Source organism: Psychrobacter sp. Ps1, from assembly GCF_022129425.1.
GTDB lineage: Bacteria > Pseudomonadota > Gammaproteobacteria > Pseudomonadales > Moraxellaceae > Psychrobacter.
In genome coordinates, this window is sequence record NZ_JADQAN010000019.1 from 1 (window position 1) to 57,671 (window position 57,671).

At 42.9% G+C, this 57,671-nt stretch carries 52 protein-coding genes (1 of these 52 running past the window's edge); 36 read left to right on the top strand and 16 right to left on the bottom strand.

Features of this window, described 5'->3' with window-relative positions:
• Positions 1-146 precede the first annotated feature (146 nt).
• Positions 147-1,052: a LysR family transcriptional regulator gene (locus I3249_RS10110; RefSeq protein WP_101205745.1), complete on the bottom strand. Its 906-nt coding sequence runs from the start codon at positions 1,050-1,052 to the stop codon at positions 147-149.
• A 159-nt stretch (positions 1,053-1,211) separates the two neighbouring features.
• Here I3249_RS10110 and I3249_RS10115 point away from each other — a divergent pair, with 159 nt between their 5' ends.
• From I3249_RS10115 to I3249_RS10125, 3 genes are all read left to right on the top strand, one after another.
• Positions 1,212-1,925, top strand: a complete 714-nt coding sequence (locus I3249_RS10115; RefSeq protein ID WP_238069864.1) for a pirin family protein — start codon at positions 1,212-1,214, stop codon at positions 1,923-1,925.
• 67 nt (positions 1,926-1,992) lie between these two features.
• Positions 1,993-2,946 carry a pirin family protein gene (locus I3249_RS10120; RefSeq protein ID WP_238069865.1) on the top strand — a complete coding sequence of 318 codons (954 nt, stop codon included), beginning with the start codon at positions 1,993-1,995 and terminating at the stop codon, positions 2,944-2,946.
• 207 nt (positions 2,947-3,153) lie between these two features.
• The gene (locus tag I3249_RS10125; RefSeq protein ID WP_238069866.1) at positions 3,154-3,765 is read left to right on the top strand and encodes a nitroreductase family protein; all 612 of its coding nucleotides are present in this window, start codon (positions 3,154-3,156) and stop codon (positions 3,763-3,765) included.
• 182 nt (positions 3,766-3,947) lie between these two features.
• Here the strand turns inward: I3249_RS10125 and I3249_RS10130 are convergent, their stop codons facing one another.
• From I3249_RS10130 to nadR, 3 genes are all read right to left on the bottom strand, one after another.
• Positions 3,948-4,382 carry an Mpo1-like protein gene (locus I3249_RS10130; protein WP_160022377.1) on the bottom strand — a complete coding sequence of 145 codons (435 nt, stop codon included), beginning with the start codon at positions 4,380-4,382 and terminating at the stop codon, positions 3,948-3,950.
• A gap of 222 nt (positions 4,383-4,604) precedes the next feature.
• Entirely contained in the window at positions 4,605-5,336 is a 732-nt protein-coding gene (gene pnuC, locus I3249_RS10135) for a nicotinamide riboside transporter PnuC (RefSeq protein ID WP_238069867.1), read from the bottom strand.
• A gap of 108 nt (positions 5,337-5,444) precedes the next feature.
• On the bottom strand, positions 5,445-6,503 hold the full coding sequence (nadR, locus tag I3249_RS10140; RefSeq protein WP_238069868.1) for a multifunctional transcriptional regulator/nicotinamide-nucleotide adenylyltransferase/ribosylnicotinamide kinase NadR: 1,059 nt from the start codon (positions 6,501-6,503) through the stop codon (positions 5,445-5,447).
• Positions 6,504-7,264: 761 nt separating this feature from the next.
• On the opposite strand from nadR, the gene I3249_RS10145 reads away from it, so the two are divergent.
• The 4 genes from I3249_RS10145 (at position 7,265) to I3249_RS10160 (ending at position 11,669) form a co-directional block, all read left to right on the top strand.
• A complete protein-coding gene (locus tag I3249_RS10145; protein WP_101205751.1) occupies positions 7,265-7,477 on the top strand; it encodes a PspC domain-containing protein in 213 nt (70 codons plus the stop codon).
• A 475-nt stretch (positions 7,478-7,952) separates the two neighbouring features.
• Positions 7,953-8,954 carry a glycine--tRNA ligase subunit alpha gene (glyQ, locus tag I3249_RS10150; protein WP_238069896.1) on the top strand — a complete coding sequence of 334 codons (1,002 nt, stop codon included), beginning with the start codon at positions 7,953-7,955 and terminating at the stop codon, positions 8,952-8,954.
• Positions 8,955-8,963: 9 nt separating this feature from the next.
• The gene (gene glyS / locus I3249_RS10155) at positions 8,964-11,081 is read left to right on the top strand and encodes a glycine--tRNA ligase subunit beta (RefSeq protein WP_238069869.1); all 2,118 of its coding nucleotides are present in this window, start codon (positions 8,964-8,966) and stop codon (positions 11,079-11,081) included.
• Between the two features lie 297 nt (positions 11,082-11,378).
• Positions 11,379-11,669, top strand: a complete 291-nt coding sequence (locus I3249_RS10160) for a hypothetical protein (RefSeq protein ID WP_224737782.1) — start codon at positions 11,379-11,381, stop codon at positions 11,667-11,669.
• An 82-nt stretch (positions 11,670-11,751) separates the two neighbouring features.
• Here I3249_RS10160 and I3249_RS10165 read toward each other — a convergent pair whose 3' ends face one another.
• Together I3249_RS10165 and I3249_RS10170 are read right to left on the bottom strand one after the other, a co-directional pair.
• Positions 11,752-12,213, bottom strand: coding sequence for a cell division protein ZapA (locus I3249_RS10165; protein ID WP_201579181.1), 462 nt, complete (start codon positions 12,211-12,213; stop codon positions 11,752-11,754).
• A 108-nt stretch (positions 12,214-12,321) separates the two neighbouring features.
• On the bottom strand, positions 12,322-12,762 hold the full coding sequence (locus I3249_RS10170; RefSeq protein WP_057761479.1) for a hypothetical protein: 441 nt from the start codon (positions 12,760-12,762) through the stop codon (positions 12,322-12,324).
• Between the two features lie 212 nt (positions 12,763-12,974).
• On the opposite strand from I3249_RS10170, the gene I3249_RS10175 reads away from it, so the two are divergent.
• The 5 genes from I3249_RS10175 (at position 12,975) to I3249_RS10195 (ending at position 18,251) form a co-directional block, all read left to right on the top strand.
• Positions 12,975-13,628, top strand: a complete 654-nt coding sequence (locus I3249_RS10175) for a UPF0149 family protein (protein ID WP_057761477.1) — start codon at positions 12,975-12,977, stop codon at positions 13,626-13,628.
• Between the two features lie 48 nt (positions 13,629-13,676).
• Positions 13,677-14,963, top strand: a complete 1,287-nt coding sequence (argE, locus tag I3249_RS10180) for an acetylornithine deacetylase (RefSeq protein ID WP_238069870.1) — start codon at positions 13,677-13,679, stop codon at positions 14,961-14,963.
• A 169-nt stretch (positions 14,964-15,132) separates the two neighbouring features.
• The gene (locus I3249_RS10185) at positions 15,133-15,861 is read left to right on the top strand and encodes a LysE family translocator (protein WP_238069871.1); all 729 of its coding nucleotides are present in this window, start codon (positions 15,133-15,135) and stop codon (positions 15,859-15,861) included.
• Between the two features lie 788 nt (positions 15,862-16,649).
• On the top strand, positions 16,650-17,864 hold the full coding sequence (locus tag I3249_RS10190) for an RtcB family protein (RefSeq protein WP_238069872.1): 1,215 nt from the start codon (positions 16,650-16,652) through the stop codon (positions 17,862-17,864).
• A 150-nt stretch (positions 17,865-18,014) separates the two neighbouring features.
• Positions 18,015-18,251, top strand: coding sequence for a hypothetical protein (locus I3249_RS10195; RefSeq protein WP_102091867.1), 237 nt, complete (start codon positions 18,015-18,017; stop codon positions 18,249-18,251).
• A 101-nt stretch (positions 18,252-18,352) separates the two neighbouring features.
• Here the strand turns inward: I3249_RS10195 and miaB are convergent, their stop codons facing one another.
• Positions 18,353-19,846, bottom strand: a complete 1,494-nt coding sequence (gene miaB, locus I3249_RS10200) for a tRNA (N6-isopentenyl adenosine(37)-C2)-methylthiotransferase MiaB (protein WP_238069873.1) — start codon at positions 19,844-19,846, stop codon at positions 18,353-18,355.
• Positions 19,847-20,193: 347 nt separating this feature from the next.
• Between miaB and I3249_RS10205 the strand changes: the two genes are divergently transcribed.
• The 4 genes from I3249_RS10205 (at position 20,194) to I3249_RS10220 (ending at position 25,382) form a co-directional block, all read left to right on the top strand.
• Positions 20,194-22,326 (top strand): lytic transglycosylase domain-containing protein, encoded by a 2,133-nt coding sequence (locus I3249_RS10205; protein WP_238069874.1) that lies wholly within the window; start codon positions 20,194-20,196, stop codon positions 22,324-22,326.
• Between the two features lie 495 nt (positions 22,327-22,821).
• Complete coding sequence (locus tag I3249_RS10210; RefSeq protein WP_238069875.1) at positions 22,822-23,502, top strand: hypothetical protein; 681 nt, start codon at positions 22,822-22,824, stop codon at positions 23,500-23,502.
• 376 nt (positions 23,503-23,878) lie between these two features.
• Positions 23,879-24,862: a malate dehydrogenase gene (locus I3249_RS10215; protein WP_101205831.1), complete on the top strand. Its 984-nt coding sequence runs from the start codon at positions 23,879-23,881 to the stop codon at positions 24,860-24,862.
• Between the two features lie 280 nt (positions 24,863-25,142).
• Positions 25,143-25,382, top strand: coding sequence for a DUF2789 domain-containing protein (locus tag I3249_RS10220; protein WP_165597274.1), 240 nt, complete (start codon positions 25,143-25,145; stop codon positions 25,380-25,382).
• Positions 25,383-25,459: 77 nt separating this feature from the next.
• On the opposite strand, the gene ribF is transcribed toward I3249_RS10220, so the two are convergent.
• Positions 25,460-26,542 (bottom strand): riboflavin biosynthesis protein RibF, encoded by a 1,083-nt coding sequence (gene ribF / locus I3249_RS10225; protein WP_238069876.1) that lies wholly within the window; start codon positions 26,540-26,542, stop codon positions 25,460-25,462.
• A 203-nt stretch (positions 26,543-26,745) separates the two neighbouring features.
• Here ribF and I3249_RS10230 point away from each other — a divergent pair, with 203 nt between their 5' ends.
• Positions 26,746-27,366: a GNAT family N-acetyltransferase gene (locus I3249_RS10230; RefSeq protein ID WP_238069877.1), complete on the top strand. Its 621-nt coding sequence runs from the start codon at positions 26,746-26,748 to the stop codon at positions 27,364-27,366.
• Between the two features lie 11 nt (positions 27,367-27,377).
• On the opposite strand, the gene I3249_RS10235 is transcribed toward I3249_RS10230, so the two are convergent.
• The 3 genes from I3249_RS10235 to ampD form a co-directional block, all read right to left on the bottom strand.
• Positions 27,378-28,001: a hypothetical protein gene (locus I3249_RS10235; protein ID WP_238069878.1), complete on the bottom strand. Its 624-nt coding sequence runs from the start codon at positions 27,999-28,001 to the stop codon at positions 27,378-27,380.
• 129 nt (positions 28,002-28,130) lie between these two features.
• The gene (gene murJ, locus I3249_RS10240) at positions 28,131-29,681 is read right to left on the bottom strand and encodes a murein biosynthesis integral membrane protein MurJ (protein WP_102092753.1); all 1,551 of its coding nucleotides are present in this window, start codon (positions 29,679-29,681) and stop codon (positions 28,131-28,133) included.
• A gap of 112 nt (positions 29,682-29,793) precedes the next feature.
• The gene (gene ampD / locus I3249_RS10245) at positions 29,794-30,423 is read right to left on the bottom strand and encodes a 1,6-anhydro-N-acetylmuramyl-L-alanine amidase AmpD (RefSeq protein ID WP_238069879.1); all 630 of its coding nucleotides are present in this window, start codon (positions 30,421-30,423) and stop codon (positions 29,794-29,796) included.
• Positions 30,424-30,574: 151 nt separating this feature from the next.
• Between ampD and I3249_RS10250 the strand changes: the two genes are divergently transcribed.
• The 12 genes from I3249_RS10250 (at position 30,575) to lpxC (ending at position 45,939) form a co-directional block, all read left to right on the top strand.
• The gene (locus tag I3249_RS10250; RefSeq protein ID WP_238069880.1) at positions 30,575-32,737 is read left to right on the top strand and encodes a DUF4105 domain-containing protein; all 2,163 of its coding nucleotides are present in this window, start codon (positions 30,575-30,577) and stop codon (positions 32,735-32,737) included.
• Positions 32,738-32,862: 125 nt separating this feature from the next.
• Positions 32,863-33,702 (top strand): SDR family oxidoreductase, encoded by an 840-nt coding sequence (locus tag I3249_RS10255; protein WP_238069881.1) that lies wholly within the window; start codon positions 32,863-32,865, stop codon positions 33,700-33,702.
• Positions 33,703-33,782: 80 nt separating this feature from the next.
• Positions 33,783-34,817, top strand: coding sequence for a hypothetical protein (locus tag I3249_RS10260; RefSeq protein ID WP_238069882.1), 1,035 nt, complete (start codon positions 33,783-33,785; stop codon positions 34,815-34,817).
• Positions 34,818-34,879: 62 nt separating this feature from the next.
• Positions 34,880-35,593 carry an orotate phosphoribosyltransferase gene (gene pyrE, locus I3249_RS10265; RefSeq protein ID WP_102091878.1) on the top strand — a complete coding sequence of 238 codons (714 nt, stop codon included), beginning with the start codon at positions 34,880-34,882 and terminating at the stop codon, positions 35,591-35,593.
• A gap of 65 nt (positions 35,594-35,658) precedes the next feature.
• Positions 35,659-36,630 carry a glutathione synthase gene (gene gshB, locus I3249_RS10270; RefSeq protein WP_179797594.1) on the top strand — a complete coding sequence of 324 codons (972 nt, stop codon included), beginning with the start codon at positions 35,659-35,661 and terminating at the stop codon, positions 36,628-36,630.
• A gap of 364 nt (positions 36,631-36,994) precedes the next feature.
• Entirely contained in the window at positions 36,995-38,080 is a 1,086-nt protein-coding gene (gene murG / locus I3249_RS10275) for an undecaprenyldiphospho-muramoylpentapeptide beta-N-acetylglucosaminyltransferase (protein ID WP_238069883.1), read from the top strand.
• Between the two features lie 65 nt (positions 38,081-38,145).
• Positions 38,146-39,585, top strand: coding sequence for a UDP-N-acetylmuramate--L-alanine ligase (murC, locus tag I3249_RS10280; protein ID WP_101205772.1), 1,440 nt, complete (start codon positions 38,146-38,148; stop codon positions 39,583-39,585).
• A gap of 23 nt (positions 39,586-39,608) precedes the next feature.
• Positions 39,609-40,601: a D-alanine--D-alanine ligase gene (locus I3249_RS10285; protein ID WP_238069884.1), complete on the top strand. Its 993-nt coding sequence runs from the start codon at positions 39,609-39,611 to the stop codon at positions 40,599-40,601.
• Positions 40,602-40,978: 377 nt separating this feature from the next.
• Positions 40,979-41,767 carry a cell division protein FtsQ/DivIB gene (locus I3249_RS10290; protein ID WP_238069885.1) on the top strand — a complete coding sequence of 263 codons (789 nt, stop codon included), beginning with the start codon at positions 40,979-40,981 and terminating at the stop codon, positions 41,765-41,767.
• Between the two features lie 164 nt (positions 41,768-41,931).
• The gene (gene ftsA, locus I3249_RS10295) at positions 41,932-43,224 is read left to right on the top strand and encodes a cell division protein FtsA (protein WP_057761435.1); all 1,293 of its coding nucleotides are present in this window, start codon (positions 41,932-41,934) and stop codon (positions 43,222-43,224) included.
• 267 nt (positions 43,225-43,491) lie between these two features.
• Entirely contained in the window at positions 43,492-44,697 is a 1,206-nt protein-coding gene (ftsZ, locus tag I3249_RS10300) for a cell division protein FtsZ (RefSeq protein WP_179797600.1), read from the top strand.
• A 324-nt stretch (positions 44,698-45,021) separates the two neighbouring features.
• On the top strand, positions 45,022-45,939 hold the full coding sequence (gene lpxC, locus I3249_RS10305; protein ID WP_238069886.1) for a UDP-3-O-acyl-N-acetylglucosamine deacetylase: 918 nt from the start codon (positions 45,022-45,024) through the stop codon (positions 45,937-45,939).
• Between the two features lie 298 nt (positions 45,940-46,237).
• Here lpxC and I3249_RS10310 read toward each other — a convergent pair whose 3' ends face one another.
• Entirely contained in the window at positions 46,238-46,753 is a 516-nt protein-coding gene (locus tag I3249_RS10310; protein WP_238069887.1) for a hypothetical protein, read from the bottom strand.
• A 249-nt stretch (positions 46,754-47,002) separates the two neighbouring features.
• On the opposite strand from I3249_RS10310, the gene I3249_RS10315 reads away from it, so the two are divergent.
• Positions 47,003-47,731: a CHAP domain-containing protein gene (locus I3249_RS10315; protein ID WP_057761430.1), complete on the top strand. Its 729-nt coding sequence runs from the start codon at positions 47,003-47,005 to the stop codon at positions 47,729-47,731.
• A 155-nt stretch (positions 47,732-47,886) separates the two neighbouring features.
• Here the strand turns inward: I3249_RS10315 and I3249_RS10320 are convergent, their stop codons facing one another.
• Both I3249_RS10320 and I3249_RS10325 read right to left on the bottom strand, forming a co-directional pair.
• Positions 47,887-48,660, bottom strand: a complete 774-nt coding sequence (locus tag I3249_RS10320) for a hypothetical protein (protein WP_201548763.1) — start codon at positions 48,658-48,660, stop codon at positions 47,887-47,889.
• Between the two features lie 219 nt (positions 48,661-48,879).
• Positions 48,880-49,191: a YhbY family RNA-binding protein gene (locus I3249_RS10325; protein WP_057761426.1), complete on the bottom strand. Its 312-nt coding sequence runs from the start codon at positions 49,189-49,191 to the stop codon at positions 48,880-48,882.
• Between the two features lie 334 nt (positions 49,192-49,525).
• Between I3249_RS10325 and I3249_RS10330 the strand changes: the two genes are divergently transcribed.
• The 6 genes from I3249_RS10330 to I3249_RS10355 all read left to right on the top strand — a co-directional run bounded on the left by I3249_RS10330 (position 49,526) and on the right by I3249_RS10355 (position 55,379).
• A complete protein-coding gene (locus I3249_RS10330; protein WP_057761424.1) occupies positions 49,526-50,158 on the top strand; it encodes an SAM-dependent methyltransferase in 633 nt (210 codons plus the stop codon).
• 401 nt (positions 50,159-50,559) lie between these two features.
• Entirely contained in the window at positions 50,560-52,455 is a 1,896-nt protein-coding gene (gene ftsH, locus I3249_RS10335) for an ATP-dependent zinc metalloprotease FtsH (RefSeq protein ID WP_057761422.1), read from the top strand.
• A gap of 156 nt (positions 52,456-52,611) precedes the next feature.
• The gene (gene folP, locus I3249_RS10340) at positions 52,612-53,505 is read left to right on the top strand and encodes a dihydropteroate synthase (RefSeq protein ID WP_238069888.1); all 894 of its coding nucleotides are present in this window, start codon (positions 52,612-52,614) and stop codon (positions 53,503-53,505) included.
• 126 nt (positions 53,506-53,631) lie between these two features.
• On the top strand, positions 53,632-53,913 hold the full coding sequence (locus I3249_RS10345; RefSeq protein ID WP_057761419.1) for a succinate dehydrogenase assembly factor 2: 282 nt from the start codon (positions 53,632-53,634) through the stop codon (positions 53,911-53,913).
• 52 nt (positions 53,914-53,965) lie between these two features.
• Positions 53,966-54,424, top strand: a complete 459-nt coding sequence (locus tag I3249_RS10350; protein WP_238069889.1) for a hypothetical protein — start codon at positions 53,966-53,968, stop codon at positions 54,422-54,424.
• Positions 54,425-54,665: 241 nt separating this feature from the next.
• A complete protein-coding gene (locus I3249_RS10355) occupies positions 54,666-55,379 on the top strand; it encodes a YidB family protein (RefSeq protein WP_238069890.1) in 714 nt (237 codons plus the stop codon).
• A gap of 185 nt (positions 55,380-55,564) precedes the next feature.
• Here I3249_RS10355 and I3249_RS10360 read toward each other — a convergent pair whose 3' ends face one another.
• Both I3249_RS10360 and recA read right to left on the bottom strand, forming a co-directional pair.
• Entirely contained in the window at positions 55,565-56,656 is a 1,092-nt protein-coding gene (locus tag I3249_RS10360) for a regulatory protein RecX (protein WP_238069891.1), read from the bottom strand.
• Positions 56,657-56,696: 40 nt separating this feature from the next.
• Positions 56,697-57,671, bottom strand: partial view of a recombinase RecA gene (gene recA / locus I3249_RS10365; protein WP_179797620.1) — the 3' portion only. 78 nt of this gene lie beyond the right edge of the window; the window shows 975 of its 1,053 coding nt (coding positions 79-1,053); its start codon lies off the right edge, out of view; its stop codon occupies positions 56,697-56,699.

Below are 57,671 nucleotides of genomic sequence, written 5' to 3' on the forward strand. Positions count from 1 at the left end.
TCTGCCTTATGCATTCTTCTGTTATTTGTCACTGCTATTGACGCTGCTATTCGGGTTCACGGGGCTGACGATTAGTCGGGTTAAAGAGGGGAAGGTGACTCAAAACCAGTAACAATTGATATTGTTAGAGATAATAAGAGTGTTGATTAATACTGATCCCAGTACGGATTGTCACCGAATTGCTCTGCAATAAAATCAATCAAGTAACGACAACGCTGCGACAAAAAACGATTCTTTGGATAAACAGCATAAGCGGTTAGGGTTGGCAGTTGATAGTGTTGGAATACAGGTACAAGCTCGCCAAGCGCCAGTTGTTTATAAGCAATAAAAGTCGGCACAAAGGTAATCCCATGCCCTTTGACTGCCAAATCCACTAAGAACTCACCATTGGTGGCTTTGATTTTGGCATCTATCGTACGATGATGACTTCTGCCTTCAGTATCCACCAAGTTTATACTATTGGTTTGACCGAGACTGTATTGCAACAGCGCATGGTTGTCTAAATCGTCTAGCGTCTCAGGCATGCCCATTCTTGCCAAATAATCAGGACTGGCGCAAATCACACAACGAATCAATGCCAACTTTTTTGCTTGATAGCTAGAATCTTGTAGCTCCCCGATTCGAATGGCCAACTCATAGCCTTCTTCAATCAAATCAATACGTCGGTCAGAAAAATCCAGATCGAATCTCAGATTGGGATGTTTATTGGCGTATTTATCAATCACATCGTTCAGATGCATGAGTCCAAAGGACAACGGCGCTGTCATCTTCAATGTGCCTTCGATACGCATAGGAGCGTCAGTAGCATGCTCATTGACAGCGTCAACCGCACGCAAAATATTGTTTACTTGCTGATAGTATTGCTCACCAGCTTGCGTCAATTTAGATTGGCGGGTAGTACGGCTGATTAATTGACTGCCTAAACGCTCTTCCAATTCTTTGAGTCGGCGACTGACGGCTGATTTTGCAATATTTAACTGCTCAGCCGCTTTGGTAATACTACCTGCCTCAACAATGCGTACAAACATCGCCATGTCTTCTAATTGACCCATTATCGATGCCTCATTATTGTTCTAATAAAAAGAATAGTTATTTGCATTTATGTCTGTTTATCTCTATATAGTCAACAATTATAATAGATACATTGTTCAATCACGTGAATTAATAACAAATATATAGATAATAAACGTATGGACAGTTAAGGATAAATAATGAAAACGATCTATCATGCAGCAGACTCACGCGGTAATGCCAATCATGGCTGGCTAAAAAGCCGTCATACCTTTAGTTTTGCCAATTACTATAATCCTGAGCGTATGGGCTTTGGTGTTTTACGTGTCATCAATGATGATTTTGTCATTGGTGGTCAAGGGTTTGGCAAGCACTCACACCGTGATATGGAAATTATCAGCATTCCTCTAGCTGGCAAACTTGCGCATGGCGATAGCATCGGTAATGAGGGCATGATTGAGACGGGTGAGATCCAAGTCATGTCAGCGGGCACAGGCATCACTCATAGTGAAATGAATGGCAGTCGTGAAGAAGCTGTGAGATTTTTACAGATCTGGGTCATGCCAAATAAAATGAGTGTTGCTCCTCGCTATCAGCAAGTGCACATGGGGACCATCATGACGCCCAATGAATTCAATCAGGTGCTATCACCAAATGCAGATGATGCAGGGGTTTGGATTCATCAAGATGCTTGGTTCAGTATGGGAGAGTTTGATGAAGGCGTGACGCAGACCTACCAACTAAACAATCCTAATAATGGTGTTTATATTTTTGTGATTGCAGGAACAGTCGTGATAGACGGTAACATTTTGTTTACTCGAGATGGCCTTGGGGTTTGGGATACTAAGCACTTCACTATGGAAGTGAAAGAGGCGGCAAAAGTATTGCTGATGGAAGTGCCGCTTTCTATGTAGATCACGGATGAGCACCGTAGCATCGTTCGTTCGCTCGACTAACCGCATACAGATCAAGAGGTGCCACATGACGATTAGAACTCTAGAGCCACGATCAACGGAGGTTGGTGGTGTTCCTATCGCACGGTTATTACCCAATAAAGGCAAACAACCGATTGGCGCATGGTGCTTTTTGGATCATGCAGGGCCAGCTGAGTTTGCTCAAGATGATTTAGGTGTCCAAGTTGGGCGCCATCCGCATACCAATCTACAGACGTTTAGCTGGATGATTGATGGTGAGATTTTACACAAAGACAGCTTAGGTAGCGAGCAAGTCATTGCCAAAAACCAAGTCAACCTCATGACAGCTGGTACAGGATTGAATCAAGGTATTAGCCATACAGAGCAAAGCGTTTTTTTGGACAGTGCTGACTCAGATGTTGCTCACTCAAGCGTCACTGCACGTAGTATCAATATGATACAGCTGTGGATTGCTTTACCCACTGACCAGCAGATTGAACGCAGTTTTTATCATTACCCAGAGCTGCCAGCATGGACTGAGGGCAACGTCGAGCTGATTCTGACCACGGGCAGTTACAAATCAGCATCTGGTGAGCACCATCAAGCGCCAACGTTGCAGTACTCAAAGATAGTTGGTATCGATGTACATTTTTTAGAAGATGGAGACGTCACGCTGAATTTGGAGGCGAGCTTTGAGTACGGTATTTTAGTGGTTGTCGGTACGCTAGAGTCTGAAGGTCAAGTATACAAGAAAGACCAGTTATTGCGCTTTGATCATGATGACATGATCGACAAGACCTCTATAAAGCTGGTAGCAAACAAGGGCACACGTTTGATGTTCATTGGTGGGGAGCCTCTAAGCAACCAAGTATTACTGTGGTGGAATTTTGTCGCTGACAACAAAGAGGAGCTCAAGCAATCGGTCATTGATTGGAACAATGGTCATGAGCGTTTTGGTGAAGTGGATTCTAATATGCAGCGTCTGGTGGCACCAGAACTACCCAAAGGCTTCAAAGGCTAATTATCAACACGAAAAATTTATTAATCTATTTTTCAAAGGTAATCATCATCGTTAAGTTTTTTTACAAAAAATACATGGGGTTTCAGGTAAATTGTTCCGATAATAGCCCACATAAACAAACTATTTCATAAAAACTTGTTGATCACAAGATCGACAAGGTCTATCAACCCAGAGCAAATCATTCCTACAACAATATGGAGAAGTACCATGTCAGAACTAAAAGACTTACAGCAATTAGCAGAAAAGCGCCGTTCTATCTATGCACTAAGCGACCAGTTGCCAGTATCTAACGATGAAGTCGTAAAAGTAGTTGAGCATGCTGTCTTGCATACACCATCATCATTTAACTCGCAATCAACGCGTGTCGTTGTGTTATTCGGCGATGATCATCACAAACTATGGGATATGACTGAAGATGTACTACGTGCAATCGTCGGTGATGAAGAAGCGTTTAAATCTACTAAAGACAAAATTGCTGGCTTTAGAGCGGGTGCTGGTACGGTATTGTTCTTTGAAGATAAAGCAGTGGTGAGAGGCATGCAAGAAGCGGCGCCTTTATATGCTGATAATTTCCCAATTTGGGCAACTCAGACCAACGCAATGCATCAATACGTCATCTGGACGGCGCTAGCAAGCATTGATGTCGGTGCGAACTTGCAGCACTATAACCCAGTAATCGACCAGAAAGTCGCGAGCAATTGGAACATCGATGCAGATTGGGAACTAAAAGCGCAAATGGTATTTGGTAAGATTGAGCAGCCAGCAGGCGACAAAGAATTCAAGCCACTTGATGAGCGTATGAAAGTATTTGGTGCGTAAGATAGAGTAGTCTATTCTATATAGCCCTAAAATTTTAATAGCCCCAAAAGCTTACGTAAAACAAAAAGCGCCACTCAGTAATCTCTGGGTGGCGCTTTTTTATTGGTAATATTTTCTTGTTGAGGTTATCAATAGCCTGCAGCTAATCTAAATTCCTGCAAAAATTACGCAGAGATTGACGACTATTTGCGTTGCATCAAACTATTAGCCACCCATGCTGGACCGATTAATAAAAACTGTAAATCCTTAAAGAAAGAAGGTTTTTTGCCTTCGATTTTATGACCAATGAACTGGCCAATCCACGCAACGATAAATACCGCTGCCCATGCCTTAAAGCCCCATGGCATCGCTGCTATCACTGACAGACAGATAAGAATAAACATCCCCATCGCTAAAAACAGTGGCGTAGATAAACGCATATAAAACAGTAATACTAATGCGCTAAGCACCAAGGTAAACCACACAGATAATGACATGCCCATACCTAACAGGCTGACAAAGATGGTTGGCACACATAGCCAATGGATTTTTTTATTGACCAAGTTTTGGTGACTGACAGAGTACTCACTAAGCCATTGCTCTAGCGTACGTTTAGACATTTTTGGTTGACGAGACATACTAACCTCCCTGTTAGTAAATAAGCTAAGTAACTCATACTAGATAATGGACTTGCTACCAAACTCAATGCGAAGATGATTGTTAGCATCAGTTGTAGCACTAATTGCGCCTGTCTACCACGTTATCTGATAGACGGCACAGTCAATTTCACTCGTACTATGGGTGCTATATCAGCAAGATTGTATTTAAAATCCCAAGGGTTCTTTTCTACAAGAAACACATTATCCTTGCTCGCTGCGATGCCATTCATAAAGGCCGATAAAGGCGTTTACTTGATACACCATAGTCTGAATAGCAAAGATATAGTTGCCAGACATGAGGTTCACGATGAGCCAGACAAAGTTGACGATAATCCACAACCACCAGTTAAATGAATAACGCAGAATCATAGCTGCCTGAGCGGTAATAGAAAGCACAAAGGCAATGACGTTAATCCAAAAGAAAGAGATAAATCCCAAAAACAGACTACTATCATCCTCTACGACTGCATAGCCATAGCTTGCTAATAAGTCATTTACCGTAGGGAACAGTGCAAGTCCAATAATAATGAATGCAGCAGTGATTAACCAAACAGCTTTGCTTGCTGATTTAGGTATCATGTCGCCATCAGGATCGGTATGCTTCGACCAATAAAAAATACCGTAAACATGGGTAAAAAAGTTAAATAGTGGAGCAAGCATCAAACCAACTGCGCCAGACGTTGCTTGCACAATAACTTCGCCAGCCGTTGCTCCCATACCAAAGCCATTGCCCATGACGTTTTTGCGGAATGATAACGAGACTACGCAAACCAAACCAATGAACGAGACCGCTAAATAAAACCAGTCAAGCGTGGTATGGTCTGTCGTGAGCCAAAAACCTGCGGACAAAGCAATAACACCGCAAATAAACCAAATGATAATCCATTGCATCGCCCATTTTCCGGTGATGTTGTCCAATAGCTGAATACGCATCGCTTTTCCCCTAAAGTAAATACTGATACCAATATAGTGCTAACTACCATATGCTAGTTAAATAACGTGTGCTAGTGAATAAATTATTATAAATATGCTCAGTACAGTTTATGATTTTTTGCCATAGATATATTGATCAATCAATAGTAGTGCTTGCTGATAGCGAGCATCATAGTCAGGCTGATCAATCATATGCGGTGTAATATCGTGACGCGCAAAAATATCTATCAAGCGCTGCTCAAAGCGTCCACGCGCTTCAGGCGTACCCAAAGATCGCATACCATCATCAACCCATGGCGTATTGTTATCTAACATAATGGTGTGGTCTAAACGAAACTCATCAATACAAGCAGCCACAAAGGGATGCGTACGACCCTCATACTCTTCACAAAATGCTTGCGTAGTGACAAAGTCAGTATCAACGATGGTGATAGGGGCAGTCGCACGGGCTTTGGCTTCTCGGATTGCCTCAGCATGATCAAGACAAATAGGGCCATAATCACTGTACTGTAATCCAACCTCGCTACCGCCCAAATCCGTACCGACATACAGACGACCCATTTCTAGGGCAAAGCTGGCACCATAATAATTGGCAAGCTTATGTACCAGCGTTGTCTTACCTGAGCTTTCACCGCCGACGATAGCGACAGTCTTGGTGTAGTCGGCGCGGGCTTGCGGATGAAGTTCTGACCAATGGGCAACTGGATCACGCGCAATCTCATAAGAGTCAAATTCGAGCTGTAGCGGCGTAGTAACGACTGGCAAAAGCAGCTGCTCTTGTATGTCATTGCGAGTGAGCGGATGGTTGTCCGCCATAAACAATACAGTCTCTGCTGATAGCGATAATGCATTCATTAAGCGTTGCAATTTAGCATTACTAGCAGCGACATCGATACTGACATCATCGCTAATGCTATACAGATGTTCGTGCAGCGGTAGCTCTATCTCATGAGTAGTATGAATATGAATAAATGGCAAGTCGGCACAGGCCATCTGTAGCCAACGCGCTTTATCTTGCAAGGTAATAGCAAAATCTGGATGCGGCGATGGATGCGCCATAATAACGATATGTAAGGTTTTGGCTTGTCCTGCTGCATCCAATATGCTGCGCATCTGCCCTAAATGTAGGGGCTCAAAATGTCCAATCATCAATCCAGTGTCGTACATAGTTATCCTTATTATTTTTTATTCTAATCTCAGTGTTCCATGTCTATTCCAAAAAATATGGCTGATGCTGTCTAAGTTAAATGATCCAAACTAGACATCTATCAGGATCCAAAGTAGACACCTATTAAGAATCGTAATACCAACCATGTTCTTTACTCTTAACATTCGTCGTAAAGGTATTTTTATCTAATAGTTGAGCAGTGTTCTAACTTTCATCATAGAACGTCTGAAATCTGAGTTACGTATCAGCATAGTATACTTATCAGCATGGTATAAAGGTTTTGGATGATTTGCAGGTGGGTTATTGTAAAAATACGGTATATCACACGTACACGGAATCGCACGTTTTTTAATTGAGGATTTTTTAACTGAGTAAAATTGGTTAGCTAAAAGATTATTCAGACTATTAGAAGTTTCACTCTATTTTAGTGTTATAAAGCGAGCTTATCTCTTTGATTAAATTAAAAATAACAAGATATGTAAAGCTAAATTGCAAGGTTATAGCAACAAAGATGGTTCTGAAACATTTTGAAATAACTATTTAAAATCAGGGGTTTGCATGGTGTTATGACAGGTTAGGGTAAGCTTGAGTAGCATAAACTCACAAAGTACTGCTATACCTTCAACAGATAAATCCTGAATTATTGATATACTGAGCCGTAAGTTAGCAAAGCAAGATAATGTTTTAGCTAAACACTTAAGATAACTAGAAATATAGAATAAAAAAATAGACAAGAATAGAAAATAGAGAGGTATTTGATTTGACTAAGTTAGCAAAATTACATCGCTCACCAAACAATCGCATGATAGCAGGTGTGATGGGTGGCATTGCAGAATATGCTGGTTGGTCGCCAACATGGGTGAGAGTATTATTTGTCATTATCTCATCGTTAAGCGCAGCAGTACCAGGCATTTTGATTTATATCATCCTATGGATAATTATGCCAAAAGCCAACAATCAGTCTTATCAATAATAGAATTCTGATAATTATTTTTAAAATTAGCTTTTTTAAAATTAGGTTTTCTGAACCAGTTAAAGAGTTAAGTTTAAGTTAGACGTAGTTGCTAAAAACAGTAGACCTCCAAAAAATAAAAAGCCTGATCAATCAGGATGCCCAAGATATAATTTTCCTCCTGCCCGAATGCTAGCGCATTTGGGTATTTTTTTATTTATTGTATTAGTGCGACTTCCATAATGATTTGCCTAAAAATACGCTATACAACTGAGGTTTTGTGCCCACTATGCAAATTTAGTTGATGTAAATATGGATAAAATAGTCAATTTTTAGTAAGGTGAGCAGGCAGATAGAGTCGTTGCCGAATAGGTCGCGCGAGCGCTATCAGAGATTTATTTAATAATACTCATTTCACAGTGGCTTTACTATGAAAACCGAAACTATGACATCCCAAGCGATAACCCCGATGACACAAGATAAAGACTCTCAACCGATGACTTTTCAAGATTTAATCTTAACTTTGCAAAATTATTGGGCCGATAAAGGCTGCGTTGTATTGCAGCCTTACGACATGGAAGTCGGTGCAGGTACTTTTCATACCGCGACGTTTTTGCGCTCGTTAGGTCCTGAGCGCTGGAATGCGGCTTATGTACAGCCATCACGTCGTCCTACTGACGGGCGCTATGGTGATAACCCGAACCGCCTGCAGCATTATTATCAGTTCCAAGTCGTGCTAAAGCCGAATCCACCGAACATCCAAGAGCTGTATTTGGACTCACTACGAGCCATTGGTATTGATCCATTAGTGCATGATGTGCGTTTTGTAGAGGACAACTGGGAATCGCCAACGCTTGGTGCGTGGGGACTTGGTTGGGAGATTTGGCTAAACGGTATGGAAGTCACGCAGTTCACGTACTTCCAGCAAGTCGGTGGTATCGAGTGCTTCCCAGTCACTGGCGAAATTACTTACGGACTTGAGCGCTTGGCCATGTATGTACAGGGCGTCGATAGCGTTTATGATTTGGTCTGGGCAGACGGTGAATTTGGCCGTGTCACGTATGGCGATGTCTTTCATCAAAACGAAGTCGAGCAGTCCACCTACAACTTTGAGCACGCTGATGTGCCGATGATGGGCGAGATGTTTGATTTTTATGAGCAACAAGCAGATAAGTTGGTCGATGCAGGATTGCCACTACCAGCCTATGAGATGGTATTAAAAGCATCTCATGCGTTTAACTTGCTTGATGCACGCGGCGCTATTTCAGTGACTGAGCGTCAGCGTTTTATCTTGCGTGTGCGTACGCTTGCTCGTAAAGTTGCCTTTGGTTATGTCGAAGCTCGTGCCAAATTGGGCTTTCCGTTGGCTGATGAAGAGCATCGCCAAGCCGCGCTTGATAAGTATTTGCCAAAAGAAGACCTGTCAAAAGACAGCTTAGCAGCAGACAACTCAGCAAAAGAAACTACTGACACTAATCAATTTACTAACGATAAATAGGAGCATCCCATGAGTACTATTCTATTTGAACTGGGGTGTGAAGAGCTACCTCCAAAAAGCCTAAAACCATTACGTGATGCGCTACAAGCCAGTGTCACTGAGCAATTAACTGCAGCAGATATTACCTTTGATAGCATTAAAGCCTTTGCTGCTCCGCGCCGCTTGGCAATGCAGATTCAAGGTATTAGCGACAAGCAGCCTGATCGTAATGAGCAAAAACGCGGACCAGCGATTAAAGCGGCGTTTGATGCAGAGGGCAATCCAACGCGTGCGGCAATGGGTTTTGCGAAAGGCTTGGGTATTGAAGCCAGCGAGCTTACGACGATTAATACCGATAAAGGTGATTATGTAGGTTTTGAGCAGACTATCCGTGGTCAAGCGACTACTGAGTTACTGCCTGCTATTTTTCAGACCGCGCTAGATAATTTACCGATTGCTAAGCGTATGCGCTCAGGCGCTAGCCGCAACGAGTTTGTGCGTCCAGTACAGTGGGCAGTACTGATGCAGGACGATACTGTCATCGATGCCACTATCCAAGGTCATCAGACTAGTACACAAACGCGTGGTCATCGCTTCCACAGCCCTGACTACCACAATATTGCTCATGCTAATGATTATGAAGAGTTACTAAGTGGTCTAAAAGTGGTGGCAGATTTTGATAAGCGTCAAATGCTGATCAAAAACCAAGTCAAAGCATTGGCAGATGAAGTCAATTCTGATGCCATCGTACCGCAAGATTTATTAGACGAAGTCACCGCATTGGTCGATTTCCCAATTGCGCTACGAGCAAGCTTTGAAGCGCGCTTTTTACAAGTACCGCAAGAAGCGCTTATCTCGACTATGCAAGCGGATCAAAAGTATTTCTGCTTAACCGATAAAACTGGCAAATTGCAGCCGTATTTCATTTTTATTACCAATATTGAATCAAAAGATCCTAACCAGATTATCGAAGGTAATGAAAAAGTTGTGCGTCCACGTTTGGCTGATGCAGAGTTTTTTTTCTTACAAGATCAAAAGCAGCCATTGTTTGCACTCACAGAAAGCCTAAAAAATCGTGTATTCCAAGATAAATTGGGTACGATTTGGGAGAAATCTGAGCGTATTGCCAAGCTGGCAGCATTCATCGCCACGTTGATGCAGCAGCAAGGTCACGATATCAATGTTGATGAAACCGTACGTGCAGGCATTTTGTCTAAAGCAGATTTAGCCAGCTCGCTCGTCGGCGAATATCCTGAATTACAAGGTATCGCAGGCACTTATTATGCGCGCCTAAACGATGAGCCTGAAGCGGTCGCAGCCAGTTTAGAAGAGCAGTATCTGCCGAAATTCAGTGGCGATGTATTACCACAGACACCGATTGGCATTTGCTTAGCCTTAGCGGATCGTTTGGATACATTGGTTGGTATTTTTGCGATTGATCAAGCACCGACGGGTTCAAAGGATCCGTTTAGCTTACGTCGTTCTGCTATTGGCATCTTGCGTATTTTAATCGAAAAGCAGTTATCGATTAATTTGGTAGCACTTGTCGAAGAAGCTATTAAAAACTATGGCAGACAGAATGCAACAAAGCTTATCAATGAAGAAAAGACTATGGATTTGAGTATTAGCGATACTTTTACCCAAGTCATGGCATTCCTAAACTCGCGCTACCGTGCGATGTATACAGAGCAGGGCGTTAGCGTCGATACGATTCAAGCAGTGCAAGCGATTAACCCGCATATGCCGCTTGATTTTGATCAGCGTATCCGTGCAGTGCAAGCATTTAGCGAGCTGTCACAAGCGTCGATGTTGGCTGATTCAAACAAACGCGTTGCTAATATATTGGCTAAGTCAGAAGTGAGCGTGGCTGATACAGTCGATGAAGCACTACTGTCTGAATCTGCTGAGCAAAATTTATATGCAAATGTGCAGCAAGCACAGACAGTGGTACAACCATTGCTGGAGCAAGCGGACTATACGCAAGTATTGCAAACGCTGGCTAGCTTAGATGAGCCGTTGACCCAGTTCTTCGATCAAGTAATGGTCAACAGTGAAGATGCTGCGCTTAAAAACAATCGCTTGGCATTACTAAAGCAGGTTCGCGCCTTGTTCTTGACGGTAGCTGATATTAGCGAGCTACAGCTGTAACTCTGCTAAAAGCTAATTGTTATTTTAGCCTGATAGTTACTTTAACTTGACGGTTATTTTTGATAAAAAACCTGGCTCATCATGGCCAGGTTTTTTGTTATGCAGTTGACTGGTTTACTAATACATTTATCCGTTAGATATAACCAGTCAATTAGTGCAATCAGCAATTAAACGGTAAAAGCATTGTATTATCGCTATTATTGACGGTAAAATTTATGCTATCAAAACGTATTAAATAATTTTATTTAGTAGATTTCATTATTTCTCACGTTTATCCGTAATCGAAGGAGCACTGCCGTGTTTGCTGTTATTATCGTCATCCTTATTATTTGGGCTTCAATGTGGGCTTTTTATAAGTTTATGTACCCGCGTGCACCTAAAAGCATGATGCCAAAAGAAGGGGATGTGACCACTCCGCGTCAGTGTAATTTCTGTGGCAACAGCTTGGCTGAATATCGCGGTGTACTTGAAACCAAACCAAGTACAGCTACCGATGGCAATGTTGAAGCGAACCAAGAGTTATTCTTTTGCAATTATGAACATCAGGCAGACTTTCATGCAGGCAAGACCTACACGCCTTATGCATAAATAAATAGATAAATAATTGACCATAAAAAAGCGCCTAACTTTATTAACTAGGCGCTTATGTGTTTAATACAGTACGATGTATCTATAGAATAGAATGAGCATCTTTCATAATTTTATTGAGCAATGCTTCAGACTGTTTATCTTTCTGCAAACGATCTTCATCACTTCTTTGATTGGCATGGATTTTTTCATATAGGTTCAAGCAGCACAGTACCAGTATGCTTTCTTGGCTGAGGCTTGGCGCATCTCTTTTTAGATCGAGCGCGTAGTTGTTGATATACGAAACCGCTGACAGTAGCTCTTCTTGCTCATGTACTGGACAAAAGATTGGATAAGTAACCCCAGCAATCGCGATATCAACTTTTTTGATTTGTGGTTCTGGCGCTTTAGGTGTTTTGGTATTAGATTGTGCCATGGCGCTTGATATATTTGATGCTGCTGGTGTCGTTTTTTGCGCTGGTACTGTCGCACTTGTTACTGGTGCACTTGGCGCTTGAGTATTTTTTGGTTGTTTTTCTATCGATTTGCTTTGGTCATCGGTCATGATAAATCCTACAATGTCTGGTCAGTGAAATGAGTGATATCAGATTTTACAAATAGCATTTGGCAGTTGAATAAACAGTACGTCTTTGCTATCTGCTACAAGAAAACGTTAGCCTTCTGCTTGATCGATACGGGTTAGGCGCTGTAATACGACTTGCGTACGCTCGGCTGCCAATTGGTTCTTCTTTTGCAGTTCACTGTTTTGTTGTTTGATATCGCTATACTGCTGCTTTAGCTCATTATTGTGTTGTTGCAGCTCGCTGTTTTGTTGTTGTAATTGGCTGATCTGTTTTTGCAGTTTGTCTTGTTCTTCACCGATCATATGGTGCGCTTCTGCAAGACTTTGATAGCGCTTGTCGAGATCGTTCAGTTGTTTTTTGGCACCGTCACGTTCGTTATGACTGTTATCCAGTTTAGTTTTTAGAGCGGCAAATTCTTTTGAATCAGTAACAGGGTGTTGTTTTAAGCTGCTAAGTTCAGCACTGACAAGCTGATACTGTTTTTTGATGTCGAGTACCATTTTTTCTAATATTCTAAGTTGATCATACATAGTCAGTTTTTATCCTTAACAAGTAAGCGTGAATGAATTTTGTTCGCTGCATTTAATAATGCCATAGGTGACCGCATAATATCTATATCAACAAAGTAATTACAAGCATCAGGCTTTGTCTTTTCACTTTTATTTATCGATGATTTGTCTATGACATTTTATCGCGACTATTTTTGTTTTATGAGCAGTAATCAATTACTAGGACATCTATTATGAATGATAATATCTCTGGCTGGAATACTTGGCTGACTGCGTTTGATGATTGGACTGACGTGTCTATCAGCGAAGTGCATGGCATGATGACAGGGCTTATGACGGCTTGTAATGCACCCGACGAAGCAACTTGGGCTAAGGTGTTTGAGGAGCTCAGCTTTGCCCCGTTACCAGAGCCTGCATTGACATTACTGACAGAAGAAGCGGAAGACATCGTGTTTCAGCTAAAAGACAAAGATGATGCCTACGCGTATATGCCGCTCATCCCAGATGATGAACATGATTTATACGAGCGCGTGATGGCGTTGAAACAGTGGGCAAACGGTTTTATGACCGGTTTCGGCATTACTGATTGTGGTTTGACCAGTGAAGAAAACGAGATGCTATCTGATTTGGCTAAGATTGGCGCAATTCGTCTCGAAGATGATGAGGATTTTGAAGGTGGGGAAGAATCTTATCTTTATATCTATGAATTTGCTCGTATGGTACCCGTAAGCTTTGCCACGCGTAAACGCAAGGCAGTCAAAGATATCGCGCTCATCGCGGGTTTGTCTATCGATGCCAAAACAACCAAAGAGCTACAGGCAGAAGGTAAGCTACCAAAACCGATGCCGCCAGTGGTTGATGTGATGAATCATAACAATCCATCGTAAGGCAGCTCTGACACATCATAGTTCTGAAAATTGTAGTAAGGATATTTTATGATCCCAAATAACAGTAGTAATAGCGACAATGTCAGTAATAGCGATAATGTTGATAGTAGCAGCGATGTCCAGCTGAAAAGTATCGAGCATCCTACTCAAAGTCTCGATTGGCTAACGCGTTTGATTGCTTTTGATACCGTCAGTCGTCACTCAAATTTAGCACTCATTGAAGACGTGCAAGCGTATTGTGAGCAGTTGGGTTTGACGGTAGATTTGACCTTTAATGAAGCTAAAACCAAAGCCAATTTGTTTGTGACTGTACCAGCTGGTGAAAACGCTGATATTATCAATAACGGTCTGGTCTTATCAGGTCATACCGACGTTGTGCCAGTTGATGGACAAGTGTGGTCTTCAGAGCCGTTTACCGCGACGATACGCGGTGATAAGCTATATGGTCGCGGTGCGTGTGATATGAAGGGTTTTATCGCTTGTGCGCTTACGGTATTGCCGCAAGCCGTGCAGTTATCGACCAGTGGTCAGCTACGTCGTCCGTTGCATTTGGCATTGTCGTTCGATGAAGAGGTTGGCTGCTTGGGTGCGCCATTGATTTTGGCAGACCTAAAAGCACGCGGCATCACGCCTGATTACTGTATCGTTGGTGAGCCCACTAACATGGCTATGGTAGTTGCACATAAAGGCATCGCGGTTTATCGTTGCCGTGTACATGGCAAGTCGGCGCATTCGTCATTGATTGCACAAGGTGTCAATGCGATTAGCTACGCTAGCAGATTGGTTGGCTATGTAGATACGCTTGCTGAAGAGTTGAGCGCTCGTGATGATAACGATGCGTTGTTTACGGTGCCATATTCGACGTTGTCAGTAGGTACCATACATGGTGGTACAGCGACCAATATCGTGCCCAACCTATGCGAGTTTACTTTTGACTATCGTAACCTGCCGCATATGACGCAAGACGATATACTAGCGCCCATTCAGGCAAAAGTCGCTGAGCTAAATGCCCAAATGCAAGCACGCGCGCCAGAGACTGGCATTGAGATGATGCAAGAAGAAAGCGTCCCCGCCATGACTGATAATGATAGTGCTGAGTTGCAATCGTTAATCGCTGCGCTGACAGGAGATGATGAGCGTCATAAAGTGGCTTACGCGACTGAAGGCGGTCAGTTTACCAATGCAGGTATTCCAACGATTATCTGTGGCCCTGGTAGTATTGAACAGGCGCATAAAGCGGATGAATATGTGGAGCTTAGCGAAATTGAACGCTGTGATGCATTCTTAAAGAAGTTGTTAGATAGTTGTACGACTCAGCCGTCTATGCAATCATAATTATTCAGTAGAAGGCGTGACGTTCCTTTAATAATTTCTGCGAGACTTTTTGATATATAGGTATAAATGACACCGTCTTAAAGGCGGTGTTTATTTTTTAGTCGCATATTTAAGTCGTATAGCCTTTCGTATTAGAACCATTTACACATGACAAAGTAGGGGTGGGTTGATGTCTTGGCATCTGTTTGCAGTGTTTTTCGCAAGTACGTTTTTTATCTCAGCGACCCCTGGTCCTAATATGCTGCTGGCATTTCAGTATGGCATGAACTATGGCGTCAAAAGAACCTTATGGACGCTGGCAGGTCTGAGCCTCGGCTTGTTTGTATTACTGCTATCGACACTGCTTGGATTAGACGTAATCAGTCGCCAGTCACCGTGGCTACTGACAATCATTAAAGCCGTGGGTGCAGTATACTTAATCTATTTGGGTATCAGCTCTTGGCGCGATGCTGGTGACAGTAGCTTGATGAGTGATGCTAAAGAGTTGAGTGCAGAGGTAGCAGCAGACTATGCTGCCACTGACGGCGTACCCAGTACACCGCAGCCGCGTTCGCTCTCTAGTGCTGCTACTAAAATAGCGCCGAGCAACATGACCTTGTTTCGTACTGGTGTTTGGGTATCGTTATCTAATCCGAAAGCTATCTTGTTCTTTGCGGCATTTTTTCCTAAATTTATCAATTTTAGCGTGCCACTATGGCCACAATATGTCCTACTGACCATCGGCTTGTTTTTGAGTGAAACGATTTGGCAAATCGTATATACGCTAGGTGGCAAGAAGCTAGCAAGCTGGCTTGATGTTGGTAATCGCTTAGCCTGGCTCAATCGTGGTTGTGGGGTGATATTTATAATTATCGCTGCTGCTTTATTGGCTGAAGTGATAAACAGTTTTATAGCTTAAAAACTACCGATAAGATTTTAAATTAAAGTGATTAATTAAACACACGTTTATTAAATTATTTTCTATACAAGCCAAATTAATTATTGACTTTAATTTTTAAATCGTTATTATTGGCTCATTGATTTATATCGTTTATCTTTCATAAGCGATAAATCGTTTCAATTGACCTGCTATTGTCGCCCTGACATTAGCCACAACCTATGGAGGAATCATCGTGTCCTATATAACTACCAAGACGTTTTTAAAGATTAAATGTGTAAACCACCTGACAGAAATGACACCTTCGAAAAGGTTTGGCTAAATTTTTATATAAGCTATTGAGTGATATTCCATCTATCGATATCAACGAGTAGCCTTCTGTATCTACTTGCGCTATCTCTTTTCTAAGTTTACTGTACCAAATTTGCTCTGCGATCATGCTAAGCCCTATTGCGCTTGCTGTTGTCTGTTTACCTAACATTTTTCTTTACCGTTATTGCTAATAAAGCGACTCAGGCTATGATTTAGCTAAAGCTTTTCTATGCGTATAATATTTACGCTGTGGCCGACGATTCTGATCTATATTATCTTTCTTTAAAATGTCTATAATAAATTAACCATGAATTCTTATTAATTTTTTAATTAATAAGAATACGGTTTTTCATTGCCTAGATTTTATAATTTATTAATTTCATTTCTTATTAAACGTTTCGTTTAATTGAGATAGATAAGTAATATCTAAAAATTATAAAAACTGGGAATTATAAAAAATGCATGGTTATAAAATAATAAAATGGAAATAATAAATTATGAGTATTCAATTAGTATTAAATGAAAATCGAAAACACGGCGTACCAGTCAAGATTTATACCTCGGATGTTGAGCAAGGTGCCATGCAGCAGTTACGCAATTTAGCTCAGCTAGAGTTTGTGCATTCACACATTGCAGTGATGCCCGATGTGCACGTTGGCAAAGGCGCAACAGTCGGCAGCGTGATTCCGACCAAGGCCGCCATCATTCCTGCCGCAGTTGGGGTAGACATTGGCTGCGGTATGAACGCAGTACGTTTGTCCCTGACGGCAAGTGATTTGCCTGATAGCTTACGGTCGTTACGATCGATCGTTGAGCAACAAGTACCAGTTGGCTTCAATATGCATAAGCAAATCCAAGCCAAAAATTCAACGCTTGATCCACTAGGTAAACGCCTAAAACCGATTACTGATAAACATCCGGGTTTACTTAAAATGCTTAAAGGTTTTGAGCGTACGTGGGCAAAGCAGTTGGGAACACTCGGCGGTGGCAATCATTTTATTGAGCTGTGCTTGGATGAGAACAATGATGTCTGGGTCATGCTGCATTCTGGCAGTCGCGGCATCGGTAATTGTATCGGACAGTACTTTATTAACCTTGCCAAAAAAGAACGTCAATCGCGCTTCGGTCATGTGCCAGATCGTGATTTGTCTTACTTTGCCGAAGGGTCTGATAGTTTTGCTGATTATGTCGAAGCAGTGGGCTGGGCGCAGGACTACGCGTTAGAGAACCGCCGCGAGATGATGCGTTTGGTGATTAAGTCCTTGCAGTCGCCACAAGCGGGATTACCACGATTTCAGCTGACCAAAGAAGCCATCAATTGTCATCATAATTATGTCAATGAAGAGGTGCATTTCGGTGAGCAAGTCTATATGACGCGTAAAGGTGCGATCAGTGCCTATGCTGGTGAGCTTGGGATTATCCCAGGATCTATGGGCGCAAAGTCCTTTATCGTACGTGGTCTGGGCGAAGCTGAATCGTTTTGCTCGTGTTCGCATGGGGCAGGACGACAGATGAGCCGTGGTAAAGCCATGCGAGCATTTACCATCGACGAGCTAAAAGCGCAGACGGATGGCGTCGAGTGTCGCAAAGACAAAGGTGTCATAGATGAAATACCCGGAGCGTATAAAGACATCGATGAAGTGATGGCCAATCAAACGGATTTGGTTGAGGTGGTGCATACGCTTAAGCAGGTCATGTGTATTAAAGGCTAATGAGTAAAACCATAGGGAGTCACGACGGTGTCAATCGAGCTAAATGTACGAAGTGTACTATTTGCGCTCGATTTCCTAGTCGTGATCCCACTATGCTGTCACTCGAACATATAAAACAGATTTAGAGTTGTTAAAAATATAGGTAACAATATGAGCTTAAAACAAACCTTAAAAAAGGCCAAACAGATTGAACGACAGTTAGAGCAGCAAGCTGAGACAGGTGTGCAACACTCGCTAGGCACAGTCAAGCCGCGCAACTACTTGGCACTGGATCCACTATTAAGAAAAGGTGGTATTCATGAAAAAGAAGATATCGATATCGTCCGCAAAAAACGTCGCCGTGAGACCAAGCAACAGTTACGGAAGACAGATTGGTTATCAGAATAATGATGGTTAATATTCACGCACAAAAAAGCCGTTCGCTATTATAGTGAACGGCTTTTTTATTCTTACTCAAACTTATAATTTAACCATTGTTACCTTAACCGCTATGCTAATACTTCGATTAGCTCACCTTTTACCATGTGCGGGCTAACGAAATCAGTAATACGTACGCTCACAAGTTTACCTAACATTTCATCCATTTGCTCAACATCATGAGGGAACATGACCGTACGAGTGTTATCCGCCGTACCGATTAAGCAATCAGGATGGCGATTGGCGACTTGCTCAACCAATACGCGAGTCGTAGTGCCGACCATCTCATGCGTTTTGGCAAGTGTTGAGTCAATGATGACTTTCTGGAATTCAGCTAAGCGAGCTTTTTTGGTGGTGAAGCTCACATCATCTGGCAAATCAGCGGCTGGCGTGCCTGGACGCTTAGAATAGATAAAGCTGTAAGAGTGATCGAAGTTCAACTCTTTCGCCAAGTTTAAGGTATCTTGGAAGTCTTGATCGGTCTCACCAGGGAAGCCAATGATAAAGTCGCTCGACAAGTGGATATCTGGACGAATGGCTTTTAGCTTATTAATCTGATTGATATAAACATCGATTGTATGGTTGCGCTTCATCGCTGCCAAAATAGCATTTGAGCCACTCTGAACCGGTAGGTGCAAGTGCGATACTAGCTCTGGCAATTGTGCATACGCATCAATGATGTCATCAGTGAACTCTAGCGGATGGCTGGTCGTATAGCGAATACGCTCGACACCGTCGACATGCGATACATAGTGCAATAGCTCAGCGAAACGGCAAATACTGCCATCGTCTTTTTCGCCGCGATAACCGTTGACGTTTTGACCCAATAAGTTGATTTCACGAATACCTTGAGCGGCAAGGCTATCAATTTCAGCCAAGACGTCATCGAGTGGACGCGATAACTCTTCACCGCGCGTATAAGGTACCACACAAAATGAGCAATATTTTGAACAGCCTTCCATGATAGAGACAAACGCTTTGTAGCCTTCTACTCTCGGCTCTGGCAAAAAGTCAAACTTTTCGATGCTAGGGAACGACACATCAATCGTACCGATACGATTCTTAGGCGCGATTTCACGCTGTTCGTTTGATTGATCGTACAGCTCTGGCAGGCGATGCAAGGTTTGCGGGCCAAATACCATGTCAACATAAGGCGCGCGTTTTTGAATGTTATCGCCTTCTTGGGAGGCCACACAGCCACCGACGCCAATGACGAGGTCAGGACGTTTTTCCTTTAGTTTGCGCCAGCGACCCAATTCTGAAAAGACTTTTTCTTGCGCTTTTTCGCGGATAGAGCAGGTGTTCATCAGTAGTACGTCAGCCTCATCGATATCATGAGTCACTTCCATACCGTGTGAATCGCCGAGCACGTCTAGCATTTTGCCAGAGTCATAGACATTCATCTGACAACCTTGGGTCGTGACAAAGACCTTTTTTGTCGCTGCTTTTTCGACGGGCGCTTGGGCTGAACTTGCTTCTTTGAGTGCAGTGACAGCACGTGCGGTGACAGTCGTCTCAGCAACAGCATCGTCATCGATGCGGGGATTGAATACAGTAACACTCATAAGGATAAGTCCATGATTGACCAAAAATATAGCGGAGTAGCCGATTAACAGGTGGCGTATTTTATCACAACCCTGTGCCAATGTGAAAAATTAGCACAGGCGATGAGGTATCAATATGATAAATAATTCATAGCAGTATCAATTATTTACTGTCGTTCATATTACTATTCATAAAAACTGCGGCTCGTTATCACTTCTATGTTACACCGTGCTGTCCTATTTATTAACAAAAGGTAAAGGAGATAGTTGAAAGCACAATGAGTATAGTATGATGATTGCTATACCCTTGGCGGTACTTAGCGAACCGTTATTCATATATTTGTAGAGATATCATAAAGAGAGTCAGTATGACAAAGTTGCGTGTTGCGCATAGCATCAAGGATGAAGAGTCTATCAGTCAAAAACACGCGTCAAAGCGAATCACAGTAGGGACGCTACGGTTGAGCGCGTTGAGCGTGGCAACAGCGGTAAGTGCACTTGGTGTGTCACAGGTCGCTTGTGCCGAATTGACGTGGGGCGATGAGGAAAGCTATCAACAAGAAAGTAACTATCAACAAGATTATCAGCAGGACAGCAGTATCGACTCATTTATGGCAGCTGCTATCGCCGCAGACCGTGGTGATGTGAGTGCGCTCTATAACTATGAGCAAGTCATGAGCGGCGGCTTGTTTGCGATGTATCCGACCTATTGGCGCATGAATCTAGATCTCAATTCACAGAGTTCAGCGGCGGTCTCGCAGTTTGTGCGCCAATATCCAGACACGGTTATGGCTGAGAAATTAGTGGCTGATTTTGCGGAGACTAAAGCAGGATCGAATGATTATGCCTCGGTTAGACAGGTAGCCAATTTGATTACCAATGCTGATGCCAGTGAACGCTGTGCCGTTGCGCTTGGGTTTAATAATGGCGGTGATACTATGCGTGCTATGGCAGCCAAATCTGATGTTTGGCTAACCACCAAAAAGCAACCAGCATTGTGCGATCAGCTAGCGATGGAGATGAACAACAACGCGCTGATTAGTAATCAAGATCGTGCGGCTCGTCTGAAACGTATGCTACGTAAAGGCAAGACCGGTGATATTATGGCATTATCATCACGCCTTGGTACGCCAATTGCTTATTCGGCGCTCAGTGAAATTCAGCTAAATCCGTCTTCTTTCTTTAGCCGTTTTGGTCGTGAGCCTGCAAGCCAAACCAATCAATACCTATATATGTACGCAATCGGCCGTATGGCTGACAAGTCTTATCGTGAGGCGGCGTTACAGTTAGATTTTGATATCAAGCAGGACAATCAGCGCGCGGTCAGATTGTTGAATGATGAAACACGACGCTATGCTTATCGTACGCTTGGCGTGCAGCGTATGAATCATAACACTGACGATGGCTTTAACGCTGAAGCAGTGGATTGGTTCCGCAATAGTTTGGACAATGACTTTAATTTTGAAGAAGCTGAAGATTATGCTATGGCAGCGATTCGCTTCGGTCGTTGGGATGATGTGGTAGAAGCTATCTCAAAAATGGACGGCGAAACGCAAAAAGAAGCCCAGTGGCAGTATTGGCTAGCTCGTGCGTATGAGCAGTCAAGCGATAGTAGCAAGCGTAATACGTCTAAAAAAATGTATCAGAACTTAGCAAAAAGTAATGACTACTATGGCCTGATGGCAAAAGATAAAATAGGGCAGCGTTTTGATGCTAGCCGTTTAGGCGGTAGTAATTTGCCTAATGTCAGTACTGCTGACCGCGCGCGCGTCATGCAAGATGCTAACTTTGCTCGTGCGTTTGCGTTGTATAACTCTGAGGCTAGTCGTGCTTATGCTAACCGCGAGTGGAACTGGGCGGTGAAGCAAGCTCGTGATAATCGTGATGACAATTTAATTATTGCCGCTGCTCGTCAAGCCTATGATATGGGCTGGCTCGATCGAGCGATTTATGCGGTTGATAATACTGATAGGGTGGATAGCTTAGCACTCTCGCATCCGATGCCGCATCAAAGCGCAGTCGTGCGTTATAGTGAGGCTGCGGGTATTGACCCAGCATGGGCGTACGGTATTATGCGTCAAGAAAGCCGTTTCGTATCTTCTGCTCGCTCAAACGTAGGCGCGAGCGGGCTGATGCAAGTCATGCCTGATACTGCAAAGTATATCGCTCGAAACCTAGGTGAGACTTATAGTGCGAGCCGTGCCAACAGCGGTGATACCAATATCCGCTATGGCACATGGTATATGGGTGATATCTTGGGTAAGCTCAACTATCAACCAGTATTAGCAACTGCAGGCTATAACGCTGGTCCCAATAATGCCAAACGCTGGCAACCAGTTTACGGTTCACTTGCCGCAGATCAGTATGTCGAGTCAATCGCATTTCCTGAGACACGTAATTATGTCAAACATGTAATGGAAAACGCCACTATCTATAGCAGTCTGTTGGGTCGTGGTCAGCCGATTAGTCAGCGTATGGGTACGGTGCCAGCTGGATTTTAATCACTGAACTTGCATTTCATAAACCACTAATGATTTATTGTTAGTGGTTTATTTTTATCTGCTGATTTGCTTTGCTAATTGTCAACTGATCAACTTTGCTTTGCCCAAGCAGCACTCATCTGGCTAAGGTAAATTTCACAGCCGTTATCCTCCAGTGCTTTATCAACATTTATCGAGATTCCTGACGATGTCGTCAACGTTTACGTTTTTGCTATAGATTAAAAAAAATGTTTTGTTACCATTGCCTTAATGGGAAACCCTATTTTTCAGTCTTGTTCTTAGGTCAATGCGTGTTTTATGTATCGCGTCTAATGATTTAAATTATAGCCTATGTCTTATCATTGCTAACTAACTGCCTTCAGTCCTATGATCAAAAAATATTTTAGTCTGTCTACGTCGCCAAAAACCAAATATTCGTTATCTAATCGGATATGCTTTTTATCGAAGGTAAATACAAAGACGGATACAGACCTGAGCAATAAGGTCGCTAATTCTATGGTGCAATTGCGTGCAGATTTGGCTAGCAAACATAGCGTAGGTAGTATCAAAGCAACGATGAGCTTCGGCGCTTTACTGCTTATACAAGGTGTTATATTGCTGCCAGCACAGGCGGCTAGTACGGTTAAGACGGGTCAGCGTGTATTGATGATTGAGATGACCCCAGCATTATGTAATATGCAGCCAACGCGGGCACGTATGCGTCAGTGTTTAGAAGGGTACTCGTTAACCGTATCTGGTCTAGATATGGGATATGGCGAACGCTGCGGTCGTGGTAGTGAGCCACGCCTTACCCCGCTACAACTAAAAGTCGTCAACCGTATCATGCCTGACACAACGGTACGTAGCCAAACGTGGCAACGTTATGGAGCTTGTAGTCCGCTTAGCGCCAGCAGTTACTTCCGACAGATTACCAATTATGCAGGTGGATTAAAATTACCGAACGAGCTAAATACGGGTAATAGTTATACCGTTTCCAAATCACGGTTTGTCAGTCAAATGACCCGTCTTAATAGTGGTATGTCTTCCAATAGTGTGGACCTCATTTGTCAAGAAGGCAGCCGTCGCCAATCGATACTCACTGATATACATGTGTGTTATGAAGGTAGTGATTTTGGGACTTGTCATGACGTTGTAGACAGCTGTGGCAGTAAGTTTATCATTTCAGGTGGGCGATAGCCTTTACTTAGTTATCTGCTTAAACTTTTTTTTCGATACCGTTTTTCATTTCATTTAGTTCAATCTAATAGTACAAACTGCCCATTTTGACCATTATATCTACGTATAACACAGTGAAAATATGCTTTAGTTATCATGTACTGAAACCCTCTAGCGCTTTATTCGTAAGCGCTTAGCTTCTAAAAGAAGCCTCTCGTATAAAATGTAACAATATAATCCCTGACGGGTCTATGACTGTATCTAGACGGTCACTGCGATGAAGTGCTACACTAGCTCTCGGTTTATACATGCTGCTATGCAGCAAACAAGTCGATATCTAAAATGATAATCGTTCATTAGAATTATCTAATAATTAATTAGGGAGTATTCAATGTCAATGAAACAGCCTTTACGTGTTGCCGTCACTGGTGCCGCTGGTAATATCAGCTACGCGATGCTATTTCGTATTGCATCTGGCGAGATGCTAGGTAAAGATCAGCCAGTTATTTTGCAATTACTTGAAATTACGCCAGCTCTTGACGCCCTAAAGGGTGTGGTCATGGAACTAGAAGACTGTGCATTCCCATTGTTGGCTGGTATCGTCCAAACTGACGATGCTAATGTCGCATTCAAAGATATCGATTATGCTTTACTGGTTGGTGCACGTCCTCGTGGCCCAGGTATGGAGCGTAAAGATTTGCTAGAAGCCAACGCTGCGATCTTCTCAGCACAAGGTAAAGCATTGAACGAAGTCGCTAGCCGTGATGTAAAAGTATTGGTAGTCGGTAACCCTGCCAACACGAACGCACTTATCGCTCAGCGCAATGCGCCAGATCTTGATCCACGCAACTTCACTGCAATGACTCGTCTAGACCATAACCGTGCTATGGCACAGTTAGCTGGCAAGACTGACAGCACTGTAAATGACGTGAAAAAAATGATCATCTGGGGCAACCATTCGTCAACTCAGTATCCAGATCTAACTGCTTGTACGGTAAATGGCAAGCCTGCGCTAGATTTAGTTGATCGCGAATGGTACGAAGCGACTTATATCCCAGAAGTACAACAGCGCGGTGCTGCAATTATCAAAGCTCGCGGTGCATCATCTGCGGCTTCTGCTGCCAACGCTGCTATCGCACATATGCGCACGTGGGCACTAGGTACTGATGAGAATGATTGGGTATCTATGGGCGTTTACTCAAACGGCGAATACGGTATTGCTGAAGGTTTGATCTACTCATTCCCATGCACATGCACTAACGGCGACTGGTCTATCGTAGACGGCGTTGATGTATCATCAGATTTCTCGAAAGAGAAAATGGCTGCCACTGAGCAAGAGCTTAGTGAAGAGCGTGATGCAGTAGCACATTTACTACCGTAAATCTAAGCTGCTATCCAGTAAGCTATGATTTAAGTAGTACAAGAAAGCCCTCTGAAATATGAGGGCTTTTTCGTGTCTATGAGAAATAGGCAGATGAGATCAACTTAATTCATATTTTAAACTGATAAGAGCGATTTACCGTTAATACAATTGATAACGTTAGATAAACGTTGATTAACAGCTATTAAAATAAAGCTTGCTACAATGAATGTGTCAATTTGAATAATAAGCACATTAAACAATAAGTACGACCATATTCGTATCATTTAAGGAGAAAGTTATGTTGGGTGAACCAGAATATAGTATGAATGAGTTATTTGCTCAGTTAGGTCTAGATAGCTCTGATGAAGCAATTGATGATTTTATCGCAGCAAACCAACTAGCTAGCGAAGAAAAACTGACAGAGGCTAGCATTTGGACGGATAATCAGCGTATGTTCCTGCAAGAAGAATGGCAAAAAGATGCCGCATGGGTAGAAACCATCGATGAGCTAAATGTCCGTTTACATCCTGATGCATAAAAGTTTATCAAGAGATAAAAAACCCCGCAATAGTCTGAATATCGCGGGGTTTTTTATGTCTGGAGTAACACTAAAAATCAAATTTGCTTTTCGCGCCACTCAAGTAGATCTGCGACGTCTTGATGAATACCGGCTTTTAATGCTTCTAGTCCATCATAGCGACGCTCACCATGCAAGAAGTGTAGGAAACGTACGTGCAAGTTCAATCCGTATAAATCGGCTTGCAACTGCGGAAAATGAACTTCTAGTCGCCAGTCATCACCTTTATCAACAGAAGGTCTTTTGCCAATATTAGCCGTGCCGAACAAACTATGCGGACGCAATCCGGCAACACCTTTATGACCATCGGTGGCAAGCGCGGTCAAACCATCAGCGATCACATTACCATTGTCATCTAAGCTCACCACGTCGACTGCAAAAATACCATGCAGGGCAGGCTTTATACGTTGCAAATCGATATTTGCGGTAGGGAAGTCTATCGTACGACCTATCTGATCGCCGCGCACAACCACTCCAGTGATTGCATAGTCACGACCAAGTAACCTGTTGGCTGCTTGAAGATCACCTGCTAATAGTAAATCACGAACACGAGTAGAGCTGATACGGGCAGCGTCGTTATCGGTCGTATCAATACTGTCGCTATCAGTACTATCGTTATTAGTATTGCTATCAGTGACCGTATGCAGGTTGGTCACATCCAAACCATAATCACGCAAAAACTGACTGTCGCCAGTACGATCATGGCCGAAGCGAAAGTCATCGCCCAGCACCAACGCTTTTACGTTCAAACGCTTGGCTAATATATCGGCAAATGCTTGTGCTGATAGCGAGCGAAATTCTGTATCAAACCCTGCTACGATCAATGTTTCAACGCCATACTCTGCCAGCAGTACTTGTTTTTCTGCCAGATTAGTCAGACGCGCAGGCGCTTTGGCAGGTGCAAAAAACTCGCGTGGCTGCGGCTCAAATATCATGACCGCCGCACCCAAATTTTGGGTATGCGCAATCTCACGAACTTGGGCTAGCATGGCCTGATGACCAAGGTGCACACCGTCGAAATTGCCGATAGTGAGCACGCAAGATGCCAACTCTACTGGGACAGTGTCCGTAGATGAAGCGTGTGGCGACGAAATCAGTTGCTCAAGAAAATAGGTTTTCATAAGTTTTCAGCTATGATGAGACCAAATAAAAAACGAAAAAACACATCTATGCTTAAAATTGATGTGTCCAAAACCAGCCATTATAAAGTAAAATAGCCACACTAACATCCTATAGTCTACGTGTAATGCAAGTATGGCGCATAGGGTGGCTATTCTTTATTGCCAATGATGCTAACAACAATCTCGACAACAATGGAGATCTTATGTCTGCTGCTGCCTTAAATACTATACTAACCGACCTATCGACATATCAGCTTACCGATCAGTTCGTTGTGCAGCGTGCAAATAAAGAAGATTTAGCAGAAGTCTTAGCCATTTATAATCAAAGCATACCGGGCAAACAAGCAACAGCCAACCTTGCATTGGTTACGCTAGAGGAGCGTGCTGCTTGGTTTGAGGAGCATTTGGAGAGTGCAACCAGACCAATATATGTGGTCAAGGCATTACCATCAGATGACATATATCAAACAAAGGCGCCGATAGTCGCATGGGGCAGCTTTAGTGATTTGTACGCGCGTACGGCCTATCACATCAGTACTGAGATTAGCATTTATCTAAATCAAGATTATCAGGGTAAAGGATTAGGCAGTTTGCTGACCCGTTGGATGTTGACGCAAGCACCAAGCCTAGGTATTCGAAATGTCATTGCCCTTGTCTTTGCTCATAATCATCCAAGCTTAGGATTATTTCGTAAGCTTGGCTTTGAACAATGGGGTTATATGCCCGAAGTTTGCGATATGGAAGGGTTTATCGCTGATGTTGTGATGCTTGGTAAATCAGTGACATCAGACGATATTTTAGATAAAGCGTCTGAAACAATTTAACTTGAAATGCTCTAACCTAAAATCTTCCATTGACCTTCTATCTTCTGTAGCTGGTAGGTCAGTGGTGCAGGTTCGCTCTGTCCTTTTAGCATTAGCTCGCCAGTGATGATGGCACGAGTTTTGTCATCATTGTATTTGGTATCAGTAATCGTAACGCCATCCACCGTTTGCTGAAATGCAGACTGAGTATTGGCAAGCTCTTTTTCAAAGTTTGCCATATCGACTTGGTAATATGACGCCGCATCCTTCACGTCACCATAATATAAGCTGTTTAGGGCTTGCTTGACAGTATCTTCTGGCGTACCGGCTTGAGTCGGATTGGTCACTAGGCTTTTTTGTTCGGCCGCTTCAGTGACTGGATTAATATTGTCACTATCAATCGCTGTCTTATCTTCAGGGCCATCTGTCATTTCGCCTGTTTCGCTACCACTTTCAGCAATCTCTGCTTGGTCAGTCATATCATTGTCTAATGTGAGGTCTTCTGAGGTATCAACAGTCGCTGCCACATCTTCATTATCGGTAGCAGTTTCAGCCGACTCATTATTGCTACAACCGCTAATAAGGAGTCCAGTGCTTAGTACACCAGTTGCTAGCAGAATTGGTAAGCGCTGAAGGATTGGCTGTTTCGTTGTCATATCAAACCTCAAATGTCATTTATTCATTAATGATCTATTATGACAATTATTAGCAGCACGCATTGTCATTTCTCATAACAGGCTTGTTTTGGTTTCGTAAGCCCGTCATGAGTTTGCTTATACTTTATCCTAACCGTGCTTTAGCTGACGCGGACGGAAACCAGTCGCTAGCAATACCACACCGTAAACCAGCGCTCCGACGGCACACATAATAATCAGCGCGACGATACGTTGCCACTGAGCCTCATCGGTAGGAAAATAAGGTAGCATAAAATAAAGCACGCCAATCATAGAGCCAGTCGAGATAACAAACTGCGTAAATAATTTTTTCCAATGCGGACCGAAACGGAAAATATCACGCTTATGTAAGAAGTAATATAGCAAGCCTGCGTTTACAAAAGCAGCGCCAGTCGTAGCCAATGCCAGACCACCATGTAGCGGTATCTCTAAGAAGTAAAATATCCCGATAAAAATAACACTAAAGATCATATTGGCGATGACAGAGATGATGCCGATTTTGACAGGGGTTCTGGTGTCTTGACGCGCAAAAAATGCAGGGGCAAAGATTTTAATGAGCATAAATCCTAAGATACCACCTGCCATACTACGTAGGGCCAGTGAGCTCATCTGGGCGTCACGTAAGGTAAACTCACCGCGTAAGAACAGCGCTTGCATCAATACATCTGCCAGTACAAATAGGGCAGCTGAGGCAGGCACACCGACCAAGATGATAAGACGTGCTGCCCAGTCAATGGTCTTTTTAAAACTGACATCGTCTTTTTGAGCTTCGCTTTTTGATAGGCTTGGTAATATAACGGTACCAATTGCCACACCAATCAGACCCAATGGTAGCTCGCTCATACGTTCAGCTGCATAGAGCCAAGAGACGGAACCACCAATCATTAACGAGGCAAAAATGGTGTTCAACAGTAAATTAATCTGAGTAACAGAAACACCAAAGATAGCAGGTAACATCAACTTTAAAATACGACGAACACCTTCGTGCTGAAAATCAATTTTGGGCGCGACCAACAATTTCTGTTGCCATAGCTGCGGCAGTTGAATCAAAAACTGTAGCAAACCTGCGATAGCAACGGCATAGCCGAGTGCCATAATAGGCGTATCAAACATCGGCGCAAAAATCAGTGCGCCACCAATCATGCATAGGTTCAATAACACGGGCGCAAAGGCGGGCGCGGCAAATCGACCGTAGCTTTGTAGAATACCACTAGCAAAAGCTGTCATAGAGATGAATAGCAAATACGGAAAGGTAAGACGCAATAACTCAGCAGTGATAGCAAATTTGTTAGGTTGATCGGCAAACCCAGGGGCAAACAACGTCACCACCCAAGGTGCGATTAAGATGACCACCACCGTAAGCATCGATAGCACTAGCAATAATGCGCCCGAGGTTCGACTGACCAAAATCTGCACTTGCTGCAAGCTGTACTTTTCTTTGTATTCGGACAGTACTGGCACGAAAGCTTGGCTAAACGCACCTTCTGCAAACAGTCGTCGTAAGAAGTTTGGGATTTTGAAGGCGACCAAAAAGGCATCCATCAAACCACCTGCACCAAAAACCCCTAGCAATACAACATCACGTACCAAACCTAAAATACGCGATAACATGGTCATGCTGCTGACCACCATGGTTGAACGAAATAACCGACTTTTTGCCATGAGAACCTATCTTGCCAAGTTGTATATTGAGTTATGTGCTGATGTGATATGGATGAAAAACTGACGAATTATAGCACTTTCATAATTGAGATAAATGGATTGAGTGTGGAAATCACTTAAGTGACGGTGCATCGTTTTTCGTTGCATCAGCGACTAACTGGCGCAACCTTGCCCATTCAAAAAAATCACCAGGGTCAGTTTTACGCCTAGGCGCGATATCGCTATGGCCTGTCAAGTGGCGACGTGTTTTGGGGTAGGCCTTATAAATAGCGGCAATTACTTCGGCTAGCTGCTCATATTGAGCAGAGGTGAAGGACACAAAATCCGACCCTTCAAGCTCGATGCCAATGCTATAATCATTACATTCAGGTCGACCCAAGTAGCTAGACCGCCCGGCATGCCACGCCCGTTCGTTGAAATTGACGAACTGAGTGATAGCGCCATCACGTTCGATAAATAAATGCGCTGATACTTCCGCGCCTTTAATTGTTTGAAAGTAAGGATGAGTATCCCAGTCTAATTGATTAGTGAACAATGCTTTCACGTAATGCGTACCATTAGTGTCGCAGGCACCAAATTCATTCGGTGGTAGGCTGATATTGTGTACGACGATTGCGTCAATACTTAAACCTTTTGGCCTTACATTATAATTAGGTGAAGCCAACCAAGTGGCTGCCGAAAGTAGACCATCTTTGATGGACATTGGCGACGTAGGTGATGAGTTTGGTGATAATACGGGCATAATGCTCTCTTTTTATACTAGTATTGATAATGGTGTGATAAACAATCTATCTAAGTAGCTAAATGATAGTGGGCGATGCGTTTGATTTTTTGACCCAGAAACTTTAATAACGCTGATAGCGTATGAATAATAACGTGCGAGATTCTACCTCATGTCTATAAAACTGACGTCCATACCTATCGATTGTACGCTAATGACCATTGGCCTGCGAGCACGTCTGCCATTGGCTATAGCAGGGCTGCTACTCTCAGCTCAAACACAGGCATTTCTACCAACGCCGCTGTCCGTCCTTGAATCAGATACATTGTCACCTGACGTATCTAGCACATCACCTACTAGCACAGCACCTACTTATTCTAATTCAGATGCATTATCTGAGCCGGACAATATTAATAGTACTGAACTTAATATTCAAAAGAGTACTTTATCTGAATCAAGTTTAGTGACAGAACGGCTGCTATCGATATGGCGGCAGCAAGTAAAAACAGACAAGTTGGCACAGCATACAACATGGCGGCGCTTGTTGTATTTTTACGATGATAAAAACAGTGTATTGGGTAAAAAGAAAACCGAGAGTTTGGTTGATGATCCGAGATTTTTTCTAAGTAAGAATGGTCAACGGGATTCAGGTGCAGAGTTGGATGCGATGCTCGCGGCACTTGCACAAGAGTTGGCGTCATCATCAGCGACTGATCACAACCAAGCCAAAACTGATGCCAATAATAATTCTGTCTTATGCCGTTTCCCAGCACGAGTGGCATGGTTGACAGAGGTGCTAGCGATCGATGCTGCAAGTCTATCCGCTGACTGTCCAGAATTGGATGAATGGATGTCGACATTGGCGCCTGAGCAGCTATCTATCATGTTTGCGCAGGAGTACTTGGACAATCCGCTCTCTGCATTTGCTCATACGTTGCTACGCATTGACTCAAAAGCGAGCATTGCTGATCCAAACCAAATTGATAAGGCTTATGCGCTGAACTATACGGTAGACGGTGATCCAAACGACAGTTTCCCGATCTATGCTACCAAGTCAATGATTGGTAGCTACAACAGTGCTATCGAAATTGACCTTTATCCAGAGATGCTAGCGAAATACCTGCAAGATGATGAACGTGATACGTGGACATATCAGTTGAGTCTGACGCCAACGGAAGTTCAGCAGATTATGCGCCACGTTTGGGAAACCAAAGCATTGAAAATGCCGTATTATTTCACCACGGACAATTGTGCTTCTGAGATTCTGCGTCTTATTGATGTGGTCCGCCCGCAGCAAAACTTACTGAGCCAATTGTCTTATGCAGTCGTGCCTTCTGATGTGATTCAACTATTAAATGATAAGCAGTTACTGGCAAGTACCACTTATACACCTGCTGATAATACCTTACGTCAAAATCAGCTCAATGAGAAAAAACAACAGCGCGCGCAGTTGGGCTATCATAATAGTGCCAAACAAACCGTGAATAAGATCAAGTCTGCACAGCTCAACCCTGTATCGAGCATGTCAGCTGATGGGCAAACACTACTCAAGCGTCAAATCGACGTATCGGATAATAATCCAATAGACAGGCATACGCTACAATTGGGCACGATAGGTATAGGGAAACGTGGTGACGATGACTATATAGATATTGGGTTTCGAGCGGGATTTCATGATACGCTTGACCACGCCTCAGGGTATCCACAGTTTTTTAACTTAGAAGGGTTGGCTGCGACATTACGACTGTATGACACAGATGATAATAATCCCAATCAGCCAGACAATGTGACCTTGCAAAACGTCACTTTGATTCGTGGCCGTTCTTTTAATCCAGTCAATGCAGCCAAAAAAGGCAATACTTGGGGCGCCAGTATCGAGGCGACGCGAGTAAATGATGGCTCGCAAGAGGCAGGTACGGATCATCTGGTCGGTAGCGTGGGTTACGAAAAAGGCTGGTCATGGGCATTTGGTACACCAGCCGCAGGTACTGGTGAGATGCCGCCGCAACTGTGCTATACCCTTTTAGCAGGTACGGGGCAAGTAGGACGAGGTATCAATAAAGGTTTTCGTCTAGGCGCAGGTATCAATGCAGGCTGCCGTTATCAGATTAACAATCAGTTACGCGCGCAAGCTGAATTGCAATTGCCATATTGGTATCATGGCAGCAGCGATGAAACCAACGTCCGTGGTCATTATTGGCAACCAATCTCAAGCTTAGGGCTGCAATACGATATTGATAAAAAACAAGCACTACGTATCAATGCTAATTACGAATGGCAAGATCTTATCGATGCCAATGATGATATACAGCTATCGTACAGACGATACTTTTAGGCACTGATTTAGATATTGGTTTAGACAATGAGTTAGCCGTTGATTTAGGTATTAATTCAAACAAAATGGCTTCTAAGCACTGTCATGTTTGTATAAAGGAAGTTGTATAAAGGAAAACAGGCTTTATGAGTACGCAAAATTTACTAATTATCGGGCAAGGTGATATTGGCCTACCAGTGACCAATAAACTCGCCCAAGATGGCTATTGTGTGACTGGGCTGGCTCGTAGTGAGCGCGAATACTATGATTTGGTAGATAGTGCAGATTTTTTGCAGGCTAATGCGTTGACTTTGACTGCTGAGCAGCTACAAGCATTTACTCATATTGCGATTATCGTCACCCCTGACGAGTATTCAACCAGCGGTTATCACGACAGTTATCTAGCGATTAGTCAGCATTTGGCAACGCTTGCTCCACAGCTTATTAAACTTGAACGTGTAGTATTCATTTCTTCTACTGGTGTCTACGGTCAGGACAATGGCGAATGGATTGATGAGCATACTGCACCTGTTACGCCTGCGCGTGAAGCCTCAAAAGTTATATTGCAAGCAGAGCAAGCGCTGCAACAAGGCTTCGGTGATAAAGCCATTATTATTCGCCCCAGTGGTATCTACGGTCGCGAGCGCTTAATGCGACTACGTAAGGCTCGTGAGTCAGATAAAGATCCAGTGCCAGCTGAGCATTGGAGCAACCGTATTATGGATCGCGACTTGGTCAATATCATCGCCAAAGTGTTGACGATAGAGACACCAAAACCTGTCTATCTAGCGACGGACTATAGACCTGTTACTACGTTTGAACTAGGTGTTTGGCTTAGTGAGCAGGTTGGCGAGACACCTCCTACTATTGATAATACAAAAACCTCAGTGACAGGAAAACGCTTGCACAGCAACATTCCGTTAGCTTGGCTTGATTATGCTGATTGGCAGACAGGCTACCGAGATATTTTGAATTATCAAGAGTAAGCCTTTAGAGCTGAGCCCTAAAGAGTAAAATAGTCCTTGGTATAATCGTTCTTATTTATTTTATAGTTTATGGAGATTTCATGTCCCAGCCTTCTACTTCTGATGACCGTTTGTCTCATGCTAATCTGGCAACAGAAGGCAGGCAGCTGGCAGAAGGTCACGTCCGAAAAAAGGCTGAGCAATCGTCTATATTAGCTGATTCACAGCAACCTGCGATCGTACATCCTAACTTTGATCCCAAACAATCTCCTCTTGATCCTGCCAGACCATTAAGTGATATACCTGAGCCTGCTCGTCGCCTAAATGGTCAACTGCGCAGGCTTTATGGTAACTCGACTCGGTTCTATCAGCCCAATGCAGACAGCTTATCGAAGTGGTCGCTGATTGCTTCAGAAGCACTGGCTGAGCATTTATCATTGCTGAATGCGGCCCAGCTTATCGAATTGCCGGATAGCTTTTATCAGAATCACAGTGAGCAGCCACTAATATCGACATTATCGGATATGACGTTGTTAGATATGTCAGATATTCAACAGGCGATTCGCGCTTATCCAAAACTGAACCGTTACGGGTTTTTGCCTATTGATAGCGCTACAGGAGTTGAGTCAAACAACGATTCAGATGATGACTCAAATAATTACAGAAAGGCTGAGAAGCTTGTATTATCTATGCGCGCATTGACCAAACGTTATAATCCGGATGAGCTACTAAACAGTCTGTATGCCGACGATTGGCAAGTGATACTACAACCGCAGCAGTTTGAAACAGGCCAGGGCAGTTTGGCCACGGATATCATGGCATGTAGCGTGGCTGTCCATGCGCTAAAGCAGTGTAGTACCCGTAAGAGTATCAATCATAGTTATAGCGCCGCAGAAATTTGTCAGTATGTGCGTAGCTATTTGCTGAGTCAAATCGTTTGTGAGCCATCGCAGCGCCACGCATATCGTCAGATTCGACTATTTGCTGGTCATATTATTGTTGCCGCTTATCATTTGGGCTGGGAGATACAAGTCCGAGCAGATGGACAAAGCTATTTTAATATCTCGTCGCGTAGTGGTTTGCTGACTCGCTATGCCAATATGCAGGATTATGCGATCAATGGTTGGTCAAGCTGATCAATAATGCGTACAATAATGCAAATTTTTTGCCCCCTCTTTTTGCTGATAGGAATGTCATAATGTCTCATGTAACACGCCCTCAAGACCCTACATTTTCATCTCATCAATTTATTCAACTGGCTCTAGACAACCAAGTGCTCAAGTTCGGTGAGTTTGTCCTAAAGTCTGGTCGTATCAGTCCGTACTTTTTTAATGCAGGCTTGCTTGCGACTGGTGAGATGTTGTCGTTACTAGCACGTGGTTATGCAGATGCCTTAGCTGAACAAATAAGTGCAAATAATGGCGATAATGAGCAAGAGCTGGTCATCTTTGGTGCGGCTTATAAAGGCATTCCTTTTGTCGCAGCGACGGCGCAAGCGTTATGGCTACATCATGGCATTAATGCCAAATGGGGCTATAACCGTAAAGAAGCCAAAACTCACGGCGAAGGCGGAAATTTGGTAGGTGCTGACGTAACCGGCAAGGCCGTTTGGGTACTTGACGATGTCATCACAGCGGGTACAGCCATGCGCGAAGTGGTCGAGATTTTAGAGCAAGCAGGCGCAAGCGTTGCTGGTATTATCGTTGCACTCGATCGTAAAGAAAAAGGTCAAGCCGAGCACTCTGCTATCCAAGAGCTTGCCGCGACACTAAAAGTGCCTGTACGTGCATTGGTCGATATCGATGATTTGATCAGTTATTTAGCTGATGACCATGGTGCACAAAACGGCCAGCATAAAGACGCGACCCAGTTAGCCAAAATGCAACACTACCGTGAGCAGTACGGCGTATAGTTGGGCACTGATGTTGTTTAATCAGTTTGTTTCATATTAATAATATAACGTAAGTGAGTCTTATCATGAGCCAACAAAAACAAGAAAAGTCGCTAAAAATACTCGTTATTATGGATCCGATCGAGCGGGTTAATTATAAAAAAGACACCAGTCTCGCTATGATGTGGGCCGCTCAAGACCGTGGCCATCAGCTCGGTTATTGTCAGATTCATGACCTGTGGTTGGACCGTGGTCAGTTGATGGTTGATACGCAGCCACTGACAGTAAAGCGTGATCCTGCAGATTTCTATACATTGGGTGATAAAAGCACAGGGCCAGTCGGCAACTATGACGTGATTTTGATGCGCAAAGATCCACCGTTTGATATGCGCTTTATTTATGCCACTTATATGCTTGACCATGCAAAGGCGGCAGGCGTACTCGTGGTCAATGATCCACAAGCGATTCGCGACTGCAATGAAAAGTTATTTGCGACATGGTTTAGCGATTATATGAGCCCAACGATTGTGACTAGCAAACAAGCACACATTCGTAAGTTTATCGCTGAACAGCAGGACGTCATCGTCAAACCATTAGATGGTATGGGCGGCACTGGTATCTTTCGCTTAACCGCTGATAGCCCAAACATCGGAGTGACATTAGAGATACTGACTGAGCTTGAGACTTTGCCCATTATGGCGCAGCGTTATTTGCCGGAGATTAAAGAAGGCGACAAACGCGTATTGATCGTCGATGGAGTCGTGGTAGATTATAGTTTGGCTCGTATTCCAACCAAAGGCGAGACCCGTGGTAATCTAGCAGCTGGTGGTAGTGGCGTTGCTATGCCATTGACTGATATCGAACGCCAAGTAGCAGAAGTTGTAGCGCCAATTGTCAAAGAAAAAGGCCTAATGTTCGTTGGTCTAGACTTGATCGGTGGACGTATCACTGAGATTAACGTCACTAGCCCAACGTGCGTACGTGAGATTGATGACCAATGCGGTACAGATATCGCGACCGATTTTATCATGGCGATTGAGAATAAATTTACTGCGTAGTTTTAGCTATGTTCAGGAACGTTTTGAGTTCAGGAATGTTTTGAGTTCAGGAATGTTTTGAGTTCAGGAATGTTTTGAGTTCAGGAATGTTTTGAGTTCAGGAATATTTTGACTACGTAAAACCCATATTTTGAGGGTTTGTTAGTCATGGATTTTCCTTACCGTTTATTAGTATCACACGACGCCAAGCCGTGACCGATCATGGCTTGGATTTTTGTTATTTTTGCTGCATAAAGTACTGTATATAAGACAATGATTTCCTCTATACTATGCGGGCTTTGGCTAGGTCATTATTTTTTATAATTGTCACTGCAGCAGTGAGATAAACCCTTCATATAAATAAAGTAAAGATAGGCAGGCGTTCATGAAAACACCGCATATATTGATGATGGCAGCTGGTACGGGCGGGCATGTTTTTCCAGCGCTTGCAGTGAGCGACGAGCTGACCCAGCGCGGTGCGGTTATTCATTGGTTGGGAACGCCAAACGGTATGGAAAATGGTTTGGTTGAGCCGACAGGTTATCCTTTTCACGCTATTAATATGCAAGGACTTCGTGGCAAAGGCGTTGGTCGACTATTAAAGCTACCAATGACTCTGCTATCCGCGACGATGGCAGCCGTGAAAGTGATTCGTAGTAATCAGATCGATGTAGTCGTTGGGTTCGGCGGTTATGTCACTGCACCCGGCGGTATCGCTGCGCGCATGACTAACATTCCGTTGATTATCCATGAGCAAAATGCCATTGCTGGCATGAGCAACCGCTACTTATCTAAACTGTCGACCAAGACATTACAAGCGTTTGAGAATACCTTTGCCAATAGTCAGCAAGATGCCAAGCTTGAGACAGTGGGCAATCCTGTACGTAACGCCATTACTGGTGTCGCAGAGCCAACGGTACGCTACGATGTAAATGACAGTTCACCGCTTAAACTGTTGGTAGTCGGCGGTTCACTTGGTGCTCAGGTATTAAATGATACAGTACCAAAAGCGTTAGCATTATTAGATCAGCCGTTTGAAGTCTTACACCAGTGTGGACGCAACAATGAAGCAGCCACGCAAGCGGCTTATAGCGAGCAAAACCTAAACAACCATCAGTTTACTGTACAGCCTTTTATTGATGATATGGCTGCAGCTTATAACTGGGCAGACATCATCGTTTGCCGAGCAGGTGCATTGACCGTGACGGAAATTCAAAATGTCGGCATCGCCGCTATTTTTGTACCGCTACCGCATGCAGTGGATGACCATCAAACAGCTAATGCACGCACGCTGACCTCACATGAAGCTGCAATTTTATTGCCGCAGTCAGAGCTAACTGCCAAAAGTCTCAGTGACGAGCTCGGCGCACTCAATCGAGAGAAGTGCTTGGCAATGGCTAAAAAAGGCCATGCATTGGCCAACCGTAGTGCGAGTAAGCAAGTTGCTGATATCATTTGGCAAGCGCTATAGTCTGTCATCTATACCCTCATTTGAATTTACTAAGTTTTATTGACCTTTAATAAAGAGAGATCCTTATGCCTACCTCTGCGAAAGCTCTACCTAAGCGTTTGATTGAAATACCAGAAATGCGCCGCATTCAGCATTTGCATTTCATCGGTATTGGTGGCTCAGGCATGTGCGGTATCGCTGAGGTGATGAACAATCAAGGCTATCAGGTCAGTGGTTCTGACATCGCAGAAAGTCTAGTGACTAAGCGTCTACAGCAGATTGGTATTGAGATATCGATTGGCCATGACTCTAAAAACATTGCCAATGCTGATGTTATCGTTGTCTCATCAGCGATTGATCGTAGCAACCCTGAGGTAAAAGCAGCGCTTGAAGCTCGCCTGCCAGTAGTACGCCGCGCTGACATGCTTGGTGAGCTAATGCGCTATCGTCATGGTATCGCAGTTGCTGGCGCGCATGGTAAAACGACAACGACGAGTTTGCTAACCACAATGATGGCAGAAGGACAGCTAGATCCTACCTATGTCATCGGCGGTAAGTTAAATGCGTCAGGCAAAAATGCGGCATTGGGTAGCAGCCGTTTCTTGGTAGCAGAGGCTGATGAGTCTGATGCATCGTTCTTGTCATTGCATCCGATGGCCGCGATTGTGACTAACATCGACCAAGACCATATGGAAACCTACGAAAACAGCTTTGATAAATTAAAAGCCGCTTATATCCAGTTTCTACAAAACATGCCGTTTTACGGTTTGGCAGTGGTCTGCGGTGATGACCCTGAACTATATGCAATGATCGATGATATCGGTCGTCCAGTATTGACCTTTGGTCTTGAGCCGTTCAATGACGTACAGGCTGTAGACTTGGTGACAGAAGGGACCAAAACTCACTTTACCGTACTGCGCCGTGACCGTGAGCCATTACGCCTAACGTTAAACATTCCTGGTACACATAACGTTTATAACGCGCTTGCTGCCATCACGATGGCGACTGACGAAGGCGTTGATGATGCAGCGATTGAGCGCGCCCTGCAAAAATTTGAAGGCGTGGGTCGTCGTTTTGAGCAGCATGCTTCTGTCGATATCGATGATGGTAATGTCTTATTGATTGATGATTATGGTCATCATCCAAAAGAAGTCGATGCGACCATTAAAGCCGCTCGTCAAAGCTTCCCTGATCGTCGTTTAGTGATGCTATTTCAGCCGCATCGTTATAGCCGTACCCGTGATTGCTACGATGATTTTGTAGAAGTGCTATCGAGCGTTGATGAGCTATTATTATTAGATGTTTATTCAGCAGGGGAGAGTCCGATTACGGGCGCTGATACCAAATCACTAGCTCGCAGTATCCGTTTGCGCGGTGAAGTTGAACCGACTATTATTGATAAAGACAATCTAGCTCCTGTTATGCAGCGTTTGTTAAAAGCCAACGACATGCTGATTACCCAAGGCGCTGGTAATGTCGGGCAGATTGCTATCGATTTGGCTGCCAATAACCTTTATATTAAGTAAGCTAAAATTTAGGGACGATCCTCATGACAACTGATAATAAAGACAATAATAGCACTCAAAATGCAGCTATCAATGATACATCTTTAAACACGACGACTCATGCAAAAGACGCCAGTCAGTTTGGCAAAGTAGCCGTTATTTATGGTGGCAGTAGCAATGAGCGCAGCGTGTCTTTGGACAGTGGTGCGGCAGTATTGCAAGCGCTCCAAAACCAAGGCGTTGATGCCACTCATTTTGATCCAAAGCACCAAGACATCACTGAGCTGCGCAAATATGACCGCGTGTTTAATGTGTTGCATGGTCGTGGCGGCGAAGATGGCTTGTTGCAAGGCGTATTACAGTGGTTTGATATACCGCAAACAGGTTCAGGCATTCTAGCTTCTGCACTAGGTATGGACAAAGTACGTACCAAGCAATTGTGGCAAGGCTGCGGCTTATCAACTGCACCATTTTCATTATTGACAGCTGATACTGACTGGCAGCAAGTGGTTAATATGTTAGGTCTGCCACTTATCATTAAACCAGTTCATGAAGGTTCGAGCATTGGCATGACCAAGGTCAACCACCTTGACGAACTGCCTGCCGCTTATGCAACTGCAGTGGAGTGTGGTGACGCGGTGATGGCTGAGCGCTGGATTACAGGTCGCGAATTTACGATTGTGATTATCGATGATGAAGCCTATCCAGTGATTCGTCTCGAACCAGCTGATATCACTAATTTCTATGATTTTGAAGCCAAGTACAATCGCAACGATACCAGTTACTACATTCCCTGTGGATTGAGCGCTGCTGATGAAAAGCACTTGCAAGATTTAAGCCTTGCGGCATTTCGTGCAGTAGATGCAAAAGGCTGGGGGCGTATTGATGCCATGCAAGACGAAGCAGGCAATTTTTGGTTGCTCGAAATCAATACCGTACCAGGTATGACCAGTCACAGTTTGGTTCCGATGGCAGCTAAAGCTCGTGGACTAGATTTTGATGCACTATGCTGGCATATTTTGGCACAAACGTTGTAGCTATTAGATTGATTGTATTCAATTGAGAAATGATTATATTTGTGTCACTAGAGCTGCTATACCACAGCTTCATGTAAACTTGTGTAAATTCGCTGCTACTAGTTGGTGTTTGGCTATTGTTTAACCATAAAATACGTTAATATTGTAAGAATAGGTCTATTTCGGTAATATTTATGTTGTTTTGTGAATACAACTGATAACTTATTCATAATTTAAGAAAAATGTTACGTTTAAATCAACGTAATCGCTGTATATAAGCTATATTTTTAATAAAATTTGATAACATATCGACTTAATAAGCTTCTGCCAAAAATACGCAGATTTATATCAATAAATAGCATGATCAGTTTTATGCAAATATAGGGACAAAGGTCGTTATGGCTCAAACTGTCAACGAGGTAACTGACTTGATGAGTGATAAAGCCGGTCGCCCAAAATCTAAGATCCAAATACCGGCAACGGTAAAGTATCTATTTATGGTACTGGTCTTAGGTTTGCTAGTGCTAATATTAATGATGGGCGGCAAAGCGCTGCGTGATGCGCCGCCCGCAAATATTTATGTCAGTAATCAAGGTTTGTCTGCTGCTCAGTATGGCTCATTGCAAGACGTGATGGAACAACAACAAGTAAGTAGCTTCTTTACTTCTGATTTGCAAGCATTGCGAGACATTACGATGGGTTTAGCTTGGGTAGACCAAGTGAGTATCTCTCGTGATTGGCAACGTGGCATCGTCGTCAACGCATTACCCAAACAAGCAGTTGCTAATTTTGGTACAGAACGTTTGGTCGATGCAAAAGGGGCTGTGTTTGTTCCTGCTGATAGTAGAGATTTAACACAAGAGCGTTTTGCCACCCTACAAGGCGAGATGTCTCAAGCGCCAGTTATCATGCAACAAATGCAGCAGGTCAATGATTGGTATGCACCGCTTGGTATGCAGGTCGAAGATATCATTCTGTCACCGAGAATGACTTGGTTAATCCGCTTTGACAATGGGCTACGTGTGATTGTCGACAATGAAAATACGGCGCAAAAACTACTGAATTTAAGCCAGTTGCTTGGCAATCAGTTAAGTACGCGTCGAGATGAAATGCAGTCTGTAGATTTACGATACAAAAACGGCTTCACTATTGCTTGGAGCGTGACACAGAGTGCTGAATCAGAATAGCCTAAGTAAGCACTACATCTATGCATAACCGATGTGAGCTAATACGGTTTATTTAATTTGAAGAAAATATGTACAACATCATAGCGTATTAGTAACGCTTTTTTTAATGATTTAATAGAAGAGTATCACTTGCTCTTCTATTTAGCGATAATTTGTCTGGTACCATGAAAAATAATGAAAATCTGGTTGTTGTCCATCTAAGTGCCACGGCAGTATATGTCGTCATAGGCAATGTTGTCTCTGCAAAAGACATTCGTATTTTGGGCGTAGGACAAGTTAAAAACAGCGATTTTTATCAAGGTCAAATAAAGCATCGTGAACGTCTGCAAGGTGCTATTAAGCAAGCCATTCAGGAAGCAGAAGACACCGCTAACTGCCGTGTGCATAGTGTTTGGTTAACGCTTGCGACACCTGAGCTATCTAGCAAAAACAGTGCTGGAGAGGTCAAAGTAGAAGATGAAGTGGTACGTGCCAAAGACATGGTACAAGCATTGGCCAATGCAAAGTCGCGTGATTTATCATCTGACTATTATTTGATGCATTGCTGTCAGCAAGGTATCTATGTCGATGAGCAAGATTTTATGGTGGATGATGTCATCGAGATGATGGCACACAATATCACCGTAATGTACCACATGATGATGATGCCTGTTGCCAGCCGTCAGAATATCCAAAAGCTATTACAAAGTTGTGACGTCGGCATTGATCATATTGTTTTCGATGCAGTGACCAGCGCTGAGTATAGTTTGATGACTGAGGAGCGCCAGCAAGGCGTTTGCTTGGTTGATATCGGTGCCAGTACGACCAGCATTTGTGTTTATAAAGAGAATAAGCTGATTTTTACACATTGTATAGCAACAGGCAGTCATGAAGTGACAATGGATATTTCAGCTGATTTTGGTATTTCCATGATTGAAGCTGAAAAGCTGAAGAAGTCTCATGGTACAGCTGATGTTAATAGTGTCGATCCAAGCGCCTTCTTTTTATTCAAGCCTCAAGGATCGGGTGACGAAATCAATATTGGTATCTATAACCTAGCACGCATCATTGAAGCTCGTTACGTTCAGATATTTACTGAAGTAGCGCGTCAACTACACGAAGCAGGTTTGATAGGCTATATCGATAAAGGGATTGTGTTGACTGGCGGCGGTAGTACGATTAAAGGTATGATACCCTTTGCCAAAAAGCTACTAAAAATGCCTGTCGTACTAACAAACACCCATCCTGCTATCAGTGCTTATAATCATTTTGATAATGATGAGTCATTTAAGCTACTTAATAGTCAAGTGAATGACCGTGCTTATCAGACGGCTTTTGGTACGTTGTTATACAGTCAGAGTGAGCAATTCCGCCGTAGCGAAAAAAGTGAACCTGAAGCGATTCAAAACAATCGAGTATCAGGCGTGTTTCGGAGTGCGGGTCAACGGTTTGCAAATGTTTTAAAGAAAATATTATAGTTTTGTTTAACAGAATATCTAGAGCATCCATACATTATGGAATGTCTCTAAGTTGGTTAAGCAAAAAAAATAGAGCAATATTGCGAATAAATTCGTTTTAAAAATAAAGTATTAAGTAATAATGACATATTATTGTCTATACTGATCGATTTTAGCCATACCCTGTTTTATTTAAATACATTTATATATAGTATGTCGATAGCGCGCCACATGAGTGCGTTACTATGTATCGACCATCACGCTATCTGCAACTGGAGAATCTTTTTTATGTCAAAATACACCATGCCAGATGATAATCAGCTTCAAAACAATGGCCAAGCAAGCTTCACAGTATTCGGTGTGGGTGGTGGTGGCGGTAATGCTGTTGAACATATGGTACAACAAGGGATTAGAGGTGTGACGTTCGTCTGTGCGAATACGGATAAACAAGCACTTGATCGTTTGACAGCACCGCATAAGTTACAACTGGGCGCAAAAACGAACCGTGGTCTAGGCGCTGGTGCCAATCCAGAAGTCGGACGTGAAGCAGCAGAGAGCGAAGAAGAAGCGATCCGCGCGTTACTCGAACATTCTGACATGGTCTTTATTACCGCTGGAATGGGCGGTGGTACGGGTACGGGCGCAGCACCAGTCGTGGCTCGTATTGCTAAAGAGATGGAAGTATTGACGGTCGCTGTTGTGACCACACCTTTCAAATTCGAAGGCGGTAAACGTATCAAGGCGGCCAAAGCAGGTATTGAGCAGTTGACCAACTTCGTTGACTCTATCATTACCATTCCTAATGATAAGTTGATGAGCGTTTATGGCAATATCTCTATGCAAGATGCGTTCAAAAAAGCGGACGATGTGTTATTACACGCCGTGCAAGGTATCGCTGAAACCATCGCCAGCGAAGGTATGATCAATATTGACTTTAACGATATTCGCACCGCAATGACTGCCAAAGGTCATGCGATGATGGGTATTGGCCGTGCCAGCGGTGACGATCGTGCGCGTCAAGCGACTGAAAAAGCCATCAGATCACCGTTACTTGATGATTTACGTTTAGAGAATGCCAAAGGTCTACTGGTTAACGTGATTTCATCTGAGTCTTTGTCATTGGATGAAATGAGCAAAATCAGTGCAATCGTCGAAGAAATTACTGATATCGATGATGCTCATATTTTCTACGGCTCTGTTATCGATGAAAAAATGGGTGATGATTTGCATGTCACTGTCATCGCAACTGGCTTAACGTTAGATGAAAACGCAGGTCAAGAGCCAGAAGTAGTAGAGCAGCCAGTACCTTCTGTTAATAGCACGCAACCTGTTGATCCCAACGTGCATACCAGCGCTTTAAACAGTCAGAAGCAGTTACAAGCTCAGCAGCATCAAGATAGCGTTGCACGTCCTAGTGCAAATGCACCTCAAGAGCAGCCTAAGACTAAAACAAACAGTATTCAAGACTATTTAAAGCGTCAACAGAATAAATAGTAATTCTAATTTACTGTAAGTAAGAAAAAGCCAGCATTTTAATGCTGGCTTTTTTGTGTTTAAAGAAAGATGAACCGTTTTCTATAAGAAAGATTATGACAATTTTCTATGTAATCTATATGTATATAACCTTCGAAACTTATATGAGTCTCGTTGTTTTATAGCATTAGATAGGTCATATAAAGTAAAAATCAGAAATAGGAAGTTGACGATAAGTGTTATCAATCAAGGAGATAAGAAAATTAGCGCTTTTTATATATAGCGAATAAGGGGTCGGTAATGGTACACTATGTCAATTGTAACAAAATATGTGAGAAGACAACCATGAACCAAAGAACCATAAAAACAGCAATAGCCGTTACGGGTACTGGTCTACATAGTGGTCAGCCTGTTGACTTGGAGTTTCATCCACAGCCGATTGACACTGGTATTGTTTTCGAGCGCTCTGATATAGAAGGTAGTCAACCAATTCCAGCAAGTGCGTTTTTAGTACAAGACACCATGATGTCATCGAATTTAGTGTTTGGTGGTACGCGAGTGGGCACGGTTGAGCATCTGCTTAGTGCCATCGCTGGGCTAGGAGTAGACAATCTGTTAGTTCGGGTTTCTGCTTCAGAGATACCAATTATGGATGGTAGCGCTGCGCCTTTTGTCGCGCTCTTACTTGATGCAGGATTTTGTGAGCAAGAAGCGGCCAAGAAATTTATTAAAATTATACGTCCAGTACGAGTGAAGCTAGAAGATAAATGGGCAGAGCTAGGTCCTTATGAAGGGTATGAATTAAATTTCGAAATTGATTTTGATCATCCTGCATTTGATAAGAACTTTCAGCATGCACAGTTGCAGTTCTCTACACAGAACTTTATCGAACAATTAAGCACTGCGCGTACTTTTGGATTTTTACGTGATATAGAAGCACTACGTCAAAATAACTTAGCACTTGGCGGCAGTATGGAAAACGCCATCGTTATCGATGATGCCAACATACTTAATGCCGAAGGCTTACGTTTTAACGATGAGTTTGTTCGTCATAAAATTTTAGATGCTTTAGGAGATTTGCATCTGATTGGCTACCCAATTTTAGGTCGTTTTAATGCCTATAAGTCTGGTCATGCTCTAAATAATTTGTTAGTACGTGAAATACTGTCTGACGAAGATAACTTTGAAATTGTAACTTTTGATGACAATGTAACCTGTCCTATCGAGTATTTACCGCTTAATGATTTGGTTATTGAAGGATAAATACAGGAATATACAGGAAGTATCGAAACATTTACGCAATATTACATAGAAAGCCCATAATTACATTTATATAATATGCTTTATTTTGAATATATTGTCTATATGAATATATGAATTTTCCGTTAAGGCATATAATACAAAAGCTGTAGATGATTTTTAAGTCCTTTGTTAGTTATATCCATGATCTGGATGTAACTAACGGAGGATTTTTTTTGTCCAATGCATTACAAAAATCCATCTTTATCAATGCCATCACCTGCTCTTATTTACATAACTTTACATTTAACGGTCGGTATTTTTAATGATTAATCAAACGCAAAAGAGCTTTTTTGAGATTCTCATCAGTGGTGACATGCTCTGCGGCCTGTGATATAGTCCGTTTTGTGTTCTGGCTAAGCGCCTGATTTTCATTGGCTTTACGAGAATTTGGCAAGTGCAGTGATGATGTTGATGATTGTTTGGATGAATAATTATTGGCAGAGCTTTTAGCCACAACGACGCGAATTTGCTTGAGTTGTTTAAATGTAATTGACTGCTCTGTTAGTATTTGCAAATACGAGCTATGTAAATAGCGAATATGATTTGCTGCTGTCATTGAGCTAACACTTAATATCAACTGCTCAGGTGTTAAGCCTACAACCCAACAGGTATTGAGTATTTCTTCAGGTAGACAGTCTACCAATAGCTCTTTTATCTCGTTGGTTGCTTCTATATATAGTCGCATGTTGTTAGCAAGGGTTTGAGGTAGCGCGCTACCAGCAAATGCTTGATGATCTATAAGCTGGGCAAGCCGATTAGGTTGTTTTTTTGACATCGTAAGTACTCATCTAATAGGTGACAAACTCGATACTCATAACAGACATGCTAAAAGCAATATATAGCAGATGGCTTATAAGATAGTTGACTAGGTGGGAGGTACTACTGGCACTAGTCACTATTTGAAAAGAATGAACCGTTGTAATAGGGATTTTATCACGTCTATTTGATGATTATATCCTCTAAATTAATTGATGCTTCGTTACGGATGACGAGCAGACTTGTATTAACAATAGGTAGTAAATTTATGAAACAAGCTTTATTAATTTTGTCAGTATTGGGAATGGGTATCGCACAGACGAGTGGTGCTGCCGAAACAACCTTTCAACCAAATAATACCTTGAGTCATACCATCACAAATATTTCTACTTCTGCGAACTATGGTTCTAGTCGCAACATCTATAGCACTAATAGTGGTGCCCATGTATATAGCAATGATGAGATCAGTCAAGCAATTGACAACCTAAGCGCTCATGCTAAGCAAAAAGAATATCAGCTCGCTTCACTGACCAGTCGTTTGTCTTACGAACAGCGTCAGCAGCAAGCAAGCCGTGTACCTGACCGCAACTCTGCTCCTGCTATTGCAGCAGCAAATGCCTCTCGCGTCGCTCTATCTAGAAGCTCTGGTTACTGTGCTCGCTATGTACGTAAAGCATTACAATCAGCAGGTTATGAATTTACGCCTAACCCTTCAGCCTATCAGTACGCCTCTCGTGGCACGCTAGCCCAAGCTGGCTTCACCAAGATCAGTAACGACATGGCACCACAAGTTGGTGATGTTGTTGTCTATAACCGCACGTCAAGCCGTCCACACGGTCATATCCAGATTTTTGATGGCAATGACTGGGTATCTGATTTCCGTCAAAACAGCATCAGCCCATATAGCGGTAACTACAGCTATACGACATGGCGTGATTCGCAGTATGTTGATGATGCATCAGATCGTGGTATCTACCTTGCGATGGCTGACAAATAAACATCGGTTAAATGAAGTAAGCATCAGTTAAATAAGACTAAAGTTTTCTCCAAACTCAGTAATGCTCTTTATGACATTACTGGGTTTTTTTTGTACTTTAAATAATTATATCTAAGAATAGCTGTATTTAAATGAGTACAGCTCATACAACCAAATCAAAGCTCAAACTTTGGCCAATAGTCGCGATTGTGAAAATCAGGCGGGGATGCATGGCCCGAGGCAAAATATAAGTCAGTTTTGCCAAACCATAAGATGACACAAGGATGTATTTGTTCAATCTTCATGTTTGCAATAGCGTATTGTTGATTCGGTAGCTGCGTTATAGGTAGGCTAAAGCTGCGCTCATAATGAGCAGGTGTCTGCACTACCGTTGAAGTGCTAGATAGTAGGCTTGCTACTGATAAGGCTGTCAAATCCTTATGGTTGTTCCAACCAACAGATGCGCGTGTGGTTCCGTCGGTCTCGTACAACGGTACTGGCGGTAGTGCCGCAGGGTTACGATAGCTCTCAAATTGATAAAGTGCATAACGACCATCAGGACTCGCATTAATCTCTATATAAGCAGTTGTTTGCTGAAGTGGTATCTTGTGAGGTTCTGGATGGTGAATTGCTACGATATCTTCGTCATCATTCTTACAGCCTGCAATCTTGCTGCCAGCAATAAAACATTCAAGGCACGTCTCTTCCCATAGGTAATCAGTGAAATTTACTTGAGTTTGTTGCCATGTTCGCCAATTGAGTTGGTTTGCTAGAATTTGGCTAGGCAGAGTCACTTGATAGGTCAGCATTAGTTGCAAAGCTGGCTGTTGGATGATCTCTGTACTTACTTCGATAGAGATATTCTCAAGATCTTCTATAGACACGCCTAATTGCTGAGCGTCTTTTGCTATCGTCTCGGTGGCTATAGAGAGGTTAAAAGATTGGTTCATTATGGGTACATCTCGACGGTAATAATAAAGAGGTGATAGTGACAAGAGAAAGTATACTGATTAAGGGCACTAATACTATATGGTAAATATAACCGAGACTATCGGAAAACATAAAAGCCGCGAGCAATAAGCGTCGCGGCCTTTGTATTTCGTTATCGTTTGGCTATGATATAAGTGAGCATAAAACCCAGTCACTTAATGCCAGTCTATCATGACATATTACTGCGCGTGACGTGCTAGGTTAGACAGTTTTGGGTTGGCATTTGGGTTTTTACGTAGTAATAATGCCATACGACCAATAGAGTGAACCAAAGACGCATTAGCCGCTTTAGCAAGTTCAGCGCCAACGATGTCACGCTCTTCTTTCGTGCCAGCAGGCAATTTCACTTTGATAAGCTCATGATCTGTTAGCGCGCGATCGATTTCTTCAGTAATGGTTGGGGTAATACCCTTGTTGCCGATCATAACGATAGGCTTTAGCTCGTGACCGATGCCTTTTAGACGTTTGATGGTAGCGTTATCGAGTTGCATAGAGTTCCTAAGTGTTGGTAAAAATAAAAATGGTACTGTCAAAAACAGTTATTGATCATTATAGATAATCTGTGACCATCTTGCATGAGATCAGCAGGATTTTGCACGATTTTACGTGACGAAAATGTTAAACTGAATGTTTGGTACATTATAAACGCTACTGCCTTATAAAACAGTTATTTAACCAATAGAATTTGGTCAGTTTGCAACCAACCATGAATAAAAAATCTGATTAACACTGTATTTAGAATAATCCGCAACGGATTAATATCAGTTTGTAAGTGATAGAGCAATTAAAGCAGCTAGATTTAGTAAAGCAATAGGAGCAGGTATTTTGGCCACGCGTATCGAAAACAAAAAACTATCAAAGAGCAGCAGTGCTTGGATGAAAGAGCATATTGACGATCATTATGTGCAAAAAGCTCAAAAAGATGGCTACCGTGCCCGTGCCGCTTATAAATTATTAGAGATTAATGAAAAAACCAACCTAATCAAAAAAGGCATGACGGTCGTGGACTTGGGCAGTGCGCCTGGTAGCTGGTCACAAGTCGCTGGTCGATTGGTAGGTGACGATGGTATCTTGATTGCCTCTGATATTTTGGCCATGGATACCTTGCCTGATGTGACCTTTATTCAGGGCGATTTTCGTGAAGCTGAAGTGTTTGATGCCATTATGGCAGAAGTGGGTGATAGACAAGTCGACGTGGTATTGTCTGACATGGCACCCAATACGGCGGGAAATAGCGCTATCGATCAGCCACGTATGATGTACTTATGTGAGCTAGCAGTAGACTTCGCGCTCGCAACCTTACCAGAAGGTGGCGCACTTATTATGAAAGTGTTTCAAGGCGAGGGTACACAAGAATTACGCAAGCAGATGCAGCAGGATTTTAGTAAGATTCGTAGTATAAAGCCAGGTGCGTCACGACCACGCTCAAAAGAGATGTTTTGGATAGCGATTAAATAGTTTTAACATCAATAGGTTGCTGCTCTTGTAAGCGTGAGGGTAAACCACCATAAAGTGTTATTATCGCGATATAAAAGCTGCGTCAATTGTTAAATGAATAATCGTGAAACCTGCTTGAATTATACGGGTTAGCACCACATATCATGGTATATTACCTTTGTTTTTAGCATACGTTTTAGGCAAAGTCGTCTGATAATAAGCGTTTTACAAGCTCAGTGATCGTATATCTATGTTTATCTCATAATGATTATTTATAAAAACAATTTTTAGGCTACCTATAAATCATATAAGTTTAATTTAGCAGTTTTTTATTATCAGGATATTCGTTAAAAATGAGCAATACGTTTATAGACGTCACGTGTTTAATAAACACACCAATAAGTAAGGGATGGGAATAACTAGTGAGCGACATGGTAAAAAATACCTTATTGTGGCTGGTGGTAATCGGCGTTTTGGTGCTGGTGTTTAGCGGCTTTGATCAATCTTCTGAGCCGGATAACCTTAACTACTCTGAGTTTGTGACCGCAGTGTCAGAAAACCAAGTAGCCAGTGTCGAGATCGACGGCGAACAGATCACCGGCGAAAAGAAAAATGGCTCATCTTTTGAGACCATTAGACCAGCTGTGTCAGATGACCAGCTGATGCCAATGCTACGTGAGAACCAAGTCGAAGTTCAAGGAACTGCACCAAAGCGCCAAAGCGTATTAATGCAACTACTGATAGCCAGCTTCCCAATTCTATTGATTATTGGTCTGTTCTTATTCTTTATGCGTAACATGCAGGGCGGCGCTGGCGGTAAAGGCGGCGGTCCAATGAGCTTTGGTAAATCAAAAGCGAAAATGCTGACCGAAGATCAAATCAACGTTAACTTCGAAGATGTGGCTGGTTGTGAAGAAGCTAAAGAAGAAGTCGTTGAAGTAGTTGAATTCTTGCGTGATCCAGACAAATTTACCAAACTGGGTGCAACGATTCCTCGTGGTATCTTGATGGTAGGTCCTCCTGGTACAGGTAAAACCTTGTTAGCGAGAGCTATTGCTGGTGAAGCTAAAGTGCCGTTTTTCTCAATTTCAGGTTCTGATTTTGTTGAAATGTTCGTCGGTGTTGGTGCATCACGCGTACGCGATATGTTCGAACAAGCGAAGAAAAGCGCACCTTGTATCATTTTTATTGATGAGATTGATGCAGTCGGTCGTCATCGTGGTTCCGGTATGGGCGGCGGTAATGATGAGCGCGAGCAGACATTGAACCAACTATTGGTTGAGATGGATGGTTTTGAAGGTAATGAAGGCGTTATTGTTATTGCCGCAACCAACCGTGCTGATGTGCTCGATAAAGCATTACTGCGTCCAGGTCGTTTTGACCGTCAGGTACAAGTAGGCTTGCCGGATATCAAAGGCCGTGAACAAATTCTAAAAGTACATTTGAAGAAACTGCCGAACACAATTAGTGTAGATGCCAGTTCTCTTGCTCGTGGTACGCCTGGATTCAGTGGTGCACAGCTTGCCAACCTTGTAAACGAAGCTGCATTGTTCGCCGCGCGTCGCAACAAGACTAGCGTCGATATGAATGACTTTGAAGATGCAAAAGACAAGCTATATATGGGTCCTGAACGCAAGTCCATGGTGATCCGCGAAGAAGAGCGCCGTGCGACCGCGTATCACGAAGCGGGTCATGCGCTAGTAGCTGAACTACTGCCAGGTACAGATCCGGTGCATAAGGTCACTATCATGCCTCGTGGTTTTGCGCTTGGTGTTACTTGGCAGCTGCCTGAGCACGATCAAACCAGCATGTATAAATCTAAGATGTTAAGCGACATTGCGATTTTGTTCGGTGGTCGTATTGCTGAAGAAGTCTTTATTAATCAGATGTCAACAGGTGCTTCAAATGATTTTGAACGTGCTACTAAAATGGCACGTGCGATGGTCACGAAGTACGGTATGTCTGATGCACTTGGTATCATGGTGTACGAAGATGACGACAACTCGCAAGGATATTTCGGCGGTGGCGGTCGTACTATCTCTGAAGCTACGCAGCAGAAGGTCGATGAAGAAGTGCGTCGTATGCTAGAAGAGCAGTATGATATCGCTCGTGAATTGATTGAGGCTAATCAGGACAAAATGCATGCAATGGTTGATGCACTTATGAATTGGGAAACCATTGATCGTGACCAACTGCAAGATATTCTAGCAGGTGAAGAACCGCGTCCACCAAGAGTTTACCAGCATAACGAAGTAAACTTGTCGAAAAACGATGTTAAAACAACGGGTGCTACACCGCCACCATTACCAGCGATGTAAATGCTAGCGTACTCATGTTTTACAAAAAGCCCTTTATGATAAAGGGCTTTTTTATTGTCATCATTTTATGAAGGGTTTAGAACCCCATAAGATTTACTGGTATTATAAGCATAGACAGTAATAATTAAAATTGTTCTTATGAGAGATAAGTTGGTTATGTCATTATTCCAAGCCTTACCTGACTACAAGATATCTAGTCGTGATAAAACCTTAGATTTGTCGCAGCCGCATATCATGGGTATCTTGAACGTAACGCCAGATTCATTTTCAGATGGTGGGCAGTTTAACGGAGTAGATACGGCCGTTGCTCATTGTAAGCAGATGATAAAAGAAGGCGCGACTATTATTGATATTGGCGGAGAGTCTACTCGCCCAAATGCGGATGCTGTCGCTACGAGTGATGAGATGCATCGCGTTGTACCTGTTGTTCAAGCCATTCGTCAGTATTGTGGTGACAGTATTTGGTTATCGATTGATACTAGTAGTCCTGAAGTCATGCAGGCAGCATTTAATGAAGGTGCTGACATTTGGAACGATGTACGAGCACTGAAACGTACTGGCGCGGCAGAGCTAGCGGCTAAGCTTGATATACCTGTTATGCTAATGCATATGCGCGGTGAGCCAACGACAATGAATAATCTGGCACAGTATGACAATGTGATCGATGAAGTGCGTACAGAGCTGCTCGACCGTATTAACGAAGTAGTTGGCATCGGCGTCAAACAAAGCAATATCATTATCGATCCAGGTTTTGGTTTTGCCAAAAACTATGAACATCATTGCGCGCTATTAAGTCAGCTGAGTAGCTTGCAAGCATTAGGGCTGCCGATGATGTTTGGCATTTCTCGCAAGCGTTTCTTGGCAGAAGTATTGACCAAAAGTGGAGCTGAAGCTGTGAGTACGACGCAAGCGGTAGAGCGTGATTCGGCAGGAACGGCAGCTGGGCTATTTGCCTTACAACAAGGCGCAAGTATCATTCGTACGCATAATGTGGCGATGATGCAGCAAGCAGTGGCCTTATGGAGTCAACTGTCAGCATATCGTTGTTAATGTCGCTTTATATATGCAGATGAGCAATAATATTTTTAGCCTATAAATGTTCTATACGCTATGCTTAACATCTATTTCTAAACTATCTAAACCCACAAGACTATCCAATTTAATAAGAGTAAATTTATGACTAGTACCACTCAGCCAGAACCAACCAATGAACAGCGCCGTATCATTTATCAAGCTCGCCGCGGATTAAAAGAATTGGATTTTTATATTGATCCTTACGTCAAGGAGCTGTATCTGACAGCAGATGCTACTGAACAAGCAACCTTTGCAGAAATGCTCACTCATGAAGACCCAGACTTGCTTGATTACTTTACCAATCAAAATCGTCCCGAAGAGGACGACATCTGGGCATTGGTCAATAAGATAAAAACATGGCGCCACACCAAAGACTTGGTTTAGGTCTTAAGGAACGGGTCAGCACAATATCTAACGTTTCCCATGGTACGCTTATATGACGCCAGTAACCTCGCTACGTATTGATACAGCTATCACGCCTGTCAGTTATTTACGCGCGCTGCTGTATGTAGGCTTGACTGGGGTTATGATGATATTAGCATGGTTTGCATCTTTGGCTTTGTGGCAGTATTTACTAATCTTAATAGTCTCGGTAGCAGTTGCAAGTTATCTGATTATATCGAGACCAATACTATTACATATTAGTCAGCCATCGCTCAGTCAGCGTATTGATAAAGAATGGCAATTACTGATACGAACGGGCCGCGGCGATGAATTATGGCAAGCAGAGTTGGTCGATATAAATCGCTATCAGTGGGCGATGAGTGTCGAATTCAATATCGTTGAGCCTTATCAAAGATCGTTTTCGACCACTATATTCCGCGACCAAGTAAATTCTGAGCAATGGCGACAATTAAATATTTTAGCCAATATCAGTAAGGGTAATGCTAGTTAGCTGAGTATTTACGGAGCTTAGGTTTTTCCTTTTACGATGAAAAATCCCTACACGTCATAACAAAATAGCTAACTCTAAGTACAAAGAGGTTTGTTATATTAAAATCTGTTATATTAAAAATAGAAAATAAAATTCATAAGTCTGCTGTCCTGTTATTAAAAAACATATAGTCAGATATGAGGTTTCATAAGTTTTAGCAGTATTTTTGTAGTAAACAATACGATAAAAAGAGGAATAGATAATGAGCTTATTAGGGAATTTAGTGAGCCAAGTGGCACGTAGTGCAATGAATCCAGACGACGCTCAGCGCAATCCAGTTAACCAACGTACTGAAACACGGCAGACTGGTGGACTAGGTGATATCTTAGGTAGTGTGCTGGGCGGTGGCAGTCAGGTAGGTGGTTATAGCCCTCAACAAAATAGTCGTCAAGCAGATAATGGTTTTGGCTTAGATGACATCATTGGTGGTCTCACGGGCGGTAGTCAGCGCGGTGGTATGAGTTCAGGTGCTGGCGGACTAGGTGATATTTTAGGTAGTGTATTAGGTGGTCAGCGTACTAATAGTGGGTTTGGTGGTAAAGGTATGCTCGTTGCTGCATTGATGCCTATGGTACTTAGATGGATCAAACGTAATGGTGGTTTGAGCGGGGCATTGTCGAAAATCACTGGTATGGGCTATGAAGGTCAAGCGCGCTCTTGGATGAGTAATAACGAAGCAAACGATAATTTAAATCCAGACGAAATTAACCGTTTATTTGACGAAAATGAAATTCAGCAAGTAGCCGCTCATACTGGTGCTAATGAAACTGAGGTAAGACAGGGACTCGCTGAGCTGTTGCCTGAAGTAATGAATCAGCTAACGCCTAATGGCAATCTGGATAATGAGTCTGAAGCCAATGAAGAGATAGATCAAATCATTAGCCAGCTATCTAGCCGTCTTGGCAATTTTAAATAGTCTGTTCAAGTAGTTTGATAGCTTAAAATCGAAAACTTCTAACTGCATATTTTAAAGCTACGTAGATTAAAATGACTTGTAGTATTGATGAAAGGGCACGTTATATAACGTGCTCTTTTTTATGTCTATTACAACAGTATGACTGTCGATAAATACCGTTTGGCAGCGACAGTGACAGTAAGGCCTTAAAATCGCTCGTCTAGCGTTTCTGTTGTATGGTTAAGTGCTGCAAAGCAGATATCGGTATTAAACCCTCTATACTGTAAAAATCGTAGCTGCTTGGCTTTTTCTTTTTGTTCAACTGGTATGTCATTACCGTATTTTTTGGTACGTGCTATCACCGCCAGTTTTAGCCAATCTACACCGTCTACTAGGTTGTCTGCATCATCATCTACAAACTCACTAAATTCATCAGACTCAGTATTTGCCAGATCGATTAGCTCATCGATGTTACCTGGCATAGCAATCTTTTTGCGATAGAATTCTTGTTTGATCCGACCACGTCCACGGCCTTTACGGATATTCTCACGTATCAGCATTAGGGTAGTGCGGTAGTCACTTTGATAACCTTTTTCTTCAAACTCATCGAGCAGGGCGTCAATTTTCTCTGGGTCTTGTTCTTTGTCGATCAGCTTTTGCTTTAGCTCAGTCTTACCGTATTCGCGGCGTGATAAATAATAAAATGCGAGCCAACGCAATCGACTTTCTGCTTTAATCGCATCGATCTCTGCTTGTTTTTGTTCAGAGGTTCGTAAGTAAGCTTTGAGCGCGGCTGGTATATTATCGTTTTGGCTGTCTGTTTCACTACCATTGATAGCAAAAAGCTCAGCTTCATGTTCTGAGTTTTTCGGAAGTGGCTCAGTGCTACGACCATTATCTGTTGCTAAGCTATTGTCAATTTCATCATTATGAATGTCGAGTTTGACTTCTGCCAGCATCTCTTTGATGGTTTGCGCTTCAGGTGGTTGATATATAGGGATATCACTAGGCTCAGCGGTAAAATTAGCCGCTGGATGAAAACGCTTTTTACGTTTTTTAGATTTAGAAGTCTTCTTTGACTTAGGAGAGGAGTCTTCAAAGAACGCTGTATCAATAGTAGCGTCATTCGTGACTGAATCATCTTTACTTGAACGAATAGCCCGTTTACTAGGTTTCTCTCGTTTTTTAGGCTCTTTCGTATGAGAATCTTTGGACAGTTTTTTTGATTTTCTATCAACAGAACTAGCTGAGTCGGGTGCCGACTCAGCTAGAATTTCAGCTAAGGTTTTAATTTTCATAATAAATCATAGTAACTGACAACGGTTAATCGCTAAACCGTTATTGTACAGGTTCAGAAGCCTGTTCTGCATCTTCAGTTTCGTCGGCTTTGCTATTTTTCTTTGTACCAAGCTTTTCGTCACGAATCTTATCTTCGATTTCTTGAGCAATGGCAGGGTTCTCTTTTAAGAAAAGCACAGAGTTGGCTTTACCTTGACCGATTTTTTCGTCGCCATAGCTGTACCAAGATCCTGCTTTGCCAACAGCTCCAATCTCTACGCCTAAGTCGATAACTTCGGCTAAGTGATTCGTACCTTCACCGTAAGTAATTTCGAACTCAGCTTGGCGGAAAGGTGGTGCCATTTTGTTTTTAATAACTTTGACACGGGTCTGGTTACCGATGATTTCATCACCATTTTTGACCGCACCAATACGTCGAATATCCATACGTACAGAGGCGTAGAATTTCAGCGCGTTACCACCAGTCGTAGTCTCAGGGCTACCGAACATAACACCGATTTTCATACGAATCTGGTTGATAAAGACCACCATACAGTTAGAGCGTTTGGCGTTACCAGTGATTTTACGTAGGGCTTGGCTCATCAGACGCGCTTGTAGACCCATGTGTGAGTCGCCCATTTCACCTTCAATCTCGGCACGTGGTGTCAACGCAGCTACTGAGTCAATCACGATCATATCGATTGCGCCTGAGCGTACCAACATGTCGGTAATTTCAAGTGCTTGCTCGCCATTGTCAGGCTGCGAGAGCAATAAGTCATCAGTGTTTACTCCAAGCTTGCGTGCATAAACAGGGTCGAGCGCATGCTCGGCATCTATAAAGGCACAGGTACCGCCTTGCTTTTGACATTCTGCAATAGCTTGCAGGGTCATCGTCGTCTTACCTGAACTTTCTGGACCGTAAATTTCAACGATACGGCCTTTTGGTAGACCACCAATACCAAGCGCAATGTCTAATCCTAGAGAGCCTGTAGAGACCACATCGACATCCATAATGGCCGAGTCATCGCCTAGATG

Excerpts from the sequence above, each read along its gene's own strand:
- I3249_RS10110 (WP_101205745.1), bottom strand. The coding sequence starts at position 1,052 with ATGGGTCAATTAGAAGACATGGCGATGTTTGTACGCATTGTTGAGGCA.
- I3249_RS10115 (WP_238069864.1), top strand. The coding sequence starts at position 1,212 with ATGAAAACGATCTATCATGCAGCAGACTCACGCGGTAATGCCAATCAT.
- I3249_RS10120 (WP_238069865.1), top strand. The coding sequence starts at position 1,993 with ATGACGATTAGAACTCTAGAGCCACGATCAACGGAGGTTGGTGGTGTT.
- I3249_RS10125 (WP_238069866.1), top strand. The coding sequence starts at position 3,154 with ATGTCAGAACTAAAAGACTTACAGCAATTAGCAGAAAAGCGCCGTTCT.
- I3249_RS10130 (WP_160022377.1), bottom strand. The coding sequence starts at position 4,382 with ATGTCTCGTCAACCAAAAATGTCTAAACGTACGCTAGAGCAATGGCTT.
- pnuC (WP_238069867.1), bottom strand. The coding sequence starts at position 5,336 with ATGCGTATTCAGCTATTGGACAACATCACCGGAAAATGGGCGATGCAA.
- nadR (WP_238069868.1), bottom strand. The coding sequence starts at position 6,503 with ATGTACGACACTGGATTGATGATTGGACATTTTGAGCCCCTACATTTA.
- glyQ (WP_238069896.1), top strand. The coding sequence starts at position 7,953 with ATGACTTTTCAAGATTTAATCTTAACTTTGCAAAATTATTGGGCCGAT.
- glyS (WP_238069869.1), top strand. The coding sequence starts at position 8,964 with ATGAGTACTATTCTATTTGAACTGGGGTGTGAAGAGCTACCTCCAAAA.
- I3249_RS10165 (WP_201579181.1), bottom strand. The coding sequence starts at position 12,213 with ATGACCGATGACCAAAGCAAATCGATAGAAAAACAACCAAAAAATACT.
- I3249_RS10170 (WP_057761479.1), bottom strand. The coding sequence starts at position 12,762 with ATGTATGATCAACTTAGAATATTAGAAAAAATGGTACTCGACATCAAA.
- I3249_RS10175 (WP_057761477.1), top strand. The coding sequence starts at position 12,975 with ATGAATGATAATATCTCTGGCTGGAATACTTGGCTGACTGCGTTTGAT.
- argE (WP_238069870.1), top strand. The coding sequence starts at position 13,677 with ATGATCCCAAATAACAGTAGTAATAGCGACAATGTCAGTAATAGCGAT.
- I3249_RS10185 (WP_238069871.1), top strand. The coding sequence starts at position 15,133 with ATGTCTTGGCATCTGTTTGCAGTGTTTTTCGCAAGTACGTTTTTTATC.
- I3249_RS10190 (WP_238069872.1), top strand. The coding sequence starts at position 16,650 with ATGAGTATTCAATTAGTATTAAATGAAAATCGAAAACACGGCGTACCA.
- I3249_RS10195 (WP_102091867.1), top strand. The coding sequence starts at position 18,015 with ATGAGCTTAAAACAAACCTTAAAAAAGGCCAAACAGATTGAACGACAG.
- miaB (WP_238069873.1), bottom strand. The coding sequence starts at position 19,846 with ATGAGTGTTACTGTATTCAATCCCCGCATCGATGACGATGCTGTTGCT.
- I3249_RS10205 (WP_238069874.1), top strand. The coding sequence starts at position 20,194 with ATGACAAAGTTGCGTGTTGCGCATAGCATCAAGGATGAAGAGTCTATC.
- I3249_RS10210 (WP_238069875.1), top strand. The coding sequence starts at position 22,822 with ATGGTGCAATTGCGTGCAGATTTGGCTAGCAAACATAGCGTAGGTAGT.
- I3249_RS10215 (WP_101205831.1), top strand. The coding sequence starts at position 23,879 with ATGAAACAGCCTTTACGTGTTGCCGTCACTGGTGCCGCTGGTAATATC.
- I3249_RS10220 (WP_165597274.1), top strand. The coding sequence starts at position 25,143 with ATGTTGGGTGAACCAGAATATAGTATGAATGAGTTATTTGCTCAGTTA.
- ribF (WP_238069876.1), bottom strand. The coding sequence starts at position 26,542 with ATGAAAACCTATTTTCTTGAGCAACTGATTTCGTCGCCACACGCTTCA.
- I3249_RS10230 (WP_238069877.1), top strand. The coding sequence starts at position 26,746 with ATGTCTGCTGCTGCCTTAAATACTATACTAACCGACCTATCGACATAT.
- I3249_RS10235 (WP_238069878.1), bottom strand. The coding sequence starts at position 28,001 with ATGACAACGAAACAGCCAATCCTTCAGCGCTTACCAATTCTGCTAGCA.
- murJ (WP_102092753.1), bottom strand. The coding sequence starts at position 29,681 with ATGGCAAAAAGTCGGTTATTTCGTTCAACCATGGTGGTCAGCAGCATG.
- ampD (WP_238069879.1), bottom strand. The coding sequence starts at position 30,423 with ATGCCCGTATTATCACCAAACTCATCACCTACGTCGCCAATGTCCATC.
- I3249_RS10250 (WP_238069880.1), top strand. The coding sequence starts at position 30,575 with ATGTCTATAAAACTGACGTCCATACCTATCGATTGTACGCTAATGACC.
- I3249_RS10255 (WP_238069881.1), top strand. The coding sequence starts at position 32,863 with ATGAGTACGCAAAATTTACTAATTATCGGGCAAGGTGATATTGGCCTA.
- I3249_RS10260 (WP_238069882.1), top strand. The coding sequence starts at position 33,783 with ATGTCCCAGCCTTCTACTTCTGATGACCGTTTGTCTCATGCTAATCTG.
- pyrE (WP_102091878.1), top strand. The coding sequence starts at position 34,880 with ATGTCTCATGTAACACGCCCTCAAGACCCTACATTTTCATCTCATCAA.
- gshB (WP_179797594.1), top strand. The coding sequence starts at position 35,659 with ATGAGCCAACAAAAACAAGAAAAGTCGCTAAAAATACTCGTTATTATG.
- murG (WP_238069883.1), top strand. The coding sequence starts at position 36,995 with ATGAAAACACCGCATATATTGATGATGGCAGCTGGTACGGGCGGGCAT.
- murC (WP_101205772.1), top strand. The coding sequence starts at position 38,146 with ATGCCTACCTCTGCGAAAGCTCTACCTAAGCGTTTGATTGAAATACCA.
- I3249_RS10285 (WP_238069884.1), top strand. The coding sequence starts at position 39,609 with ATGACAACTGATAATAAAGACAATAATAGCACTCAAAATGCAGCTATC.
- I3249_RS10290 (WP_238069885.1), top strand. The coding sequence starts at position 40,979 with ATGGCTCAAACTGTCAACGAGGTAACTGACTTGATGAGTGATAAAGCC.
- ftsA (WP_057761435.1), top strand. The coding sequence starts at position 41,932 with ATGAAAAATAATGAAAATCTGGTTGTTGTCCATCTAAGTGCCACGGCA.
- ftsZ (WP_179797600.1), top strand. The coding sequence starts at position 43,492 with ATGTCAAAATACACCATGCCAGATGATAATCAGCTTCAAAACAATGGC.
- lpxC (WP_238069886.1), top strand. The coding sequence starts at position 45,022 with ATGAACCAAAGAACCATAAAAACAGCAATAGCCGTTACGGGTACTGGT.
- I3249_RS10310 (WP_238069887.1), bottom strand. The coding sequence starts at position 46,753 with ATGTCAAAAAAACAACCTAATCGGCTTGCCCAGCTTATAGATCATCAA.
- I3249_RS10315 (WP_057761430.1), top strand. The coding sequence starts at position 47,003 with ATGAAACAAGCTTTATTAATTTTGTCAGTATTGGGAATGGGTATCGCA.
- I3249_RS10320 (WP_201548763.1), bottom strand. The coding sequence starts at position 48,660 with ATGAACCAATCTTTTAACCTCTCTATAGCCACCGAGACGATAGCAAAA.
- I3249_RS10325 (WP_057761426.1), bottom strand. The coding sequence starts at position 49,191 with ATGCAACTCGATAACGCTACCATCAAACGTCTAAAAGGCATCGGTCAC.
- folP (WP_238069888.1), top strand. The coding sequence starts at position 52,612 with ATGTCATTATTCCAAGCCTTACCTGACTACAAGATATCTAGTCGTGAT.
- I3249_RS10345 (WP_057761419.1), top strand. The coding sequence starts at position 53,632 with ATGACTAGTACCACTCAGCCAGAACCAACCAATGAACAGCGCCGTATC.
- I3249_RS10350 (WP_238069889.1), top strand. The coding sequence starts at position 53,966 with ATGACGCCAGTAACCTCGCTACGTATTGATACAGCTATCACGCCTGTC.
- I3249_RS10355 (WP_238069890.1), top strand. The coding sequence starts at position 54,666 with ATGAGCTTATTAGGGAATTTAGTGAGCCAAGTGGCACGTAGTGCAATG.
- I3249_RS10360 (WP_238069891.1), bottom strand. The coding sequence starts at position 56,656 with ATGAAAATTAAAACCTTAGCTGAAATTCTAGCTGAGTCGGCACCCGAC.